The organism is Pelotomaculum propionicicum (genome assembly GCF_004369225.1).
GTDB classification, from domain to species: domain Bacteria; phylum Bacillota; class Desulfotomaculia; order Desulfotomaculales; family Pelotomaculaceae; genus Pelotomaculum_B; species Pelotomaculum_B propionicicum.
In genome coordinates, this window is sequence record NZ_QFFZ01000033.1 from 1 (window position 1) to 42,735 (window position 42,735).

At 49.5% G+C, this 42,735-nt stretch carries 42 protein-coding genes and 1 pseudogene; 41 read left to right on the top strand and 2 right to left on the bottom strand.

Going from position 1 to position 42,735, the window contains the following annotated elements; all coding sequences use genetic code 11:
- Both Pmgp_RS13135 and xseA read left to right on the top strand, forming a co-directional pair.
- Positions 1-206 (top strand): annotated as a pseudogene (locus Pmgp_RS13135) (dihydropyrimidine dehydrogenase); the annotation flags it as partial.
- Positions 207-466: 260 nt separating this feature from the next.
- Positions 467-1,675, top strand: coding sequence for an exodeoxyribonuclease VII large subunit (xseA, locus tag Pmgp_RS13140; protein WP_134214444.1), 1,209 nt, complete (start codon positions 467-469; stop codon positions 1,673-1,675).
- Between the two features lie 246 nt (positions 1,676-1,921).
- On the opposite strand, the gene gabT is transcribed toward xseA, so the two are convergent.
- Positions 1,922-3,253 (bottom strand): 4-aminobutyrate--2-oxoglutarate transaminase, encoded by a 1,332-nt coding sequence (gene gabT, locus Pmgp_RS13145; RefSeq protein WP_134214445.1) that lies wholly within the window; start codon positions 3,251-3,253, stop codon positions 1,922-1,924.
- 667 nt (positions 3,254-3,920) lie between these two features.
- Here gabT and Pmgp_RS13150 point away from each other — a divergent pair.
- The 19 genes from Pmgp_RS13150 (at position 3,921) to Pmgp_RS13240 (ending at position 22,262) form a co-directional block, all read left to right on the top strand.
- Positions 3,921-5,354, top strand: a complete 1,434-nt coding sequence (locus Pmgp_RS13150; protein ID WP_243119846.1) for a sigma-54 interaction domain-containing protein — start codon at positions 3,921-3,923, stop codon at positions 5,352-5,354.
- Between the two features lie 187 nt (positions 5,355-5,541).
- The gene (xseB, locus tag Pmgp_RS13155; protein ID WP_134214447.1) at positions 5,542-5,811 is read left to right on the top strand and encodes an exodeoxyribonuclease VII small subunit; all 270 of its coding nucleotides are present in this window, start codon (positions 5,542-5,544) and stop codon (positions 5,809-5,811) included.
- Positions 5,801-6,682, top strand: a complete 882-nt coding sequence (locus tag Pmgp_RS13160; protein ID WP_134214448.1) for a polyprenyl synthetase family protein — start codon at positions 5,801-5,803, stop codon at positions 6,680-6,682. The genes xseB and Pmgp_RS13160 overlap by 11 nt, the downstream gene beginning before the upstream one ends.
- 808 nt (positions 6,683-7,490) lie before the next feature.
- Positions 7,491-8,087, top strand: coding sequence for a hypothetical protein (locus Pmgp_RS13165; protein ID WP_134214449.1), 597 nt, complete (start codon positions 7,491-7,493; stop codon positions 8,085-8,087).
- A gap of 3 nt (positions 8,088-8,090) precedes the next feature.
- On the top strand, positions 8,091-10,004 hold the full coding sequence (gene dxs / locus Pmgp_RS13170) for a 1-deoxy-D-xylulose-5-phosphate synthase (protein WP_134214450.1): 1,914 nt from the start codon (positions 8,091-8,093) through the stop codon (positions 10,002-10,004).
- Between the two features lie 25 nt (positions 10,005-10,029).
- Positions 10,030-10,851 (top strand): TlyA family RNA methyltransferase, encoded by an 822-nt coding sequence (locus Pmgp_RS13175; RefSeq protein ID WP_134214451.1) that lies wholly within the window; start codon positions 10,030-10,032, stop codon positions 10,849-10,851.
- A 42-nt stretch (positions 10,852-10,893) separates the two neighbouring features.
- A complete protein-coding gene (locus Pmgp_RS13180; protein ID WP_134214452.1) occupies positions 10,894-11,181 on the top strand; it encodes a YciI family protein in 288 nt (95 codons plus the stop codon).
- A 27-nt stretch (positions 11,182-11,208) separates the two neighbouring features.
- Entirely contained in the window at positions 11,209-12,078 is an 870-nt protein-coding gene (locus tag Pmgp_RS13185) for an NAD(+)/NADH kinase (RefSeq protein WP_134214453.1), read from the top strand.
- Complete coding sequence (gene mnmM / locus Pmgp_RS13190) at positions 12,068-12,643, top strand: tRNA 5-(aminomethyl)-2-thiouridylate-methyltransferase MnmM (protein ID WP_134214454.1); 576 nt, start codon at positions 12,068-12,070, stop codon at positions 12,641-12,643. The genes Pmgp_RS13185 and mnmM overlap by 11 nt, the downstream gene beginning before the upstream one ends.
- Positions 12,644-13,102 (top strand): arginine repressor, encoded by a 459-nt coding sequence (argR, locus tag Pmgp_RS13195; protein WP_134214455.1) that lies wholly within the window; start codon positions 12,644-12,646, stop codon positions 13,100-13,102.
- Between the two features lie 53 nt (positions 13,103-13,155).
- On the top strand, positions 13,156-14,853 hold the full coding sequence (gene recN, locus Pmgp_RS13200; protein ID WP_134214456.1) for a DNA repair protein RecN: 1,698 nt from the start codon (positions 13,156-13,158) through the stop codon (positions 14,851-14,853).
- 325 nt (positions 14,854-15,178) lie between these two features.
- A complete protein-coding gene (gene spoIVB / locus Pmgp_RS13205; protein ID WP_134214457.1) occupies positions 15,179-16,465 on the top strand; it encodes a SpoIVB peptidase in 1,287 nt (428 codons plus the stop codon).
- Between the two features lie 213 nt (positions 16,466-16,678).
- The gene (spo0A, locus tag Pmgp_RS13210; protein WP_134214458.1) at positions 16,679-17,449 is read left to right on the top strand and encodes a sporulation transcription factor Spo0A; all 771 of its coding nucleotides are present in this window, start codon (positions 16,679-16,681) and stop codon (positions 17,447-17,449) included.
- A gap of 290 nt (positions 17,450-17,739) precedes the next feature.
- The gene (locus tag Pmgp_RS13215) at positions 17,740-18,420 is read left to right on the top strand and encodes a nucleotide-binding protein (protein WP_134214459.1); all 681 of its coding nucleotides are present in this window, start codon (positions 17,740-17,742) and stop codon (positions 18,418-18,420) included.
- Between the two features lie 77 nt (positions 18,421-18,497).
- Positions 18,498-18,716: a 4Fe-4S binding protein gene (locus tag Pmgp_RS13220; RefSeq protein ID WP_134214460.1), complete on the top strand. Its 219-nt coding sequence runs from the start codon at positions 18,498-18,500 to the stop codon at positions 18,714-18,716.
- Entirely contained in the window at positions 18,713-19,780 is a 1,068-nt protein-coding gene (locus Pmgp_RS13225) for a 3-methyl-2-oxobutanoate dehydrogenase subunit VorB (protein WP_134214461.1), read from the top strand. The genes Pmgp_RS13220 and Pmgp_RS13225 overlap by 4 nt, the downstream gene beginning before the upstream one ends.
- Positions 19,777-20,520 (top strand): thiamine pyrophosphate-dependent enzyme, encoded by a 744-nt coding sequence (locus Pmgp_RS13230; RefSeq protein WP_134214462.1) that lies wholly within the window; start codon positions 19,777-19,779, stop codon positions 20,518-20,520. The genes Pmgp_RS13225 and Pmgp_RS13230 overlap by 4 nt, the downstream gene beginning before the upstream one ends.
- A 3-nt stretch (positions 20,521-20,523) precedes the next feature.
- Positions 20,524-21,084, top strand: a complete 561-nt coding sequence (locus Pmgp_RS13235; protein ID WP_134214463.1) for a 2-oxoacid:ferredoxin oxidoreductase subunit gamma family protein — start codon at positions 20,524-20,526, stop codon at positions 21,082-21,084.
- A gap of 56 nt (positions 21,085-21,140) precedes the next feature.
- Positions 21,141-22,262, top strand: coding sequence for a M20/M25/M40 family metallo-hydrolase (locus Pmgp_RS13240; RefSeq protein WP_134214464.1), 1,122 nt, complete (start codon positions 21,141-21,143; stop codon positions 22,260-22,262).
- Here the strand turns inward: Pmgp_RS13240 and mciZ are convergent.
- Positions 22,259-22,387, bottom strand: a complete 129-nt coding sequence (gene mciZ, locus Pmgp_RS13245; protein ID WP_134214465.1) for a Z-ring formation inhibitor MciZ — start codon at positions 22,385-22,387, stop codon at positions 22,259-22,261. The genes Pmgp_RS13240 and mciZ overlap by 4 nt on opposite strands.
- A 203-nt stretch (positions 22,388-22,590) precedes the next feature.
- Between mciZ and spoIIM the strand changes: the two genes are divergently transcribed.
- From spoIIM to Pmgp_RS13345, 20 genes are all read left to right on the top strand, one after another.
- Positions 22,591-23,220, top strand: a complete 630-nt coding sequence (gene spoIIM / locus Pmgp_RS13250; RefSeq protein ID WP_192902927.1) for a stage II sporulation protein M — start codon at positions 22,591-22,593, stop codon at positions 23,218-23,220.
- Between the two features lie 97 nt (positions 23,221-23,317).
- Positions 23,318-24,205: a site-specific tyrosine recombinase XerD gene (gene xerD / locus Pmgp_RS13255; protein ID WP_134214467.1), complete on the top strand. Its 888-nt coding sequence runs from the start codon at positions 23,318-23,320 to the stop codon at positions 24,203-24,205.
- A 169-nt stretch (positions 24,206-24,374) separates the two neighbouring features.
- Positions 24,375-25,550 carry a phosphopentomutase gene (locus Pmgp_RS13260; RefSeq protein ID WP_134214468.1) on the top strand — a complete coding sequence of 392 codons (1,176 nt, stop codon included), beginning with the start codon at positions 24,375-24,377 and terminating at the stop codon, positions 25,548-25,550.
- Positions 25,551-25,590: 40 nt separating this feature from the next.
- Complete coding sequence (locus Pmgp_RS13265; protein ID WP_134214469.1) at positions 25,591-26,904, top strand: pyrimidine-nucleoside phosphorylase; 1,314 nt, start codon at positions 25,591-25,593, stop codon at positions 26,902-26,904.
- A 379-nt stretch (positions 26,905-27,283) separates the two neighbouring features.
- Positions 27,284-28,465 carry a D-alanyl-D-alanine carboxypeptidase family protein gene (locus tag Pmgp_RS13270; protein ID WP_243119847.1) on the top strand — a complete coding sequence of 394 codons (1,182 nt, stop codon included), beginning with the start codon at positions 27,284-27,286 and terminating at the stop codon, positions 28,463-28,465.
- Positions 28,466-28,654: 189 nt separating this feature from the next.
- Positions 28,655-30,880, top strand: coding sequence for a HelD family protein (locus tag Pmgp_RS13275; RefSeq protein WP_134214470.1), 2,226 nt, complete (start codon positions 28,655-28,657; stop codon positions 30,878-30,880).
- Positions 30,881-30,986: 106 nt separating this feature from the next.
- Entirely contained in the window at positions 30,987-31,325 is a 339-nt protein-coding gene (gene spoIIAA / locus Pmgp_RS13280) for an anti-sigma F factor antagonist (protein WP_134214471.1), read from the top strand.
- 12 nt (positions 31,326-31,337) lie between these two features.
- A complete protein-coding gene (spoIIAB, locus tag Pmgp_RS13285; RefSeq protein ID WP_134214472.1) occupies positions 31,338-31,787 on the top strand; it encodes an anti-sigma F factor in 450 nt (149 codons plus the stop codon).
- 15 nt (positions 31,788-31,802) lie between these two features.
- Entirely contained in the window at positions 31,803-32,573 is a 771-nt protein-coding gene (gene sigF, locus Pmgp_RS13290; RefSeq protein ID WP_134214473.1) for an RNA polymerase sporulation sigma factor SigF, read from the top strand.
- A 223-nt stretch (positions 32,574-32,796) separates the two neighbouring features.
- On the top strand, positions 32,797-32,991 hold the full coding sequence (locus tag Pmgp_RS13295; RefSeq protein ID WP_134214474.1) for a dodecin family protein: 195 nt from the start codon (positions 32,797-32,799) through the stop codon (positions 32,989-32,991).
- An 81-nt stretch (positions 32,992-33,072) separates the two neighbouring features.
- Complete coding sequence (gene spoVAC, locus Pmgp_RS13300; RefSeq protein WP_134214475.1) at positions 33,073-33,528, top strand: stage V sporulation protein AC; 456 nt, start codon at positions 33,073-33,075, stop codon at positions 33,526-33,528.
- A gap of 10 nt (positions 33,529-33,538) precedes the next feature.
- The gene (gene spoVAD, locus Pmgp_RS13305; RefSeq protein WP_134214476.1) at positions 33,539-34,552 is read left to right on the top strand and encodes a stage V sporulation protein AD; all 1,014 of its coding nucleotides are present in this window, start codon (positions 33,539-33,541) and stop codon (positions 34,550-34,552) included.
- Positions 34,553-34,565: 13 nt separating this feature from the next.
- Complete coding sequence (gene spoVAE, locus Pmgp_RS13310; RefSeq protein WP_134214477.1) at positions 34,566-34,922, top strand: stage V sporulation protein AE; 357 nt, start codon at positions 34,566-34,568, stop codon at positions 34,920-34,922.
- An 8-nt stretch (positions 34,923-34,930) separates the two neighbouring features.
- Positions 34,931-35,530 (top strand): stage V sporulation protein SpoVABEA, encoded by a 600-nt coding sequence (gene spoVAEA, locus Pmgp_RS13315; RefSeq protein WP_134214478.1) that lies wholly within the window; start codon positions 34,931-34,933, stop codon positions 35,528-35,530.
- On the top strand, positions 35,490-37,040 hold the full coding sequence (locus Pmgp_RS13320) for a spore germination protein (RefSeq protein ID WP_243119848.1): 1,551 nt from the start codon (positions 35,490-35,492) through the stop codon (positions 37,038-37,040). Before spoVAEA ends, Pmgp_RS13320 begins: the two co-directional genes overlap by 41 nt.
- A 24-nt stretch (positions 37,041-37,064) precedes the next feature.
- A complete protein-coding gene (locus tag Pmgp_RS13325) occupies positions 37,065-38,045 on the top strand; it encodes an acyl-CoA dehydratase activase-related protein (protein ID WP_345789150.1) in 981 nt (326 codons plus the stop codon).
- A gap of 314 nt (positions 38,046-38,359) precedes the next feature.
- Positions 38,360-39,460 carry an acyl-CoA dehydratase activase-related protein gene (locus Pmgp_RS13330; RefSeq protein WP_134214481.1) on the top strand — a complete coding sequence of 367 codons (1,101 nt, stop codon included), beginning with the start codon at positions 38,360-38,362 and terminating at the stop codon, positions 39,458-39,460.
- Between the two features lie 3 nt (positions 39,461-39,463).
- Positions 39,464-40,441, top strand: coding sequence for an acyl-CoA dehydratase activase (locus Pmgp_RS13335; RefSeq protein WP_134214482.1), 978 nt, complete (start codon positions 39,464-39,466; stop codon positions 40,439-40,441).
- A 92-nt stretch (positions 40,442-40,533) separates the two neighbouring features.
- Positions 40,534-41,892: a TrpB-like pyridoxal phosphate-dependent enzyme gene (locus Pmgp_RS13340; RefSeq protein WP_134214483.1), complete on the top strand. Its 1,359-nt coding sequence runs from the start codon at positions 40,534-40,536 to the stop codon at positions 41,890-41,892.
- A 416-nt stretch (positions 41,893-42,308) separates the two neighbouring features.
- Positions 42,309-42,735: hypothetical protein (locus Pmgp_RS13345; RefSeq protein ID WP_205078033.1), on the top strand; the 427-nt coding region annotated here is incomplete at its 3' end.

The following is a 42,735-nucleotide window of genomic DNA, read 5'->3' on the forward strand; positions in this document are numbered from 1 at the left end:
CGAACCCGCTGGTGCCCAGGACCACCAAAGGCCTGGAGCTGAGCAGGAAGGGCAACATCGTCGCCAGCCTGGAAACAGGCGCCACCTCCAAGCCCGGCGTGTACGCGGGAGGCGACGTGGTGACAGGAGCCGCCACGGTGATCCTGGCCATGGGCGCGGGAAGGACCGCCGCCAAGTCTATCCACGCGTACCTAAGTGGGAAGTGAGACGTGGGCCGTGGGACGTGAGATTTGATAAAATATGTAGGTTCGATTTCAATCGAACAAGGGGCCTTGGATCCAAACATTTTTCTGCTATTGCGACATTGTGCGAATAAATTCGCACCTACAAAAAATCTAATTTTGCATGTAAGTTATAAGACGTTGGATATGAGAGTGTGATAGCAGGGATTCAAAGACAAAAGAGGAATGCCTGTTATCACACTTCTCACGTCTCACGTCCCATTTCTCAAAGAGGGGAAGTTGTCTTGCGGATACTGACTGTGCAGGAACTGAACCAGCATATTAAAACGCTGCTTGAAAAAGATTACCTGCTGGCAAATGTATGGGTAAAGGGAGAGATCTCCAATTTTAAAGCTGCCACCTCAGGGCATTTTTATTTTACTCTGAAGGATAACTACAGCTGTCTGAGAGTAGTAATGTTCCGTTCCAGAAGCCGCTCTTTGCTTTTTCGCCCTGAAAACGGCATGGCAGTTACAGTCAGGGGATATGTCTCCTTATATGAGCGGGACGGCGCTTACCAGCTCTATGCCGAGGAAATGGAACCCGACGGTACCGGCGCCCTTTACCTGGCATTCGAGCAGCTTAAAGAGAGACTTCAGAAAGAAGGTCTTTTTGATCCCGGGCATAAAAAGCCCCTGCCACTTTTGCCAAAGCGTATAGGTATTGTAACCTCGCCAACGGGCGCGGCGGTGAGGGACTTAGTGGAAATAATCAGGCGGCGCTGGCCGGGCTTGGAGATCGTCCTGGTACCCGTACTGGTACAGGGAGAAAGCGCCCCGCCTGACGTTGCCCGTGGTGTCCAATTGTTGAATAAGCTGGGCGGGGTGGACCTTATTATTGTGGGCCGGGGAGGCGGATCACTGGAGGAGCTGTGGGCTTTCAACACGGAAATTGTGGCGCGCAGCATCTATAATTCTAAAATTCCGGTTATCTCGGCTGTGGGACACGAAACTGACATCACTATTTCTGATTTTGTAGCAGATAAGAGGGCAGCGACCCCATCAGCCGCTGCTGAGCTCGCTGTACCCGATAAAAGAGAAATGACGCGCCACGTCCAGTCTCTCAAAACCAGGCTTTACCGTGCCGCTAATGATAAAGTCAAAGGCTGCGGGCAAAGGCTAGCCGCCTGTATGAACAACCGCCATTTTACCAGGCCGCTGGATGTGTTTTGCGGGTCCAGACAGCAGTCCCTTGATTTCTTGCTGCACCGTCTAAACCAGGGTGTGCACAGTTCGGTCGGCGGGCAGGAAAAAAGGCTGGCCGTCCTTGCCGGCCGCCTGCAGACCTTGAGTCCCCTGTCCACCCTGGCCAGAGGTTACAGCATATGTACCACCCCTGATGGTAATAGGGTGGTCCAAGACACAGACTCAGTTGAAATTGGCGCCAGGCTCTCAGTCCGGCTGCACCGGGGTCTTTTGCACTGCGTCGTGGAAAATAAAAACTCAGATAACTAAAAAGGATGGACAGATAAACAAAAGCCTTGCGTTTTTTAAGCAAACGCAGGGCTTAAACAGTCTTGAAAACCTAAAAGTGTAGGTGCGAATTCATTCGCACAATGTTACACTGGTCACAAACTCATACGGCGCCGGCGCGCCGTTGTTCGATTGAAATCGAACCTACAACTCTTAAAAGAACTTTCTAGGTTGACTGAAAATGTAGGTGCGACTTTAGTCGCACAGCGTTGCAATGGCCTAAACTTCCTAGCAGCCCAACGCTTCTTTTAACGACTCTTCCAGTACATCCATGGCCTGGTTCAGTTCTTCGTCGCTGAGAACCAGTGTGGGCAGGAACCGCAGCACGTTGCTGTATATGCCTGCGGTCAGTACGACCAGCCCTCTTTTGTAGCAGCCTGCAGCCAATTTGCCGGTGATTTCTTTGGCCGGTTCCTTGGTTTTACGGTCATTAACCAGTTCGATAGCGACCATTGCGCCAAGCCCGCGCACATCTCCTATCACCGGGTATTTTTCCTGCATTTCATATAAGCGCTTCTTCATAGTCTCGCCTATTTTGAGAGCCCGCTCGGGAAGAGCTTCTTCCCGCATAATGTCAATGACTTCGAGAGCCGCCACACAGGACACCGGGTTGCCGCCATATGTGCCGCCAATCTCACCAGGGGCCGGTGCATCCATAATTTCCGCCCGCCCTGTTACCGCGCTCAAGGGGAAGCCCGCGGCCAGGGATTTAGCAATGGTAATCAGGTCGGCTTCAAGTCCAAAATGTTCGCTGGCAAACATTTTCCCCGAGCGGCCAAAACCAGACTGGATCTCGTCCACGATGAACAGGATGCCGTATTTTGAGCAGATTTCTTTTAAGCCAGATAAATATTCAGGCGGCGGGACGATAAAGCCGCCTTCACCTTGAATGGGCTCGGCAATCAGTGCGGCAATGTTGTCCGCGGGGCATTCCGCGATGAAGAACCTTTCCAGGTTCTTGACGCACTGCATTTCACAATTCGGGTAGCTTAAACCGAAATAGCAGCGGTAGCAGTAAGCAGAAGGGATTTTGTAGACTTCTGGAGCGAAAGGCCCGAATTCATATTTGTATGGCCTCACTTTGCTGGTCAAAGTCATGGTCATCAGGGTGCGGCCGTGGAAAGCGCACTCCAGGGCGATAATTCCTTTTTTCCTGGTGTATTTCCTGGCGATTTTAACGGCATTTTCAACGGCCTCGGCGCCGCTGTTGGCAAACATCGTCTTTTTGGGAAAATCGCCTGGTGTAATAGCAGCAAGCTTCTCCGCAAGATCCACATACTGCTCGTACATAAACACATTGATACTGGTGTGAATGTACTTGTCTAATTGGGCCTTCACCGCTTTTACCACACGGTCATTGCAGTGTCCCACATTTATTACTCCTATGCCGGCTGCAAAATCTATAAACTGATTGCCGTCAACATCAGTAATCATAGCCCCCTTTGCTTCTTCGGCGAAGACAGGGAAAGAGTAAGAAATGCCTTTGGGAATGAACTTGTTTCTTTTCTCCAGGAGCTTTTCAGAATTAGGGCCTGGGACCTGTGTCTTCAGATTAATCACTTGTTTTTAACCTCCTAAGTAGATTTTTCTATAACTGTCGGAAACTATATATGGCAATTTCCAGACGACTTAATCTTTTGGAGAAAGCATATTCCATAATTACTTTAGCAACGTCTAATCTTGTTCAATTAATTTAATGCAACAATTATACCATATATTACGGATTGTGAAGATATAAATTTCATTCAAATACATTGCAAATGGTAAATAATAAGATGCGCATTAGCATTATTCTGAGGCTTGAAAGGCATAATATTACTTGACACGAAATAGTTGTAATGGTAAAATCCATTTCAAAAAGCAGTACTTTTAAGAAAAGACGCTAATTAGTCTTTAATCAGTGTCTTTTTTAAGCCATATAATAGTTGATGCAGAAAACTTTGAAAAATGCATTAATGCATCCTGCTTGTCTTCCGTTTCATTTATAATGTTGTGTATTGAAAGATTATGGATTAAAATAGAGTAATGGTAAAACGCATTATCCTTAATACTACATATAGGTATTTAAGAGGTTTAACCAAAGATTTATTTCATTATTCTAATTAGCTAGTCAGCTAGATTCAGAATAACTAACGACCCGGATGTTAAAAGGGTATATATATATGTCAGGTCACTAAGCAGTATAGTTTCCCTTTCTTCACCAAGTACGAGAGGCAGGTTGATTTTTGTGGATAGGGACTCTTGCTGGGATGAGTTAAATGAGCAGAGGGAACTGGTAGAGGAGCTTGTAGATACATTTAACTCATCGCTTGACGAAATTTTTATTATTGATGGCAGTGGAAACACCAAGCGTATTAATAAAGCAGGGGAAACCTATTACGGTGTACCGGTGGAATCTTTACTGGGTAAAAATGTTGTAGAACTTGAAAAAGCCGGGTATTTTAGTCCGTCGGTTGCAAGGCTTGTGCTCAAGGAAAAGAAGCGTCTGACCATCACCCAGAAGACTAAAAGCGGGAAACAGTTAATCACTACAGGCAACCCGATATTTAACGAGAATGGTGATATTATACGCATAGTAGTAAACTCCAGGGATATCTCAGAACTTCTGAATCTAAAAAAACAGCTTGAAAGTGCCGGGCAGCTGGCGGAAAGCCACCTTCAACAACACTTAAAACCTAACCAGCTAAATAAAAGCAACGAACTAGTAGCTCAAAGCCCCCAAATGAAGGCGATTATTGAGATGCTTGAAAAAGTTGCGAAGGTGGATTCTACTGTGTTGATCATGGGTGAGTCCGGCACTGGTAAGGGTGTTATCGCTTCACGCCTGCACAGTTTGGGTAAACGGTCGAATGGCCCGTTTATCACCATCAACTGCGGTACGATTCCGGAAAACCTTTTGGAATCAGAATTTTTTGGTTATGAGAAGGGCGCTTTTACCGGGAAGCGCAGGGAAGTTAAAACCGGCCTTCTGGAACTTGCCAGTGGCGGCACTGTATTCCTGGATGAAATTACTGCTCTCCCTCTAGGGATGCAGGTAAGACTCTTGCAGGTCATCCAGGAAAAAAGGCTGACACGCGTAGGCGGCAGCGAATATATCAACGTAGATATTAGATTTATAGCCGCTACTAACAGGGATATACTGGCGATGGTATCGGAGGGTACTTTCAGAGAGGATTTATATTACAAGCTTAATGTTATACCTGTAATTATTCCCCCCCTGCGATCAAGACAGGAGGATATTCCAGCCCTTGCGCATTTTTTACTGAACAGGTTAAATACGAAATATAATACAAATAAAAAGTTTTCCACCGAAGTGATTAATGCTTTAAAGAATTACAGCTGGCCGGGCAACGTAAGAGAGCTGGAAAATCTCGTGGAAAGATTATTTGTTACCGTGGAAGCTTCAGAAATTATGGCTGACAATCTCCCCGAGCATATGTTTGAAGCAAAAAGCAGCAGGCTAAAACGGGTTTATATACTTGATATATTTCCCCTGAAAGAGGCTGTTGAGGAATTAGAAAAACAAATGGTTACGTTGGCCTATACACGTCACAAAAATACTTATAAGGTAGCCAAGGTTTTAAATATTGATCAGTCGACAGTAGTCCGGAAAATTCAAAAATATAATATTACAGGTAATTTTCCTTCCAGGCAGCGTTAAAAGCTTCTCTACCTTCATTTAGTTCGAGTGTTTATAGACTATAAGACAGTTAAACTCTCGCAGTTTTTGATAGCTGATTATTTTTCATTTAAAGTAGGTCTTATTACAGAGACCTATTTCTAATTTTTATTTAAAACACAATTGTTTTTAGTTATAATAGAAGGAATAAATTAGCTGGAGGACGATCATGGCCGCTGAAGGTAAAAACATGAGTTTTGAAGATGCTATAGCGCGGTTGGAGGCTGTGGTAAAGGAGTTGGAGGACGGCGGCCTGCCGCTTGAGAAAGCGCTGGAGCTGTTTGCAGAGGGGATTGAGCTTTCAAAAGTATGCAATAAAAGTCTTGAGGCCGCCGAGCAGCGTATCGCCATCCTGACCAGAGATGAAAGCGGTGGAGTCACATTAAAGGAAATTGACAGGCTGCCAGCTGGAGGGGAGGGCGCCGGGTGTGATTTTTAAAGAGGAGCTCAAAAAGAAGGCCGTGTTGGTTGGAGAAGCACTGGACCGCTTTCTGCCCAAGCCGGATACATACCCGCCCCTGATCCACCAGGCTATGCGCTATAGTGTCATGGGAGGCGGGAAAAGACTCAGACCGGCGCTGGTGCTGGCCGCTGCCGAGACGGTGGGCGGGAGTGCCGCTGATGTCCTGCCTGCCGCCTGCGCCATAGAGCTGATTCATGTTTATTCTCTTGTTCATGATGACCTGCCTGCCATGGATAACGACGATTACCGCAGGGGCAAATTAACCAGCCACAAGGTTTACGGCGAGGCCATGGCGCTGTTGGTTGGAGACGCTCTCCTGACGCTGGCTTTCAAGCTTCTTTCAGAGTGCCGCGGCGCGAGCCCGGACGCTGTGGTCAGGGTGATCAATGAAGTGGCCGCCGGGGCAGGAACTCTGGGGCTGATTGGCGGCCAGGTCGTGGATACTTTTTCCGCCGGTGAGGCCATAGAAGAAAGCACACTGGAATACATCCACCGCCACAAAACAGGCGCCATGTACCGGGTTTCCTTGAGAACAGGCGCCATACTGGCCGGGGCGAGTGATGAGGAACTGGCCTGCCTGACCGAATATGCCGAACACATGGGGCTGGCCTTTCAGATCAAGGATGATATTCTTGATATCGAAGGCGACGAAAAGAAACTGGGCAAACCGGTGGGAAGCGACGTTAGGAACAAGAAAGCTACTTACCCCGCGCTGTTTGGCCTGGATCAATCAAAAGAGAAAGCCCGTCTTGCCGCGGGCAAAGCCACGGCTGCTTTGAGTAAGTTCGGCCGGGAGGCGGATTTTTTGAGAGCCTTGGTTAAGTTTGTGATTGAGCGGGATTTCTAGACTAAGGGAAAGCCTTGATAATCTCCAGCAGGAATTCCAGTCCAGGCCAACCTATATGAATTTACAGGGGTGAATTTTAGTTCAAGCGGTATTTGAAAGTGAAATATTGTTTTGTTATAATTGATATTCGTAAATAAGTTTTTTCGATAAATGACGCAGTATCCTAGTCAGATGAGCCTTTTTGAAGGCGGGCCTAAAAATCCGTCAAGGGCATATCGATGAAGTTCCTGGTGCTGGCTATCGACGCCCAGTCGGGGGTTGGTACTGGGAGTTAAGGTGGTAGGGCGACCTGCAATGGCATGCGGGCGTTGACCCTGCCACCGTGGAGACCCAAGTTCGTGGGCAGCCATGCATCTGCTGGATGGTCAACTATGGCTTGGGATTAAACCTGCATGTGGTGAACAGCTGCGTGCAGTGTAGCCTGCCTTGAGTGGCAGTGGTGGATGCCTGTTTTTACAGGCCGCCGGACATGGGCCCATGAAAGACCGGCTTGTTGGCTGAAACCTTTGCTGCAAAAGAGGCTAAGAAAGGTGCAATCTGTTGAGGAAAACTCCTAGGCTGTCCGGGTTACCAGGGCGGACCGGGGATTGCAGTGTGGACTAAGTGGTAATCTAGCCCCGGCATCGGTAACGATCGGAAACGGCTTTAAAGGGAAACCGCCGGTTTGGTGACAGCCGGCAGCTGTTTGGGAAAATCCTGCTAGACCTAAGCCACAATATTTACCCGGTCTGCCGTCATTTATCTCTTACATAAAACACTTGTCAATGATAAGATCGGGCGAGCCTTAATCCGGTATGAGGTGAATTTTTTGGGCAATAATAAATCTACCGTTTCCGGTAGATATATCGTTTTGGTAGGCATCGGCTCATTTTTTTTAGCCGTTATCTTTACCTTTCTTTCCGAGACATTTGCCTCCAGGTTAAACAGTATAATTTTGTCTTTTTTTTTCCTTGGTCTGATTATTCTTATAAACATGCTGGCTGACGTAGTGGGAACAGCTGTTACCGCGGCTTCCCATATACCATTCAACGCCAAAGCGTCCAAGCGGGTAAGAGGAGCGCCGCACGGCCTGCAGTTGATCCGGAACGCCGATAAAGTAGCTAATTTGACTAACGATGTTATTGGTGATATCACCACAACGGTCGGTGGAGCCTTGGGCATATCGATAGTGGTGCAGATAATGACAATGGGACCGGTTATAAGCCAGTTCTGGCTTAACGTGTTAATCACCGCTTTTATTGCCGCGGTGATTGTTTCTACCAAGGCGGCTGGTAAAAAGATTGCGCTGAGCCACCCGGAAGATGTGATTTTTTTTGTTGGCAGGGTACTGGCCAAAGTGGAAGACGCAACTGGCTACAGCCCTTTTCGCAAAACGCGCGGCCCTAGGAACAAGAAGGGTGAGTAAGTGATGAGCAGGTTATTGAAACAGGTTAACTCCCCGCGGGATATCCGCCCGATGACATACCAGCAGCTGCAGGAACTGGCCAAAGAAATAAGGCATCTGCTCATTGAAACTGTTGCGAAAACCGGCGGGCACCTGGCGCCCAGTTTGGGAATGGTGGAGCTTACCCTTGGTTTGCACAAAGTTTTCGACTCACCGGTTGATAAGATTGTTTGGGATGTGGGGCACCAGAGCTATAGTCATAAAATAATCACCGGGCGCAGGGATGAGTTTGACACACTGCGCCAGTTCGGCGGGATCAGCGGTTTCCCCAGGCCGGCTGAAAGCGTGCACGACGCTTTTGGCACCGGTCACAGCAGCACTTCTATTTCAGCCGCCCTGGGTCTGGCCATAGCCCGTGACCTGAAGGGCGAAGACCACTCGGTAGTTGCTGTGATAGGTGACGGCGCCATGACCGGCGGCATGGCTTTTGAAGCGCTCAACCACGCTGGTCACCTGAAAAAAGACATGATTGTGATTCTAAATGACAATGAAATGTCGATAGCACAAAACGTAGGGGCTATGTCCGGCTATTTAACCCGGATGAGGACAGACCCTATGTATTCCAAAGGCAAGGAAGAACTGGAACAGCTGATGCGCAAAGTTCCCATAGGTTCTACCCTGCTGCGTTTGGTTGAGAGATTTAAAGACAGTTTGAAATACCTGGTGGTCCCCGGCATGCTGTTTGAGGAAATGGGCTTCAAATACCTTGGCCCGATCGACGGCCACGATATCAAGGCTGTTGTAAATGTGCTGCAGCGTGCCAAAGCCACTAAAGGGCCGGTGCTGGTACATGCTCTAACTAAGAAGGGAAAGGGCTACCGCCCGGCTGAAAGCAATCCGGACCGCTTTCACGGGGTGGGGCCGTTTGACCCGGTCAGCGGAGAAATTATCAAAAATAATAAAGCCCCTTCATACACGGATATTTTCGGCCGGACGATGATCAAGCTGGCACGCGATAACGATAATATAGTCGCTGTTACAGCAGCGATGACCAGCGGTACCGGCCTGACTAACTTTGCCAGGCTTTATCCCAAGCGTTTTTTTGATGTGGGTATCGCCGAACAGCACGCTGTGACCATGTCTGCCGCACTGGCGGCAGGCGGTTACCATCCTGTGGTGGCTATATATTCCACGTTCCTGCAGCGGGCTTTTGACCAGATTCTGCATGACGTGTCCCTGCAGAACAAGCCTGTAACTTTTGCTGTAGACCGTTCGGGTGTAGTGGGCGAAGACGGGGCCACCCACCACGGTCTCTTTGATTTTGCTTACCTCAGGTCGATACCTAATATGGTAATCATGGCTCCCAAAGATGAAAACGAACTGCAGCATATGTTAGCCACAGCAGTGAGCCACCCGGGGCCGGCTGCCGTCCGTTACCCGCGGGGCGCCGGCTGCGGCGCCAGGCTGGACGACGATTACATGGTACTGCCGCTTGGTAAGTCTGAGGTCCTGCGCAAGGGCTCTGATGTTACCCTGCTGGCCATTGGAAGCATGGTCAACCTGGCCGTTGAGGCGGCTGCGGCTTTGGCCGGGAAGGGTATTGAGGCGACAGTAATTAACGCCAGGTTTGTTAAACCTTTGGACGAGGAATGCATTATACATTATGCCGGAAGAACAGGAAATTTGTTTACCATAGAGGAGCACGTGCTGAGCTGCGGTTTCGGCAGCGCCGTGCTTGAGCTGTTGTCTGCCAGGGGAATCAGGGATGTCAGGGTCCAGTGCATCGGCATCCCGGACACATTTGTTGAACACGGCACGCCGGCATTGCTGAAAGCCAGGTACGGGCTCTCCGCAGAACAGGTAGTAAGGGCGGTAGTGGAAAAAAAAGCCGGCAGAAACAGAACCAGGAGGCTGGCTGTGGTTTCTGACAGTAATTAGCCTCATTTTTCCGGGGGGATCTGATTTGTCTCAGGAAAAACAGCGGCTGGATGTAAGGTTGACTGAGGAAGGTTTCTACCCCAGCAGAGAAAAAGCAAGGGCGGCTATTATGGCCGGCCTGGTTTTTATAAAAGGAGAAAAAGCGGATAAGCCCGGGTTGATGGTGAAACCGGAAGCCGCTATAGAGGTTCGCGGCAACCAGCTGCCGTATGTAAGCCGTGGCGGGCTGAAACTGGCAAAGGCTGTTCAGGTTTTTAACATTGACCTGAATGGGCGTGTGGTCCTCGACGTAGGAGCTTCGACTGGGGGCTTTACTGACTGTGCCTTAAGGCACGGCGCCAGGAAGGTTTACGCGGTGGATGTAGGATACGGCCAGTTGGCCTGGCAGCTCCGGAACGACCCCAGAGTGGTGGTATTGGAGCGTAGCAACATCCGCTTTCTGACAAAAGAAGCTCTTGTGGAAACGCCGGACTTTGCCACCATAGATGTTTCTTTTATATCTCTGGGCAAAGTACTGCCAAGGGTCGGTGAGCTAACCACACCCGGGGCCGAAGGTGTGGCTTTGGTCAAGCCTCAGTTTGAGGCCGGCCGGGAAAAGGTAGGAAAAAAAGGGGTGGTCCGTGAGCCGGATATTCACATAGAGGTGCTGAGAAACATAGATGCTCTTATAGCGGCACTTGGCTGGGCGGTAAAAGGTCTTGATTACTCACCTGTCACAGGCCCGGAAGGGAATATTGAATATTTGCTGTATTTTCAGAAGGACGGGACAAATACCGAAGCCGCCAGTAGTATTATTGAAACTGTGAATCGGGCCCATGACCAGCTTATTAAAAAGAAGCGTAAGTAACTATCTTAATTCAAACGAAAATCAGGAACAGAGGAGAATATAATGTTTATTTTGCTGCTCAAATACATAAAACCCCTGGAGGAAATTGACCGGCTTTTAGAAAACCATATTAGGTATCTTGAAAAGTATTATGAAGAAGGCAAGTTTATCTGCTCCGGCAGAAGAAACCCAAGAACCGGCGGGGTTATTATAGCCAACACAAGCAACAGGGAAGAAATTGAAGGAATTATAAGCGAGGATCCTTTTTTGATTAATAAAGCCGCTCAATATGAAATCATTGAATTCATACCAACTAAGTATAATTCGAGGTTTTCTTGTTTTGTAAATTAAGTAAGCTGACTGTGAGGGGGTATTAACTTGAAAAATTTCGGGCTGGTGGTAAATCTGAATAAAAAAGGGGTATGCGAGCTTGTTGCGCAGATTTCCCGCTGGCTTGAACACAGGGGATGCGGTGTGATGATTGAAGAAGGCACTGCTCAGCAATTAGGTTTGCCCGATTTCGGTGTTTCCCAGGAGGAGCTTTTAGACAGGTCGGAGTGTATACTGGTTTTCGGCGGTGACGGGACTATGCTCTGGACAACACGCCGGGTGGCTCATACAGGCATACCTATTGCTGGCATTAACCTGGGGCACCTCGGCTTCCTTACTGAAATAGATGTGCCTGAGGCGCTGCCCGCGCTGGAAAAAATTCTGACGGGGCAGTACCGTATAGAAGAGCGGATGATGCTGCAGGCTGAAATATACAGGCAGGGCAATTTAGTACATAGTTTTGTAGGACTTAATGACGCGGTAATAACCAAAGGGACTATACCAAGGCCGATATGCCTGGAAGCATATATTAACGAGGAGTTTTTCAATTATTATCACGCGGATGGTGTGATTATAGCTACGCCTACCGGCTCTACAGCCTATTCGCTTTCTGCGGGAGGCCCGCTGGCAACACCGGAACTTGATCTGATCCTGCTTACACCCATCTGCCCGCATTCACTTTGGGCCAGACCAGTGGTTATAACCCCGCAGAGTACAGTTAAATTAGTGCTTCGCTCAAACTGGGGAGAGGTGATGCTGACAATGGACGGGCAGCATGGCGTCAGTTTGCGCCAGTATGATGAGATAAAAATAAAACGGGCCTGTCAAAAAGCCAAGTTTTTGCGTATGGCGGGCAGAAGTTTTTTTGAAGTTTTGCGCAATAAACTAAAAGACGAGGATGCGCGTAATGGTGTCTAAAGGGATCGGCAGCGCTGTTTATCTGGCCCAGTTTTTTGTGGCCGAAGCGGTTAATAACGGCGGAACTGCTGTAGACGCCACAGCGGGTAACGGTAATGACACACTTTTTTTAGCCCGGCTGGTTGGCGAGGGTGGAAAAGTGTACGCCTTTGACACCCAGGCCAAAGCGCTGCAGATCACACAAGAACTTCTGAAAAATAACGGCTGCATGGAAAGGGTTGAACTGCTGCAGGCAGGCCACGAGAAAATGAGAAAACTAGTGCCGGGACCTGTTGACGCGGTGATGTTTAACCTGGGGTATTTGCCCGGCGGGGATCACTCCATAGTTACTCAGCCCCTGACAACCTTAAAAGCGCTGGGCGCGGCCCTGGAATTACTGCGGACGGGCGGCAGGATCGGGCTGGTGATTTATACGGGCCACCCTGGCGGCAGGGAGGAAGCCGAAACAGTTGAAAAATTTATATCTTCACTCAACGCGGATATTTTTAAAGTAATTAAGATATCTTTTGTAAACCGTGCCGCCAACGCGCCGGTTGTTATTGTCATAGAGAAGGATGGTGCTTAGATGAAGGCTGGCCGGCAGCGCAAGATACTTGATATAATTAAGAATGAAGACATTGAAACCCAGGAAGACCTGGCAAGGGCTTTGAAGTCGGTGGGTTGTAAAGTGACGCAGGCGACCATTTCCAGGGATATTAAGGAGTTGGGCCTGATTAAAGTACCACGGAGAAACAATGTTTTCTGTTACGCGCAGCCTGTTGGACAACCAGTGCCAAACGGTGAAGAATGCTTAAAGCGAGTCTTTAGGGACTCAGTAGTCAGTTTGGATTTCAGTGAAAACCTGATTATAATTAAAACTCCACCCGGCGGGGCGCAGGCTGTGGCTTTAGCTATAGACAATATGGGGTGGAGGGAAATCATCGGCACAGTCGGCGGAGACGATACCATTATGGTCGTGGTGAAACCAAAAGAAGCGGTTAGTGATATAATTAAAAAATTCAGCGATTTATTAAGTGGGAAATAGGGTATAAAGAAAAACAAATGTTTTATATATGATCGTTTCAGCGGGGTGGGCTTATGCTGCTGAGTATCTCTATTAAGAACTTTGGGATCATCGATCAGTTGAGAATGGACTTTCAAAATGGTTTTAATGTTCTTACAGGTGAAACCGGTGCCGGAAAGTCAATTATCATCGATGCCCTCCAGATAGTCCTCGGCGGCAGGGTTTCTGCCGGCCAGATTCGCACCGGAGCTGAAAAAGCGTTTCTCCAAGCAGCTTTTGACATCAGTGCCGTGCGGGAAATTGCCCAGCTTTTGGACGAGCAGGGAGTTGATGCGCCGGAGGACGCCACACTGATCCTGGCCAGGGAAATAAGCCGTTCCGGTAAAAGTGTTTCACGTGTCAACGGCCAGGTAGTGACTCTTGGTTTTCTCAAAAAAGTCGGCGGCAGCCTGGCAGACATGCACATGCAACTGGAGTTGAACTCCCTGCTTGACCAGGAAAAACAGCGCCAGCTTTTGGACCGGTTTGGCGGGGACAGACTGCTGCAGGCTTTACAGGAAGTTAATTCACTATATACGCGTTGGAAGGAAGCCCGCTTAAGCCTGGACAGGCTCACCGCGGACGCTGGTGACAGGGACAGGCGCAAGGGTGAACTGCTCTACATGACCAAGGAAATCGAGCTGGCCAAACTTAGGTTGGGCGAGGACATAGAGTTAGAAGAAGAAAAAAAAGTGCTGGCAAACGCGGAGAAGATAAATTCCCTGGTTTCCGGCGCCTACGCTCTGCTGTACGGGGAAGCCGGCGGCCAGTTACCAGCCCTGGACCTGCTGGCACAAGCGGTGGAGGCCTTGCGGAACCTTGCTGCGCTGGACAAACGTGCAGAGACAATTCTGGCTGCCCTGGAAAACGCCTACTACCAGGCTGAAGACGCTGTGCGGGAACTTGCCTGCTACAGAGATGGAATTGAGTTCAGCCCCAACAGGCTGGAGGCTGTGGAAGACAGGCTGGAGCAGATTAAAAGACTTAAAAGAAAATATGGCGAAACAATCAGTGAAATAATTGACAGGCTGAAAGCCATGCGCGGCGAGCTGGCGATACTGGAAAATACGGACGAATTACTGCAGGAAGCCGTACAGGAAATCGGGAAGGTTGAGGCGGCATACAGCCAGGCTGCCGGGGTTTTGAGCACCGCCCGGCGAGAAGCGGCGGGACTGCTGCGGGAAGCGGTATCGGCAGAGCTGCTTTCCTTGGAAATGGGACGGGTGGCATTCCAGGTTGCTTTTACGGAGATATCCGGCCCGGCACGGGACGGGTTAGAACGGGTGGATTTTCTCATCGCCACTAACCCTGGTGAACCTTTGAAACAACTGTCTAAAATTGCTTCTGGAGGGGAACTGACAAGGGTTATGCTGGCGTTAAAAGCCATCCTGGCTGTTACCGATGAAATTCCAGTCCTGGTTTTTGACGAGGCGGACACAGGCATTGGCGGCCGGTCGCTGCAATCTGTGGCTGAAAAGATGTCGCAGTTGGGACGTCACCGCCAGGTGATTTGCGTAACCCACTCCGCCCAGGTCGCCAGCCATGCCAAAGCGCACTACCTTATTGTCAAGGAAATGGAAGAAGGTCGTACAGTTACAAGAGCACGCCTACTTGAGCCCGGGGAAAGGCTGGAGGAACTGGCCAGAATGCTGGGCGGCCGGGAGATCACCGAAATTACACGCCGCCATGCCAGGCAAATGCTTGAAAATGCTTCAGGGAAAAGAATATTTTAGAATTCAGAATCCAGAATTCAGAATAAAAATATCCAAAAAATGTGTTTTCTTCTGAATTCTGACCCTGAATTCTGTATTCTTAAATCCGCACTTTTAAAAAGTGCGGATTTTTATTTTTATTCCCGGCAATTGAACTAGAATTTACATATTCGTTTGTGAAGCCAATTAAAATGCGATATTGGCAAGTTGAGGCACATTTAGGCGTAATAAAAGCGATATGCTGAGGTTATATTAATTTTACACTAAATATGATGCGTTATTTTTGAATATCACGATTTTTCATGATTTTTGGAGGTGGGTGACAATAACATTGGGGGAGTGATGCTTGAGGGGAAAATTTAAAGGTTTTCTTTGTAGTGTGTTAATCTTTTTGTCCGGTGTTTTTAGCTACCAGGTGCAGAGCATCATGCTGTTGCCGGACAAACAATCTGTAGCTGTAGGAGAACCGCTTAAAATTAATTTCCCCGCCCCGTTGCAAAAGACATTAAAAGCTCAAATTGATGGTGTTGCTGATTGTTTTGACCCGCTTTCCGGCCCTGTAGCTTCACAACCGGGACAACTACAGGTAAGATTGAGCCTGTTCGGGGTGGTACACGTAAGAGATGTCCTGGTAAGTGTACTGCCACAGGTAAAAGTTGTACCCGGCGGGCAGTCCATAGGAGTTTTGCTCCACTCCCAGGGTGTTCTCATAGTCGGGCATACAGCCGTACTGGACGAATCAGGCCGAAAAGTAAAACCGGCTGAAGAAGCAGGGCTCATGGAAGGTGACATTATATTAAAGATAAACGATGAAACAATACACAGTGACAGTCAGGTGCGGGAACTGGTGGCTAAAGCAGGCGCCGCCGGAGAGCCGCTTTTGATTGAAGTTAAGCGGGAGGGAGAATTATTCACTAAAAAGGTCAAGCCGGTATTTTGCACGGATACAATGCAGTACAGGCTCGGCCTGCTGATCAGGGATGGCGCCGCAGGGATCGGTACGTTAACCTTTTATGAGCCGGAAAGCAAGATTTACGGGGCGCTTGGCCACCTGATTACCAACCTGGGGTCAACTCAGCCTGTTGAACTATCAGATGGCGAGATTATAAACGCCGATGTCCAGGGTGTTCACAGGGGGAAGAGGGGGCAGCCAGGTGAAAAAATAGGTGTATTCCCCGCTGAGAAAAAAGTAAGTGGAACTATCAGTAAAAACACAAAGCTGGGTATCTTTGGCTGTCTAAAAAATCCTGTTGAGAACACTTCATTCAGAGAGGCGATACCAGTGGCTATGGCTGACCAGATACATGAAGGCAAAGCTGAGATTCTTACCGTATTGAAAGATGACAAGATAGAAAAGTTTGAAATAGAAATAATAAAGATAAATAAACTGGCCAGGCAGGATGGAAAAGCACTGGTAATAAAAATTACCGACCAAAATCTTCTGGAGCAGGCCGGAGGTATAGTTCAGGGTATGAGCGGCAGTCCCATAATCCAGGATAATTTACTGGCAGGCGCCATAACCCATGTCTTTGTCAATGACCCTACGCGCGGCTACGGAATCCCGGCGCAATGGATGATTGAAGAGTCAGGTTTACTGAGTGAATATAAAGGAGATCAACAACCCGCAGCCTAAAAATTCAATTTTTTTATTAAATATAAATGTTCTTTCTATAAGCCTTGGGAGTAAAGTATATTCCAGGGCTTAATTCTTTTTTCATGATTAGAAATATTTACCATTTCTTTAAAATTTACATGACCTCTGGAAGGACTTTCTTTTTGGTTGTCGAATTTGTTAGGCAAAGAATAATTAACAAAAAATAGAAAATATAGGAGGCGGGCATTTTTTATGACAAGGAAGTCGATACGGCTCTTGATCGCAGATGATAATAGAGATTTCTGCGAGCTGCTGAAAGAGTTCATCAACCAACAGGAGGACCTAAACCTTATCGGCATCGCTTATAACGGCCTTGAAGCTCTCCAGATGATCAGGGAGAATAATCCTGATGTTGTGGTGCTCGATATTATCATGCCCCACCTGGACGGCATAGGTGTTTTGGAGAAACTGGTAACGGGCAGTCAGGGGAATAAGCCAAAAATTATCATGTTAACAGCTTTCGGGCAGGAAAGTGTCACGCAAAAGGCTGTTGAGCTTGGCGCAGATTACTATATTTTAAAACCCTTTGATTTTAATGTCCTTGCCACCAGGATCCGCCAACTGGCCGAAGGAGTAAATGTTTCACAGTACATTACTCCGGCAAAACCTAAAAACCTTGATGTCGCAGTAACAAACATCATCCACGAAATGGGAGTGCCGGCGCATATTAAAGGTTACAATTATTTAAGAGATGCGATTTTAATGGTGATCAGCGAAGTTAACCTGCTTGGTGCAGTGACCAAAGAGCTCTACCCGATGATTGCCCAAAAGTTTCAAACGACCCCGAGCAGGGTTGAACGGGCGATCAGACACGCTATTGAGCTGGCCTGGGACCGCGGCAATGTCGAGATGATGACCAAGTTTTTTGGGTATACCATCAATCTTGAACGCGGTAAACCGACCAATAGTGAATTCATAGCTATGGTGGCCGACAAGCTTCGCATCGAACAAAAGGTATCTTAAAAGTATAGTGAGGGATTGGCGCATCTAAAAACGGCATTATTCCTAAATTATAATATATCAAAAAACTATTAATATCTCTGGCTTTCCAACAGGCACCGCTTATTTATTGGGTTACCACCAATATACAGGAGGTGTTTTTTTTATGTTTGAAAAATAAGAGATTGCTAAAATATCTGGATTAAAGAGATTGTTGTACTTACTGTGTAAATTCTTTATAATTTAAAGAGTGCTTTCAGTCTGAACGCAAATAAATGTGAAGTGCTTGTAAGCCAAAAATCAGGCAGGTGAAATTGAAGCTGTTTGAAGAACTAAAACGCATCAACATATTCGCGGGCGATTTTGGCAGCGGCAAGACAGAAATAGCGCTGAATTGCGCTGCTAAAATAAATGAAACAGGTAAAAAAGTGGCGTTAGTGGATCTTGACCTGATTAACCCTTACTTCAGAACCAGGCTGGTCAAAAAAAACTTTGAGGATAAAGGGATTAAAGTTATCAGTCCCCAGGGGAAACTGGCAAATGCCGATATCCCGGCGCTTTCACCCGCCATATACGGTGTGCTGGAAGGGCAAAACTATCATGGTGTTTTCGACGTGGGCGGGGGAGATATAGGTTCTGTTGTACTGGGACGTTTTACAGATTACCTGCCTGAGGGGTCGTTCAACTTTTTTTTGGTGGTAAATACCTGCCGGCCTTTTACCAGAGATGCAGGCGGGATCATAAAAGTTTTGCGCGAAATAGAAAATACGTGCAGGCTGAAGTTTACCGCCATAGTCAGCAATACGAACCTTGGGCCGGCTACTGACGCGGCAACAGTGCTCGAGGGCTACCGGATCACCTCGCAAGCGGCGCGCATACTGAACTTGCCGGTGGCTTTTATTTGTGCCCTGGAAAAACTGGCTGGTTCCCTGAAGGATATAGACGTGCCGGTGCTGCCGCTCACCCTGTTTATGAAAGTCCCCTGGCTGCTGTAAACTTTGATTATTTTTCGGTGTAATTTTTGCCGCCGTTCAATATATTACCGTTAATTATGGTATTGGGGGGATTGTATTTGATCAAAATCACATTCCGGGAAGAGAGATGCAAGGGGTGCCAGCTTTGCACAACTGTCTGTCCCAAAGGGATAGTCGTCATGGCCGGGCGCACCAATGAAATGGGATATCATCCGGCCACGGTGACACAGCAGGAAAAATGTACAGGGTGCGGCCTTTGCGCCTTGATGTGCCCTGATATGGTTATTGAAGTGGAGAGAGAGGCGAAGGCGGTTTGAGCAAAATTTTAATGAAAGGGAACGAAGCTATCGGGGAGGGCGCTGTGCGTGCGGGCTGCCGGTACTTTTTCGGTTATCCGATAACTCCGCAGAGCGAGCTTACTCACTTTCTGGCTAAAAGGCTGCCCGAGGTCGGCGGGTTATATATGCAGGCGGAAAGTGAAGTAGCGTCCATTAACATGGTTTACGGCGCTTCCTGCGCGGGGGCAAGAGTTATGACATCTTCTTCGGGGCCTGGCATCAGCCTCATGCAGGAAGGATTGTCTTACCTGGCAGGTGCGGAGTTGCCAAGTGTGGTTGTGAATTTAATGCGCGGCGGTCCGGGGCTGGGAAATATTGCCCCGTCTCAGGCCGATTATTTTCAGGCTACTAAAGGAGGCGGCCACGGGGACTACCACTTAATAGTACTGGCGCCGAATTCAGTCCAGGAACTTCTGGATATGACCCAGACGGCCTTTGACCTGGCCGACAAATACCGCAATCCGGTTATGATCATGGCTGACGGGGTTATGGGGCAAATGATGGAGCCTGTTGAACTGGCTGACCAGTTAGAAATCAAACAGGTTGCCAAACCCTGGGCGACTACGGGCACGGATTATCACGAGGGCAGAAACCTGATCAATTCCTGTTATGTGATCCCTGAACAAATGGAAGATCTAAATAACAGGCTGGAGAAAAAATATGCTGATATAACCCGCAATGAACAGCAATGCGAGGGTTACCTGCTTGAAGACGCCGAGATTGTACTGGTCGCTTTTGGCATGGCTTCACGCATTTGCCGGGCTGTGGTGGAAAAAGCCCGTGCGGGGGGTATCCCTGCGGGCTTGATCAGGCCGATAACCCTGTGGCCTTTTCCTATGGAATTTGTCAGCAAAGTTGCGGATAAAGCGAAGATATTCCTGGCTGTGGAACTGAATATGGGCCAAATGATGGAGGACGTGAAGCTTGCCGCATCCGGCAGAGCCCCGGTTTACCACTACGGGCGCCTGGGGGGCATGATCCCTGATGTCAGGGAAGTCCTGCGTGAGGTAGAGAAACTGTACAGGGGAGGTGTGGGCCAGTGAAAAAAGGTTCAAGACCAGCCTCGTTAAAAGATGTTCCTTTCCATTACTGTCCCGGCTGCACGCACGGCATAGCCCACCGTTTGGTAACTGAAGTAATTGATGAGCTTGATATCCGGGGCAAAACCATCGGCATCGCGCCTGTAGGCTGTTCCGTGTTCACTATGGACTATTTTGACTTCGACATGATCCAGGGTTCGCATGGCAGGGGGCCTGCCGTGGCGACCGGACTGAAGCGGGCGCTGCCTGACCGGGTTGTTTTTACCTACCAGGGTGACGGAGATCTGGCTGCTATTGGTACCGGCGAGTTCGTCCACGCCGCGGTCAGGGGTGAGAAAATAACCTGCATATTCATAAATAACGCTGTCTACGGTATGACCGGCGGACAAATGGCCCCAACCACCCTGGTCGGGCAGATGACCAAAACAACTCCTTTCGGCCGGGACAAAGATATTAACGGTTTTCCGATCAAAGTCTGTGAAATGCTGGCGCCGCTGGAAGGGTCCGCTTATTTGGCCAGGGTGGCGGTGCATAACCCTAAATCCATCATTAAGGCTAAAAAAGCCATTAGAAGGGCTTTTGAGGTCCAGATGCAGGGTCTTGGATTTTCGTTAATTGAGATACTGTCAACCTGTCCCACCAACTGGGGCTTATCTCCGGTTAAGGCGGTGCAGTGGCTGGAAGAAAACATGGTGCCATATTTTCCACTAGGTGAATATAAGACTCCGGCGGGGGTGATCTAATAAATGCTGGAAGCAATTTATCTCGCCGGACATGGCGGACAGGGAACCCTTTCAACAGGACAATTGCTCGCGCTTGCGGCAGTAAAGGAAGGGAAATGTGTTTCTTACGTACCTCATTATGGCGTGGAAAAACGCGGAGGTGTATCAAACTGCGGAGTTACAGTATCGGACCGGCAGGTAAGCTCTCCCTTTGTCACTGAGCCTACCGTCCTGGTAGCGATGAACAGCCTTTCCCTGGAAAGATATGAAAATGCGGTTGTGCCGGGCGGGCTGATTATCACCAACAGTTCTCTGGTTGAAGCCAAAGTATCCAGGACCGATGTCAAAGCTGTGCCAATCCGCGCCAATGATGAAGCGGAAGCTCTCGGCGACCCGCTGGTCGCCAACAACATTATCCTGGGCGCCGTACTGGAACTTACCGGGGTTGTCAGTATCAAAACAGTGGAAGAGTCGCTGAAAGAAGTTTTGCCGCCGAGGCATCACCATAAGATCCCGGTAAATTTAAAAGCGCTTGAACGAGGAGCGCAGTTAGCCAGGGAATATATTAACCCTACTGGTGAATAATTTAATTACAGGTTGGATTCATGTACTCTAATTTGGAATAGCAGGGTGGTGCGGCCATGGTTGATGCCAACCGTATGGTAGAAGAGTTTTGGGAACTGGTCAGTATAGACAGTGTGTCCGGCAAAGAACGGCGGGTGGCTGACATACTTATTAGTAAGCTAAAAGCCCTGGGGCTGGAAGTGGTGGAAGACGGGGCCGGCTCTAAAGTAGGCTCTGATACAGGCAATATCATTGGCAAGCTTCCAGGCAGCGGCAGGGGGCCGTTGCTGATGCTCTGCTCCCACATGGACACAGTTGAACCAGGCTGCGGAGTGCGGCCGGTACTGGAAAACGGAGTAATTCGCTCGTCGGGCGACACCGTGCTCGGGGCGGACGACAAGGCTGGCATCACCACAATCCTGGAAGTGCTGAGACTGGTCAGAGAGAAGCAAATTGAACATGGCGGCCTTGAGGTTGTGTTCACCATCTGGGAGGAAGGAGGCCTTTTCGGGGCCAAGAACCTGGATTACCATTTGCTGCAGGCCAAGGCAGGTTTTGTGCTGGACAGTGACGGCCCGCCCGGCACTATCATCACCAGGGCGCCCTCACAGGACAGGATCGGCGCTGTGATCAGGGGTAAGGCGGCTCACGCCGGGATTAACCCGGAGGAAGGGATTAACGCCATCCAGGTCGCTTCTCACGCTATCGCCCGCATGAAGTTGGGCCGTATTGACCATGAGACCACCAGCAATATAGGAATTATATCCGGCGGCAAGGCAACTAATATTATTCCGGATAGTGTCACTGTGGAAGGAGAGACCAGGAGCCTGGTCGAGTCCAAACGCGTCGCACTGACTGAACATATCTGTGAAACTATCAGGTACTCTGCCGAAAAGTTCAATGCCAGTGTTGATATTATGACGGAAACTTTGTACACCGATTTTAATCTTGCTGAAGAATCCTTACCGGTGCGCATTGCGGTAAAAGCGGCGGGCAAACTCGGGCTTGCCGCAAAGCTGGAAAAGACCGGCGGCGGCAGCGACGCCAATATTTTAAACAGCAGGGGCATCGCCACTGCAGTTTTGGGTATAGCCATGAAAAAGGTCCATACCACAGAAGAACATATCGCCGTGGAAGACCTGGCCGCTAACGCCCGTTATCTCCTGGAGATTATAAAAGCGGCACAGGACGGGTTTTAGTTGATATTAGCTCCGATCAGTTCTTTAACAGTCCGGAACCTGCGGGCATATTTTTTAAGCAGGTGACGGACTTCTTTTATTTTCCCGCAAATATAAATACCTTCTCTTTGATTGTAAACCTTCACTTATAAATTCCCCTTTCACTGGCGGCAGGACTAATATATGTAGCTAAAGGCCAGATTATGCCGGTCTGCCGGAAAAGTATCAGTGTCGTGTCGTCATAATAATTTGCGCCCGCCCATAAAAATAAAGATGGACGGACAACCGGCAGTTTAAAAACTGCGGCAGCAGTTGAGTATAAATGATCACTGTGATGGGGGGAGTAAGGTTGTTTAAACAGTTGGGAGAGGGACTGGCTGCTTCCCTTAGGCAGAATTGGCCGGTCTATTTGACAATCCTTCTGGTGTTTGCAATGGGGATAGCCGCCGGAGTCTACGGTGTGCAAAAAATGCAGTCGGAGCAGGTCCTCGCACTAGGCGGTTACCTTGACAACTTCCTGCGGCAGGCTGGCGCGCTGGAAATGGACCCGGCAAAAGCGCTGCGGGACGTTTTATATAATGACCTTGTGGTGATCCTGGCTGTTTACCTGCTGGGGCTTACGGTTATAGGCATTCCGGTGATACTCGGGATTATCTTTACGCGCGGCTTTGTCCTGGGTTTCACCATTTACTTTCTGGCTAAAGAGAAGAGCATCCAGGGCATTGTTCTGGCGGTCGCGGCAGTGTTGCCGCAAAATATTTTACTGATCCCCGCGCTGTTAATGGGAGGGGTGGCCTCACTGTCTTTTGCGCTGCTCCTGGCCAGGCGGTTTAACAATTCAAAGGTCCTGGTCTGGTCCAGCTTTGTTGTATACAGCAGCCTGATGCTGGTGGTACTGATCTGCGCGGCGGGGGCGGGATTGGTGGAAGTTTATATCACTCCTTTTTTGGTTAAGATGGCGGCTAGTTATATGTTTTAGGCATCAAAAAGGAATCTTTTGGTCTGTGTGGAAGTAGAGTCTATCTGGACTCTGTTTTTTTGTTCCGATTTACTTTCTATTGCAAGTGGGGTTATTGATGGAAAAGTATCTGGAAGATTTCATCTACCACCTGGCCATGGAGCGAGGTTTGGCTGAAAACACCCTGGTTTCTTACAGGACAGATTTGACCGGGTATATATTATTCTGCCGCAAGCAGGGACTGGCTTCGTTGGCAGAGGCTGACCGTGACACGGTCCTGTCGTACCTGTACAAGCTCCAGATGGACGGGCGCTCCCCGGCCACGATCTCCCGCCAACTGGCGGCGCTGCGCTCTTTTTACAGGTACACGGTCAGAGAAGGAAGGCTGCAGGCGGATCCCACAGGGGAACTGGACTCTCCGAAATCGCCCCAAAAGCTGCCCAGGGTGCTAACAGTGGAAGAAGTGGACCTTCTGCTGGGGCAGCCAGAAATCAGCGAGTCAACAGGGATCAGGGACAAAGCCATGCTGGAAGTATTATACGCTACAGGGATTAGAGTATCCGAACTGGTGTCCCTGAATCTGGAGCAGGCTCATATTAAAAACGGTTTTATCCGCTGTTTCGGCAAGGGCGGCAAAGAGCGCCTGGTACCGCTGGGTGACGTGGCCGCCCGCTTTTTGCAGGAATACCTGGCGCGCGGCAGAAGCAAACTAATCAGGCCGGAAGGCGCGCAAGCTCTGTTTGTGAACCAGCATGGCAGGAGGCTGACCCGGCAGGGGTTTTGGAAGATAATTAAAAAATATGCCCGGAAAGCCATGATTACCAAGGAGATTACCCCGCACACACTGAGGCATTCATTTGCCACGCATTTGCTGGAAAACGGGGCTGATATCAGGTCTGTTCAAGAAATGCTGGGGCACGCCGATATCAGCACCACCCAGATATACACACACCTGACCAGGAATAAGCTGAAAGAGATTTATAACCGCAGCCACCCCCGGGCCTAGCAGCCATCTGGGACATGGGACGTGAGACGTGGGATATGAGAAAAATAGTAAGCCGTAAGTAGTAGGACGTAGGACGTAAGTGTGAATGCAATTCATACCGGGTAAAAACAGTATAGGAATGCATATATACCTACGGCCTACGACAAAAAAAGCATTTGGGGGAAGTCGCATGAAAATTAGACGGGTAGCTTTGTTGGTGCTGGACAGCGTCGGGGTGGGGGAACTGCCTGACGCGGCTGATTACGGGGATACCGGCAGCAACACCCTGGGCAATATAGCCCGCGCCGTGGGGGGGCTTAAAATGTCCAACCTAGGCAGCTTTGGCCTGGGAAATATTATTTCTGTTGAGGGTGTGCCGCCTGCTGTAAATCCCTTAGCTTCATACGGCCGCATGAAAGAAAAATCAGCCGGCAAAGACACCACCACCGGCCACTGGGAGATGGCCGGGATTATTCTGGAGCGCCCGTTTCCGGTTTATCCAAATGGTTTCCCGTCTGATTTAATAAAAGCCTATGAAGAGAAGATCGGCCGGACGGTTCTCGGCAATAAAGTTGCCTCCGGCACTGCCATTATAGACGAGCTTGGCGCCAGGCACATGGAAACAGGCAGCCCCATTGTTTACACTTCGGCGGACAGTGTTTTTCAGGTGGCTGCGCACCAAGAGATTATCCCGCTGGAAGAGCTGTACAGGATCTGCCGGATAGCCCGGGAGATGCTTACCGGAGAGCATGCCGTGGGGCGGGTGATAGCTAGACCCTTTGAGGGTAAGCCGGGAGATTTTCGCAGGACGGCCAACCGGCATGATTTTTCCCTTAAGCCGCCGGGCTGGACACTCTTGAACCTGTTAAAAGAAAATGGGGTAAAGGTTACCGCTGTCGGCAAGATCAAAGACATTTTTGACGGGGAAGGCATATCAGAAGCTGTCCCGACAAAAGGCAATACAGACGGTATGGGCAAGGCTTTAAAACTGATCCGGTCTGACACCGACGGGTTTATTTTTACCAACCTGGTTGATTTTGATATGCTGTACGGCCACCGCAACAATCCCAGGGGGTACGCCGACGCGCTGGAAGAGTTGGACCGCTGGCTGCCGGAACTTATAGTTTCGCTGGCAGATGATGATGTGCTGATTATTACCGCCGACCACGGCTGCGATCCCACCACCGTGTCAACCGACCACTCCAGGGAGTATGTGCCCCTGCTGGTATACGGCAGGCATATACAGGGGGGAGTGGACCTTGGAGTAAGGGAAACCTTTGCGGACATCGCCGCCACAGTGGCTGAAATCTTCGGTCTGAAATTTAATGTAGGTGAGAGCTTTTGGCCAAAAGTTTATAAACCATAACAAAGGATTAATGATTTCCCTGTAGGGAGGAAAAGTCACTATGCGCATGTATGACCTGATTTTAAAGAAGAGAGAAGGCCGGGAACTGACCACGGCTGAAATAAACTATTTTATCAGCGGCTATAACTGCGGGCAAATTCCCGACTACCAGGCCGCAGCCCTATTGATGGCAATTTTCTTTCGCGGCCTGAACGAACGGGAAACAGCAGAACTGACCATGGCCATCTGCGACTCTGGTGACCGGGCCGATCTTTCAGGCATACCCGGGATTAAGGTGGACAAGCACAGTACCGGCGGGGTAGGGGACAAAACCACCCTGGTGCTGGTCCCCCTGGTCGCTGCCGCAGGGGTGCCTGTGGCCAAAATGTCCGGCCGGGGGCTGGGCCATACTGGCGGCACTGTGGACAAATTGGAATCGATACCGGGCTTCAACGTGACGCTCCAACCGGCGCAGTTTATTGAACAGGTGCGCGGGGTCGGCGCCGCGGTTGTGGCACAGACGGGCAACCTGGCCCCGGCGGATAAAAAGTTATATGCCCTGCGGGATGTCACGGCTACCGTGGAAAGCGTGCCTCTCATCGCCAGCAGTGTAATGAGCAAAAAGATCGCTGCTGGCGCTGACGCCATTGTCCTTGATGTGAAGGTGGGCAGCGGGGCGTTTATGAAGGACACAGCAGGCGCTTTCAAGCTGGCCCGGACCATGGTGGAGATTGGCAGCCAGGTCGGCCGGCGAACCGTGGCGCTGATTACCGACATGGATCAGCCGCTGGGGCGCGCTGTTGGCAACGCACTGGAAGTTAAAGAGGCGATTGACACCTTAAAAGGCGCCGGCCCCCCGGACCTGCTGGAATTATGCCTGGTCCTGGGATCGACCATGCTCTTACTGGCCGGGAAGTCGGCCAGCCTGGAAGAAGGCAGGTCACAGCTGAAAAATCTGCTGGCGAGCGGCAAGGCACTGGAGAAATTTGAAGAATTAATCTCCGCTCAGGGCGGGGACCCGCTTGTAACCAGTGAGTTTAGTCGCCTGCCCGCGGCAAAATCAGTTCAGGAAATACCCGCGCCTTTATCCGGCTATGTCCAGTCAATCAACGCGGCGGAGGTGGGACACTCAGCCATGTTGCTGGGCGCCGGCAGGGAAAAGAAAGAAGCGCAGATCGACCTGTCTGTAGGCCTGGTACTAAACAAAAAAGTTGGCGACTCTGTACAGGCCGGGGAAAGCCTGGCGACAATACACGCCAACAACCTCGGACAATTGGATGTAGCGAGAGAAACCATCCTGCAGGCCTACACCATCGGGCAGAAGAAACCTGAACCAAGACCGCTGCTAATCGGCACCGTGCCCGAAAGAATTTAAAAATATGATTATTCCTTTTACTCAGTAACAACTTAAGATAGTCTTGTAAGTCTTCTGTCAACAAACAAATTGACAGGATTTACAAGATTATAAGGATTTACATGATTTTATAAACAAATGAAGACTTATAATATTTATTCCTTTAATATTGAAACCTTTTAAAGTTGTATTGAAAAACTTTTGCAAATAGGAATTCTAAATAAAAATTTGATTTTATAATCCTGTTAATCTTCTAAAATCCTGTTAATCCTGTCAATTTGTTTTATTTTTACATTGAGCTAGTAAAAGGTTCCTCTGCTGTTTTTTTGCCTGGCGTATAAGTTTACTCCCCTAAAAACATAATAAAAAAACGACAAAGATGATGAGGGGGAATATACTGTTGGGCAAGAGAGGATATATAAGTTTTTTAATTGGGCTGATAATTTTTAGTTTTACTCTGGCGCAGGCTGCCTGGGCGGCGACGGAAACAGACAAGGCTAAAAAAACTAAGGATAATACGCCGGCTGTTTTAGAAACAACGGCGCAGTCGGCGGTTGTGCTGGAGCCTGTAACTAATAGAATTATCTATGAAAAAGAGCCGCATAAACAGCTGCCCATGGCCAGTGTAACCAAACTGATGACCCTGCTTTTGGCCACGGAGGCCGTAGACCAGGGGAAGTTTAAACTTAACGATAAAGTTATAACGAGTGAGAATGCTTGGGAAATGGGTGGCTCGCAGATTTATCTCGAGCCCGGTGAAGAAATGAGCCTGTGGGAGCTGCTCCTGGCCGTAGGCCTGCAGTCCGCCAATGACGCCAGCGTGGCAGTCGCGGAGCATATCGCGGGCAGTGAGGAGGCGTTTGTCCAGGCTATGAATGATAAGGCCGCTTCTCTCGGCCTGGTGAACACCCATTTCGTTAATTGCCACGGGCTTACGGCAGATAACCATTACACCAGCGCTTACGACATGTCTATAATCCTGAAAGAAGGATTGAAGAGCCCGCTTTTCCGGCAGATTACCGCTACTAAGGAATATGACCTGCGGGGCGGCGCCTTTAAGCTTTGGAATACCAACAAAATGCTCTGGTGGTATGACGGAGCCGACGCGGGCAAGACCGGCTGGACCGAGGCGGCCAACTATTGCCTTGCCTCGTCCGCCGAGAGAAACGGCATGAGGTTAATCTGTACAGTGCTGGGAACAGCAGAGCCGAAAAGTCACTTCAGAGAGTCCACCAAGCTGCTTGACTACGGTTTTGCCAGGTTTAAAGCGGTAAACTTTGCCGAGCAGGGCGCCATTGTGGGCACGGTCAGGGTCAGCAAAGGCAAAACCACCAGTGTGGAGGCGCTGGCGGCGGAAAAGGTAGGTGTAGTGGTGCCTAAAGGAGAGGACAAGGGATATGAGTCCAAGGTGGAGCTGCCGGAGTATATCAGCGCGCCGGTACGCAAAGGACAGGAGATAGGATCGTATGTTGTAACCAAAAACGGGAAGGAAGCTTTAAGAGTTAAATTGGTGGCAAAGGAAGACGTGGCAAAAGCGTCGATTATGCAGCAAATGAGAAGAGTGATTGACAGTGTTTATTAAAAGGAGGCCCTAAACTAATTTAATTTATAAGTATAATTGCACATAAAAAAGATATTCAAGACTTTACTTGAATATCTTTTTTTAATATAATAAAAAGATATACATTATCATGGAATTTATTCTATTTTTCATAATAATTTTATCACAGATAATATATTATGTCAAGTATAAAATGGAGTGTGATTATTTGTGAGTTATGCTGAAGAATTGCGGGAAGAGACTGAGTATCTTGATAATACACTAGCTTTTCTTGAAAAACAATTGGAAAATGAAATTAACTCTTTACCCGGCGCCAGGCAAAAACTTATTAACCTGCGTAAGGATATGTGGGAGAATACAGTCCATTATACAAATGACTTTACCAGGCTCACAGAAATTAACCAGTATCTTGCGGAAGTAAATATTCAAACTGCATACTACGTAAATAACCGCAATAAGATCGAAAAGTATAAAAAGTTACTGGATTCACCTTATTTCGGAAGATTTGATTTTATCGAGGATGGTACGTTTGATAGAGAAAAAATATATATCGGTCTTGACAACGTTGCGGACCCCAAGACAAACAGGTTTTTTGTCTACGACTGGCGCGCACCTGTCTCCAGCATTTTCTACCGCTTTGAACTGGGCAGGGCGTACTATAAAGCGCCTGCCGCAACAATTTCAGGCGATGTGGTTTTGAAAAGACAGTATAAGATTCATAACGCCAATTTAAAATACTTCTTTGACTTCAGCATCAGGATTAATGATGAGATACTGCAGGAAGTTTTAATCCGCAACTCATCCGCCAAGATGAGAAATATAGTTGAGACTATTCAAAAAGAACAAGACTTGATTATCAGAGATAATAAGAGTGAACTGTTGATTGTGCAGGGTGTCGCGGGTAGCGGCAAAACCTCTGTGGCCCTGCACCGGATTGCCTTCCTGCTGTATGACGGCCTGAAGTCAAAAATAAACTCAAGTGATATTATCATCATTTCACCTAACGCAATTTTCAGCAAGTATATTTCAAGTGTCCTGCCTGAACTGGGTGAGGAAAACGTAAGGCAGGCAACCTGCGACGAAATTTTCTCAAAGACTGTGAATGGGCGGTTGAAAACCGAAACAAGGTCAGAGCAGCTGGAATATTTAATTTCTTCCCAAGGCACTGAAGAGGGAGATATAAAAACACAGAGCATCGCATTTAAAGGTTCAGAGGTTTTTAAAGAAATTCTCGACAGGCTGATCAGGCACTGGGAAAGGCACATGATTATTTTTGATGACATTTATTACGACGGCACAACCATTGAGACCAGGCAGCTGCTCAAAAACCGTTTTTTGAACAACAAAATTGGCATGCCTGTGGCTAAAAGGCTCAAGAGGATGGAGAATATGGTCTTGGAAAAAATACATCCCCTGCAGAAGAAGAGCCTGGGTAAGATTGAAAAAATAGTGCAGCAGTCTGATGGCCATGATTTTGAAATCAAACCATTCAGCCGGCTGCTATCAATTAAGAGATCCAAAATATTTTTAGAAAAGCTCCGCAAGGTCACCCGTGTTGATTATACAAACCTGTACAGGGAGCTTTTCAATAAACCGGGGCTTCTCTTGAAACTGGCGGGCGGCCTGGAATTGCCGGCTGAAATAGAAAAAATCACGGCCTTGACCAGGAAGACGCTAAACAGCGGCAAAGCCGCATATGAAGATTGCGCTCCGCTCCTCTATCTTAAGCTAAAGGTTGAAGGCGGAGATTTGTATGCTGTGGAGCAGGTGGTAATTGATGAGGCGCAGGATTATTACCCTCTGCAGTACGAGGTTTTCAAGCTCCTTTTTGGTAGCGCCGGTTATACACTGCTGGGGGACATCAACCAGTCCATAGAAAATAAGGAGCGGCCCGCACTGGATGTCTCTGTAACCGGTATTTTCGATAAAAGAAAAACGGTAAGATTCACTCTTAAAAAATGCTACAGGTCTTCATTTGAGATCAATAATTTTGCACAAAAGATTCTAGGTGAAGGAAACGACTCTATTTCCTTTGAGAGGCATGAAGCCGAACCAGAGGTCGTTTTTAGGGAAACCCAGGCGGAAATTGAACATGCTTTAACGGCAAAGGCGAGTGAGTACCTTAAACAAGGGTATGGTTCCATAGCGGTGATAACCAAGACCGCGCGGGATGCCCGCGACATTTATGAAAAGCTTAAAGATTCAAACAGGATCAAGCTTGTTGACGCCCCTGAGGCTGAGATAGAAAAAGGAATCCTGGTTATTCCCGCCTATCTGGCCAAGGGCTTGGAATTTGACGTGGTGCTGGTGCATGACGCTTCCAGTGCAAACTACTCAACCGGGCTGGACCGAAAACTGCTGTATATTGCCTGTACCAGGGCGCTGCACAGGCTGGCGCTATTTTACACGGGAACAAAAAGTCCTTTTATAATTTAAATCCAGATGGCTGCCGCATGTTTCCGGAGCTTGCCTTTTTAAAAAATATTTGGTAAGATTTAGCAAATGGGTTTCTTCAATCAACTGAAATGAAAGGGGAGTTTTAGTGTTACTGGATGTTGAAATAAAAAAAGACACCCTCGTGGTCCGGCCCAGTGGTGAACTGGATCTGGGCGTGGCCGACCGCTTCAGAAGAACCCTTGATGAGACGCTTGACAGGGGGCAGGCAAGAAATCTGGTGTTTAATATGGCCAAAGTGTCTTTTGTTGACAGTTCTGGATTGGGTGTGCTGCTGGGACGGTATAAGCGCATATCCAAAAATGGAGGAAAAGTTTTTATAGTTTCACTGCAGCCCCAGGTGCGGAAAGTTTTTGATCTTTCCGGGCTCCTGCGCATAATGTCTGAGTACCGCAGCGAGAATGAGGCGCTGGAGAAAATCGGCTAGGAGGGTGGTAAAGTGCAGTTTATCAATCATATGAAACTTGAGTTCCTGAGCATACCGGCCAATGTCGCTTTCGCCAGGGTTACGGTGGCGGCCTTTGCCTCCCAGCTTGATTTTACGCTTGCGGACCTGGAAGAAATAAAGGTTGCCGTATCTGAAGCAGTGGGCAATTCAATTGTCCATGGCTATGGAAAGGCGCCTGACTGTTTTGTCAGGATCTATGCTAATTTGACCCAAGATGCCCTGGAAATCAGAATCGAAGACGAGGGCAAGGGCATTGAAGATATAAAAATGGCCCTTCAGCCTGCTTTTTCGACCGATGCTGAGCGTTTGGGGCTGGGATTTGTGTTTATGCAGTCTTTTATGGAGAATTTCCGGGTTGAGTCAGCACCCGGCCGGGGCACTAAAGTAATGATGAGCAAAAGCGTCGGCGCCAGGATCGCCAGAGCCAGTTCGGGTCAATAGTCGGGAGATGGAAAAATGAGCAGCAGGTTGGTTGAAATGAACCTGCCCCGCTTTCCGCTGCTAAAAGACAAAGAAATGAAAGAGCTGCTTAAGAAAGCTAAAGCTGGTGAGGTTTATGCGAGGGACAAGTTGGTTAACTGCAACTTGAAACTGGTCTTTAACATTGTCAAACGTTTTCAAAACCGGGGCTATGAACTGGAAGATTTGTTTCAAATCGGCTGTATCGGCCTGATGAAAGCCATAGATAAATTTGATCTCAGTTATGATGTGAAGTTTTCCACCTACGCCGTTCCTATGATTGTTGGCGAGATCAGAAGGTTCTTAAGAGATGACAGCCCGGTCAAGGTCAGCCGCTCCCTGAAAGAAACGGCTTATAAAATACAGCAGGTCAGAAGCCTGCTCACATCCCGTTTGGGAAGGGAGCCTTCCGTGGGGGAGGTAGGCGCTGAAATGAGCTTATCGAGAGAGGAAGTTGTCAACGCGTTGGAAGCCACCCAGTCGCCCACATCGATTTATGAGACCCTGCACCAGGATGACGGCGATCCAATCTACCTGCTGGACCAGTTAAAAGGCGAAGAAAATGATGACGCTCTGGAAAGCATCTCAATTAAAGATCTGTTGGACAACCTGCCGGAAAGGGACCAGTATATCATAAAGATGAGGTTTTTTGAAGATAAGACCCAGTCGGAAATAGCCGGGAAGCTCGGCCTTTCCCAGGTCCAGGTCTCCCGCCTGGAAAGGCAGGCCCTGAAAAAGCTCAAGGAACTCATGGGGAGAAGTGAATAACAGAATACAGGAGACAGAAGTCAGAAGTCAGAATATAGAAATATCTAATAAAAAAATTCTGACTACTGACTACTGAATTCTGAATCCTAATTCTTAAACTTTAATACCGCCCTGCGGAAGGGTGGTTTTTCCATCTTTAAACAAAGTGTGGGGGAATTTGTATAAAACTAATAGGCTCAACGTATAATACCAATTGCTTATAAAAATTAAGGAGGCAAAAGTTATGCATGTTAAAGTATCTGAACTGGTGGGAGAATCACAGGACAGCTGGAAGGGCGCCGTTCAGTCGGCCATATCGGAAGCTTCAAGAACTATGAAAAATATTGTCGCCGTGGAAGTGGTTAACTTTACCGCTAATGTCGAGCACGGCCGGCTGGTTGAGTACAAGGCCAATGTAAAAATCGCCCATACTGAATAAAAAGCAGAGGACACCGGAAGGTGTCCTTCAGACTGTATAAGGATAAGTCTTCGGGGGAAAATGAAATAGAGGTGAACTAAGATGTCAGAGGCGATAGTTTCTGAAAAACAAAGAAAGGAATACGCGGCAATCGTCAGCCGGGTGAAGCCGAAACCCAGAGTGTGGCGGAATATGTTCTGGGCTTTCGTGGTGGGCGGTTTGATTTGCCTGATCGGTCAGGTCTTTTACAACTATTTTCTCAGTCTGGGTTTGAGCTTAAACCAGGCAGGCGCCGCAACCTCCTCGTCGCTTGTCTTTATAGCAGCGTTTTTAACCGGTCTGGGTCTTTATGACGAGGTAAGCAGGTTCGGCGGGGCAGGCGGTATCGTCCCGATCACCGGTTTTGCCAACTCTATGGTTGCCTCTGCCCTGGAATACCGCGCCGAAGGGCTGATCTTCGGAGTCGGCGCCAGGCTGTTTACTATTGCCGGCCCGGTGCTGGTCTGGGGCATTACCACGGCCTGGGTGGCGGGGATTTTATATTATTTCTTCAGATAGGGGTGGGATATTGGGGGTATTTAAAAAAAACGGCAGTCAGACAGTCTGGTTTGAGAACCCGCCTGTAATCATTTCCACCGCGTCTGTAGTAGGACCCCAGGAAGGGGAAGGTCCGCTGGGCAAGACCTTTGACAAGGTTTTTTATGATACTTACTGCGATGAGGAAACCTGGGAAAAGGCGGAGCAGCGGCTGATGCTCGAAGCTATGAAAAAGGCCCTGCAAAAAGCCAACCTGCAGGAAAAAGATATAGATTTTATGCTGGCCGGAGATTTGTTAAACCAGATTGTCAGCGCAAATTTTACAGCCAGTGCCTTGTCCATACCGTTTTTAGGATTATATGGCGCCTGTTCCACCATGTACGAAGGCATGGCGCTGGGAGCGATGCTGATTGACGGCGGTTTTGCCGCAAGGGTCCTGGTCGGCGCCTCCAGTCATTACAGTACAGCTGAGAGGCAGTTCCGCTTTCCCACGGAATTAGGCGTGCAGCGGCCGATGACCGCCCAGTGGACGGTTACCGGCGCCGGAGCGGTGGTACTGGCCGAAAAAGGAAGCGGTCCGGTGATCACTCACGCCACCATCGGCAGGGTTATCGATATGGGGCAGGCTGACCCGCAGGATATGGGCGCCGTTATGGCCCCCGCCGCGGCCGACACCATCGTACGGCATTTGCAGGACACCGGGCGGGCATACGATTACTACGATCTTATTTATACCGGTGACCTGGGGACTTATGGCAAAAAGCTGGCGGACCATCTGCTCAGGCAGCAAGGCTATGACATCTCAGATCGCTTTACTGACTGCGGCATTTTAATTTACAGCGGCGCACAGGATGTCCACGCCGGAGGCAGCGGCTGCGGCTGCTCGGCGGTAGTCACCTGCGGCTACCTGATCGAGAAGCTTAAAGATGGCAGTTATAAGCGGCTGCTCGGGATTGGCACAGGGTCGCTCCATAGTCCCTGCAGCGTACAACAGGGCTCAACGATACCCGGTATTGGGCACGCGCTTGTGATTGAAGCCCGTTAAGGAGGGAATATCAATGGCATTTTTTTGGGCTTTTGTAATCGGCGGAGCTTTATGCGTAATCGGCCAGCTGTTAATGGACCTGACCAGCTACAAATTTACCTCGGCTCATGTTTTAGTAACTTTTGTCACGGCCGGTGCAATTATCAGCGCGTTTGGCTTATACCAGCCGCTGGTGAAACTGGCCGGCGCCGGCGCCACGGTGCCGCTGACCGGGTTTGGTCACCTGCTTGCTCAGGGCGCGCTCAACGGGGTAAAAGAAAATGGCATTCTTGGCGCCTTCAGCGGGGGGGTAACGGCTGCTGCCGCCGGTATCACCGCGGCAGTGGTATTCGGTTACCTGGCGGCGCTTGCTTTTAAGCCAAGGGGGTAGGGGGTAGGTTGGGCGCAGCCAAAAGGAAGGTAATCCTGATTACGGATGGCGACAGTATAGCGAAAAAGGCGGTGGAAACAGCCGCGTGTAATGTGGGAGCGCGCTGTATATCCTGTTCGGCCGGCAACCCTACCACCAAGTCGGGCGAGGAACTTGTTAACTTAATTAAAACAACGCCGCATGATCCGGTAGTGGTAATGCTGGATGACCGCGGCTACAACGGCATGGGCCGGGGTGAAACGGCCATGGCCTATATTGCCGCTCACCCTGATATCGAGGTGCTGGGCGTTCTGGCTGTGGCCTCCAATACCGAAAACGTGAGCGGCTGCAATGTTGACCTCTCGATCAACAGGAACGGGGATCTGATTGCAGGCTCGGTGGATAAAATGGGTCAGCCCACGGAGAGAGTGCTGGAAGGCGATACGGTGGAGGTAATCAACAGCCTGAACATTCCGCTGGTGATCGGCATCGGTGATATCGGCAAAATGGATGGTTTGGATGAGGCGGACAGGGGGGCGCCTTTAACTACCAGGGCGTTAAAAACTATCTTGGACAGGAGTGGTTTCAATGTTATGGTCCAAAAACAGTATGAAAGAAAAAAAACCTGAAGAAAAGGAAAAAACCAGGATTAGCCAGAGTTTGGATGAAAACATTGAGCTGCTGGATGCTCAGATGGGTATTAAGAAAAACTTTGATGTTTTGACCCGGCAACTGGTCATAGGGGGTAAAAACGTCACTTTACTTTTTGTGGACGGACTGACCAACGACCAGATAGTGACGCTTGTTCTCCAAAACCTGACCAGGCTTGACCATGCGGACATGGTCCCCGACAGTATAAAAAAATTGTTCAGGGGCAGCCTGGGCTACACTGAAGTCGAAGAAGTTGAATACCTGGAGGACATCGTCACCAAGGTGCTGTCTGGTCCTCTGGCCATCCTGGTCGACGGATCCAGCAAGGCCCTGATCATGGACGCCCGGATTTATCCCATCCGCAGCCCGGAGGAGCCGGACCTGGAAAGAGTGGTGCGCGGTTCCAGGGACGGTTTTGTGGAAACGCTCGTGTTTAATACCGCTTTGATCAGAAGGCGGATCAGGGATCCCAAGCTGCGCATGGAGTATTTCCAGGTGGGAATTCGCTCCAAGTCAGACGTAATTGTCTGCTATATAGAGGACATTGCCAATCCCGACCTGGTCGACAGCATCAAGGAGAAGATAGAGTATATAAAGATAGACGGTATCCCTATGGGGGAAAAGTCGGTGGAGGAACTGATCTCACCAGGCTCATTCTGGAACCCCTTCCCCAAGGTGCGCTATACCGAGAGGCCGGACGTAGCCGCCATGCATTTGCTGGAAGGACACGTGCTGGTGCTGGTGGACACCTCACCCAGTGTGATCATCACACCTGCTACCTACTTTCATCATCTCCAGCACGCCGAGGAGTACCGCCAGAACCCGACAGTGGGTGTGTACCTGCGCTGGGTCCGTTTTTTAGGTGTGGCGGCGTCCCTGTTTTTACTGCCGCTCTGGTTTCTTTTTGCCAGCAGCCCCGGTTTGCTGCCCCCGCAGTTATCTTATATTGGAATCAGCCAGCCCTCCGAGATACCGCTGATAATTCAGTTTATTCTGGCTGAAATTTCGATAGACATGATCAGGCTGGCCACAATTCACACGCCTTCCGCCCTGGCCACCTCAACGGGTATTATCGCCGCTCTCTTAATCGGCGAGCTGGCCACCAGGGTCGGCCTGTTTGCCCAGGAAGTGATTTTATACACAGCCATTGTAGCGATAGGCACCTTTTTAACTCCAAGTATCGAAATCGCCAACGCCAACCGGCTGGTCCGCCTGTTTTTGTTGATCGTTACCGCCTTGTTCAGGGCGCCCGGCTTTATCTTCGGGGTAGCAGGGATACTGGTATTTCTTGCTCTGAATAAGTCCTTCGGCATCCCCTACCTATGGCCGCTGGCGCCGTTCAACTTGAAAGCGCTGGCCAGCATTGTGGTCCGCATGCCTGTCCCGGTGCGCAACACCAGACCAAGTATTTTAAAACCGATTGACCGCGACCGCCAGGTGCTGGCCGCTCCAGCCAGGAAACCTTCCGGCGGGGGAAAAAATAAATAGTGCGGAGGGGGGCTCTATATATCATTGAAAATCGGCATACCAAGGGTGCTTTTATACTATTACTATTACCCTATATGGCGGGTTTTTTTTGAAGAACTCGGCGCTGAGGTGGTCCTTTCGTCCCGCTCCAGCAAAGGAGTGCTGGTCAAAGGCCTGAAAAGCGCCGTGGATGAAGTATGCCTGCCTGTGAAACTGGCTTTCGGCCATGTTCTGGACCTGGCCGGCAAGGTTGACCTGATTTTTTTGCCGAGAATGGTGAGTGTGAAAAAACACGAGTACATCTGTCCGAAATTCCTTGGGCTGCCGGACATGATCCGCTGTCTGCGGGGGCTGCCGCCCCTGATTGATGTCAGCGTTAACTTGCATAAGAAGAAAAGCAACGCTTATGCCGCCGCTCAGGAGGTAGGAAAGATCTTTACCGGCAGCCATCTGAAAATATGGACGGCCTACCGGCGCGCTCTAACCGTACAGAAAAAATATTTCAGGCTATTGCATTTGGGGCTGATGCCGCCTGAAGCTATAGCGATCATAGAGGACCAGGTCAAAGAAGAGCCGCTGCCGGAGTCGGAGGATATGACCATAGCTTTAATCGGCCATCCATATAATATCTATGACTCCTATATCAGCATGGACCTGATCGGGCGCCTGCGCAACATGGGAGCAAAGGTGGCAACAGCGGAACACCTTAAGGGTCAGGTAGTAAGCAGAAACGCCACCCGACTGCCGAAAAAACTCTTCTGGACCCTGGGCCAGCGCATGATTGGGGCTGCTTGCCATTACCTCGAAAGGCCGGAGGTGTGCGGCATGATCCATGTGGCCGCCTTCGGCTGCGGCCCGGACTCTATGACGGGCGAACTGATTGAACGCTACGCCCGCGCCGCCGGCAAGCCCTTTTTAAACTTGACCCTGGACGAACACACCGGCGAGGCCGGAGTCATAACCCGGCTGGAAGCCTTTTGGGATATGGTGAACTGGAGAAAAACAACAGAGGCGTTCGGGACGTGAGAAGTGGGAAATGAGAAGTGAGAAGTGGGAAGTGAGCCGTGGGAAATGGGAAATGGGAAGTGGGAAGTTGTAGGTGCGGCTTCAGTCGGCTAAGGTCAGGGGACACTCCTCAATTTCAGGAATTCCTTTTACTGACGAGGAATGTCCCCACTGGAGTGTTCTGATAAATCTGAACCTACAAATTAAAAAACCAAAGGAATGCAGTATATAATCACGTCTCACGGCCCACGTCCAATATCCCACGACTCAAATGGAATGCAGAATATACTCACGTCCCACGTCCAACAGCCCACGACCAAATTTGGAGGTTAATCATGCGTGTAACTTTTCCTCATATGGGGAATTTATATATTCCTGTCAAAGCGATGCTAGATCACCTGGGTGTTGAAGTGGTAGTGCCGCCGCCTTCAAGCAAAAAAACGCTTAGTCTCGGCGCAAAGTACGGGCCGGAATTTGCCTGCCTGCCCATGAAGCTTAATTTGGGCAATTTTATAGAAGCCAGAGAACTGGGGGCTGACACCATTATTATGGCAGGCGGGCGCGGCCCCTGCCGTTTTGGCTACTACGCCCAGATCGAACATACAATTTTGCGGGATATTGGGTGTGATATGCAGCTGATCGTGTTTGAGCCGCCGGAGCGGCACTTTTCAGAGCTGCTGGTTAAAATCAAACAAATATCCGGCAGCCGTTCCTGGTGGCAGGTGATCCAGGCCGTCCGCTTCGGCTACCAGAAAGCCAGGGCCGTGGATGAAGTGGAGATGGCTGCCTTAAAGTCCCGGCCCAGAGAAGTGACACCTGGTTCAACCGATACCGCCCAGAAAGAGGCGCTACATTTAATTGAAGCGGCCTCTTCCCGCAGTGAGCTGACGGAAGCAATAAAAAAGGCCGGTGCCATTATGTCTGAGGTTAAAGTGGAGAAAAACAAGCCGGTTGTAAAAATAGGCGTGGTCGGAGAAATCTACACCCTGCTCGACCCTTTTTCCAACCAGTACCTGGAGAGGCGGCTCGGAAAACTTGGGGCTGAGGTCAACCGCTCCATTTACCTCAGTGAGTGGGTCAACGACCATATATTTATGGGATTGGTTAAAGGGATGAGGTCAAGGAAAGAAACTTGCGGGGCAGCCTTTCCCTACCTGCGGCATTTTGTGGGCGGGCACGGACAGGAAACCATCGGCAGTTCGGTGAGTTACGCCCGTTCGGGATACGACGGGCTGATTCAGGTTTTGCCCTTTACCTGTATGCCGGAGATTGTAGCTGAAAGCATACTGCCTGAAATGAGCGCTGACTACGGCATCCCGGCCATGACCCTGATTGTGGATGAACATACCGGTGAAGCGGGCACATTGACCCGACTGGAAGCTTTTGTGGACTTGCTGGAGCGAAAAAAAGAGACAAGGGAGGCTCTGTATTCATAAATAATGAATGGATATCTGGGGGTAGACGTTGGTTCAGTCAGCACCAATATCGTTTTCATGGATGAAGGCGGTGTGGTTTTCGAGGCTATCTACCTGAGAACACTGGGGCAGCCCATTGCCACCGTGCAGAAAGGCTTGCGTGAACTGGGCGGCCGCCTGCCCGCCGGTACAAAAATCAAAGGAGTCGGCGCCACCGGCAGCGGCAGGAACCTGATCGGTGTGATTATCGGAGCTGACGCGGTTAAAAATGAGATAACCTCCCATGCCGTCGCCACTTCCCAGGTGGTGCCTGGCGTGCAGACTATCCTGGAAATAGGCGGGCAAGACTCAAAGATCATCATTCTGCGCAACGGGGTAGTTTCGGATTTCGCCATGAATACTGTTTGCGCCGCAGGCACCGGCTCATTCCTGGATCAACAGGCGGCGCGCCTGAACATCAGCATCGAGGAGTTCGGGGAAATCGCCCTGCGGGCCGCGTCGCCGGTCAGAATTGCCGGGCGCTGCGCGGTTTTTGCGGAGTCAGATATGATCCACAAGCAGCAGATGGGCTGCAGCCTGGCTGATATATTGGCCGGGCTGTGCGAGGCACTGGTGCGCAATTACCTTAATAATGTGGGCAAGGGCAAAGAGATCTTGGCCCCGGTGGTGTTCCAGGGCGGTGTGGCCGCCAATGTCGGTATGATCAGGGCTTTTGAAAAGGAACTGGGGCTGCCCGTCAAGGTGCCTCCCTATTTTAACGTAATGGGGGCGGTCGGCGCGGCGCTGTTGTCCAGAGAGGCGGTGGCCAGAAAGGGGCCAAGCTGCTTTAAGGGCTTCAGGGTGTCCGAGATGGATTTTAGAACAGGGAGCTTCGAGTGCTCCGGGTGCTCCAACCTTTGCGAGGTAATTGAAATAAAAGAAGAAGGGGACACTATAGCCCGCTGGGGAGACCGCTGCGGCAAATGGAGCAGCGTGGTGCGAAGGGAAGAAAAAATCAGCTAATTTAAGACAATATATTGCTTTCGCCGGATTTTATTTGATAAAATGACTTTAACTATTTCCATAATTCCAGAGTGGAGAGGAGAAAAGAAGAGATGAGTGAAAAAACCAAGATTCTGCTGAAGGAAAAGCACATGCCCAAGGCCTGGTACAACATTATGGCGGATATGCCCAACCTGCCCAAGCCGCCACTGCACCCAGGCACCAAACAGCCTGTGGGCCCGGACGACCTGTCGCCTATTTTCCCAATGGGCCTGATCGGGCAGGAAGTGACTCAGGAGCGCTGGGTGGAGATCCCGGAGGAAGTCCAGGAGATCTACCGCCTCTGGCGGCCGACGCCACTGCACAGGGCCCATCGCCTGGAGAAAGCCCTGGATACACCCGCTAAGATTTACTACAAGTACGAAGGCGCCAGCCCGGCCGGCAGCCATAAACTGAACACTGCCGTGCCGCAGGTTTACTACAATAAAAAGGAAGGCATCAAACGGCTTGCCACCGAGACAGGCGCCGGCCAGTGGGGTGTGGCCCTGTCCCAGGCCTGTAACTTCTTTGGCCTGGAATGCACCGTATACATGGTTAAGGTCAGCTACCACCAAAAACCATACCGCCGGACCATGATGCAGATTTTTGGATCAGAGGTCTTTGCCAGCCCTAGTGAGCACACCAATTCGGGCAGGGCGATCCTGAAGGCCGATCCTGATTCCCTGGGCAGTCTCGGTATCGCCATCAGTGAAGCGGTGGAAGACGCCGCCGGACGCGGTGACACCAACTATGCCCTGGGCAGTGTTTTGAACCACGTAATCCTGCACCAGACTGTGATAGGGCTTGAAGCTAAAGAGCAGTTAGAAAAGGTGGATGCCTACCCGGATGTGGTAATAGCCTGCTGCGGCGGCGGCAGCAACTTTGGCGGGACAGCTTTCCCCTTTGCTTATGATAAAATCGTCAAAGGCGCCAAAGTGAAGCTGGTAGCTGCTGAGCCCAGCGCCTGCCCCACACTGACCAGGGGACACTTTGGCTACGACTTCGGGGACGTGGCTGGATTTACGCCGCTGCTCTGGATGTACACGCTGGGCAAGGAATTTATGCCTCCCGGCATTCATGCAGGCGGCCTGCGCTACCATGGCGACTCGCCCCTGCTAAGCCAGTTGGTGCACGACGGCATCGCCGAGGCCAGGGCTTTCGGCCAAACCGCTGTATTTGAATCAGCCCTTGTTTTCGCTAAAAGCGAGGGGATCATCCCTGCTCCCGAATCCTCCCACGCCATCCACGCCGCTGTGCAGGAAGCGCTGGCGGCCAAGGAGGCCGGTGAGGCCAGGACTATACTTTTCAACCTCTCAGGCCACGGTCTGCTCGACCTGCCATCCTATGACACTTATCTGGAGGGTAAACTGATAGATTACCCCCTGCCTGAGGAAAACCTGAAAGAAGCGCTTAAAAAGCTGCCTCAGGTTTAAGGAAAGCAAGTTGGTTAGCGGGGCGCCCCAGCCGGAGCGCCCCTTATTTATGGCATTTATTAACGTCCAAAAATTTAGCACAACAAATTGACAGGATTAACAGGATCTTATTGGATTAACAGGATTTATAAGTGCCATAATTAAGTGTTGGTTTTATAGTTTATAGTCTTTTATAGTTATAAGGGGTGAACCACCCTATTAATTTAAAAATTATTAAATCCTGTAAATCATCCTAATCCTGTTAATCCTGTCTACATGTTTTTTAGCGTTCCCCAGAGCTGACGCATGAATCTAAAGATTTATAACTGACAAGGTTTATAAGAGTTGGGGAGAAAAAGTTTTTCGCAAAATAGCACTGGACACCACAAAATAAATATGAGACAATAGTGTGGGAAATTTTAAAAAGGAGCCACACTATGACGATACATGAAGATTGGCCTGAGGAAGTTCTCTTGAACGGACGCATTTTTACAAGGGAAGAACTGGAACACATTAAGGAAGTGATCCGGTTGTTTCCCCGGTTGAGTCAAAAGGAATTGGCGCATACGCTATGTGAAACCCTGTCGTGGTATGGACCAAACGGGAAACCAAAGCTGGAATCTTGCCGCGAGTTACTGCGAAAGCTGGAGGCGAAGGAATGGATTCGCCTTCCGGAAAAAAGAAAGGCGACTTCTTCAGGGAAAGAAACAGTCATCATCGGAACTGCTACCGAACCAGAAGAGGAACTAAGAGGGAGTGTGTCGGCGTATGCTCCCATCCAACTAGAGCCGGTACGGGTTCAAAAAGAGATTCGTCTGTGGAATGAATATGTCGAACGTTATCATATGCTCGGATACAGGCGTC

What these genes read in the sequence shown, in the direction of transcription:
- xseB (WP_134214447.1), top strand. Translation starts at nt 5,542, where the DNA reads ATGGCCGCTGAAGGTAAAAACATGAGTTTTGAAGATGCTATAGCGCGG.
- dxs (WP_134214450.1), top strand. Translation starts at nt 8,091, where the DNA reads ATGAGCAGGTTATTGAAACAGGTTAACTCCCCGCGGGATATCCGCCCG.
- Pmgp_RS13180 (WP_134214452.1), top strand. Translation starts at nt 10,894, where the DNA reads ATGTTTATTTTGCTGCTCAAATACATAAAACCCCTGGAGGAAATTGAC.
- mnmM (WP_134214454.1), top strand. Translation starts at nt 12,068, where the DNA reads ATGGTGTCTAAAGGGATCGGCAGCGCTGTTTATCTGGCCCAGTTTTTT.
- argR (WP_134214455.1), top strand. Translation starts at nt 12,644, where the DNA reads ATGAAGGCTGGCCGGCAGCGCAAGATACTTGATATAATTAAGAATGAA.
- recN (WP_134214456.1), top strand. Translation starts at nt 13,156, where the DNA reads ATGCTGCTGAGTATCTCTATTAAGAACTTTGGGATCATCGATCAGTTG.
- spo0A (WP_134214458.1), top strand. Translation starts at nt 16,679, where the DNA reads ATGACAAGGAAGTCGATACGGCTCTTGATCGCAGATGATAATAGAGAT.
- Pmgp_RS13235 (WP_134214463.1), top strand. Translation starts at nt 20,524, where the DNA reads ATGCTGGAAGCAATTTATCTCGCCGGACATGGCGGACAGGGAACCCTT.
- Pmgp_RS13240 (WP_134214464.1), top strand. Translation starts at nt 21,141, where the DNA reads ATGGTTGATGCCAACCGTATGGTAGAAGAGTTTTGGGAACTGGTCAGT.
- xerD (WP_134214467.1), top strand. Translation starts at nt 23,318, where the DNA reads ATGGAAAAGTATCTGGAAGATTTCATCTACCACCTGGCCATGGAGCGA.
- Pmgp_RS13260 (WP_134214468.1), top strand. Translation starts at nt 24,375, where the DNA reads ATGAAAATTAGACGGGTAGCTTTGTTGGTGCTGGACAGCGTCGGGGTG.
- Pmgp_RS13265 (WP_134214469.1), top strand. Translation starts at nt 25,591, where the DNA reads ATGCGCATGTATGACCTGATTTTAAAGAAGAGAGAAGGCCGGGAACTG.
- sigF (WP_134214473.1), top strand. Translation starts at nt 31,803, where the DNA reads ATGAGCAGCAGGTTGGTTGAAATGAACCTGCCCCGCTTTCCGCTGCTA.
- Pmgp_RS13295 (WP_134214474.1), top strand. Translation starts at nt 32,797, where the DNA reads ATGCATGTTAAAGTATCTGAACTGGTGGGAGAATCACAGGACAGCTGG.
- spoVAC (WP_134214475.1), top strand. Translation starts at nt 33,073, where the DNA reads ATGTCAGAGGCGATAGTTTCTGAAAAACAAAGAAAGGAATACGCGGCA.
- spoVAE (WP_134214477.1), top strand. Translation starts at nt 34,566, where the DNA reads ATGGCATTTTTTTGGGCTTTTGTAATCGGCGGAGCTTTATGCGTAATC.
- Pmgp_RS13320 (WP_243119848.1), top strand. Translation starts at nt 35,490, where the DNA reads ATGTTATGGTCCAAAAACAGTATGAAAGAAAAAAAACCTGAAGAAAAG.
- Pmgp_RS13330 (WP_134214481.1), top strand. Translation starts at nt 38,360, where the DNA reads ATGCGTGTAACTTTTCCTCATATGGGGAATTTATATATTCCTGTCAAA.
- Pmgp_RS13335 (WP_134214482.1), top strand. Translation starts at nt 39,464, where the DNA reads ATGAATGGATATCTGGGGGTAGACGTTGGTTCAGTCAGCACCAATATC.
- Pmgp_RS13340 (WP_134214483.1), top strand. Translation starts at nt 40,534, where the DNA reads ATGAGTGAAAAAACCAAGATTCTGCTGAAGGAAAAGCACATGCCCAAG.